The following is a 55,566-nucleotide window of genomic DNA, read 5'->3' as shown; positions in this document are numbered from 1 at the left end:
GCGCCGACGGCGGCAGCGTCGCCGCGCACCATTCGCCCGACTTCTCCAGCCCCGGGCCGCTCACCCGCGCCACCCGCCCGGCCGCGAGATCCTTGGCCACCGCGAAGCCGATCGTCAGCGTCGCGCCGCCGACCCGCTGCACCTCCTCGAGCGCGGCCGCATCGCTCTGAAAAATGCGCTGCTGTGACTCCGGAATAGCTAAGGCGCGCAACATGTTTGCGATCTCGCCGTCGACGCCTCCCGCCGACGGGCCGAGCATCCACTGCTGCTGGCGCAGCAGCGCGGGCGTCGGAACACCCGACGTCAGAGGGCTTTTCGGCGCGACGACCGTGATGATCTGGTATTTCAGAAAGGGTTTCACGAAGATGGAGCCGTCGTGGCCGGCCGTGTTCTCGCTGGCGGGGCCGATCGCGATGTCGACTGCACGCGCGCTGATCAGGTCGCGGAACCGGCTCGTCGGGTGCACGCTCAGCTCCACCGACAGGTCGTCGGCCCGGGACGAGAAGAGCTCGATCAGCCCGGGGGCGGCGTGTTCGGCGAACGTGGTGGATGCGGCGATCCGCAGCAGCCGCCGCCCGTGGGCCGCCTCGGTGACCTCGATCGCGGTCTGTTGCTGCAACCCCAGGATCTCCACGGCCCGGCTGGCCAGCCGCAGCCCCCCCGGCGTGAAGGCCAGGCCGGCGCCCGTCCTGGTGAACAACGCGTCGTCGAGTTCCTTGCGCAGCGCGGCGATGTGCATGGACACGCCGGCGTCGGACATGCCGAGTTCGGCGGCGGCCGCCCGCACGGAGCCCAACCGCACCACCGCCGAGTAGGCCCGAAGTTGAGCCGGAGTCACGCCATGAGCCTACTTTGGGATGCGTGCGTGACGTGCTTGCCGAACTCCTGCCGGTCTGGCGTGCCGGTGACACCGCGGGATTGGCGACGGTGGTGCGGACGTTCCGGTCCGCGCCCCGGCAGCCGGGCGCCGCGATGGTGGTGGCCCCGGACGGTTCGGTGTCCGGGTCGGTGTCGGGCGGTTGCGTGGAGGGCGCGGTCTACGAGCTCGCCACCGAGGTCGCCGCGACCGGGGCACCGCGGCTGGAGCGCTACGGCGTCAGCGACGGCGACGCCTTCGCGGTCGGGCTCACCTGCGGCGGCATCATCGACATCTTCGTCGAGGCGGTATCCCGGGCGACGTTCCCAGAACTGGGTGGTGTGGCCGACGACGTCGAAGAGCATCGCGCGGTGGCGGTCGCGACCGTCGTCGCCCACCCCGACGCGCGACGGGTGGGTGCCAGGCTGATCGTCCGGCCGCGCGGCGTGACGGGTTCGCTGGGGTCGGCGCGCGCCGACGCCGCCGTCGCCGACGACGCGCGCGGGCTGCTGGCGGTCGGCCGCAGCGAGGTCCTCGAATACGGGCCCGACGGGCAGCGCCTGGGCGCGGGCATGGAGGTCTTCGTCTGCAGCTACGCCCCCCGGCCGCGGATGTTGGTGTTCGGCGCCATCGATTTCGCCGCGGCGCTGGCGCGGCAGGGAACGCTCCTCGGCTATCGCGTCACCGTGTGCGACGCCCGCGCCGTCTTCGCCACGCCGGCGCGATTCCCGACGGCCGACCACGTCGTCGCGGAGTGGCCCCACCGGTATCTGGCGGCCGAGGCGCAGGCGAACGCGGTCGACGCCAGCACCGTGATCTGCGTGCTGACCCACGACCCGAAGTTCGACGTCCCGGTCCTCGAAGTGGCGCTGCGGCTGCCCCGCGTCGGCTACGTGGGGGCGATGGGATCGCGCCGCACCCACGAGGACCGGATGAGCCGGCTGCGGGCGGCGGGACTGACCGACGAGGAGCTGAGCCGGCTGTCCAGCCCCATCGGGCTCGACCTCGGGGCGCGCACCCCGGAGGAGACCGCGGTCTCGATCGCCGCCGACATCATCGCCAAGCGCTGGGGCGGCGGGGGCCGGCCGCTGTCGGAAACCGCTGGCCGCATCCACCACGACGCCCGGCTCGAGGGCGAGTTAAAGGATCACTTAACTCGCTATTGACGCCCAGGTCAGCCGGGCCGACACTGGGTGCCCATCACCCAGACGCCCAACGGAGGTGCGTCACATGCAAGTGCCCGGGCCGTTCGAATACGAACGTGCGACCAGCGTCGACCATGCCATCGGATTGCTGGATCGGCTGGGGGAGGGTGCGCGCATCGTCGCCGGCGGGCACAGCCTGCTGCCGATGATGAAGCTGCGCATCGCCAACCCCGAATACCTCATCGACATCAACGACCTGGCCCTCGAGCTCGGGTACGTCATCACCGCGCCGACGCTGGTGCGCGTCGGCGCGATGACCCGACACCGCGAGATCCTGGAGTCCGACACCCTGGCCGCGGTGTGCCCCATCTTCCGCGACGCCGAGAAGGTGATCGCCGACCCGGTGGTCCGCAACCGCGGCACCCTGGGCGGCTCGCTGTGCCAGGCCGACCCGGCGGAGGACCTGTCGACGGTGTGCGAGGTACTGGACGCCGTGTGCCTCGTCCGCGGGCCGTCGGGCGGGCGTGAGGTGGGGATGGACGAGTTCATGATCGGCCCGTACGAGACGGCCGTCGCCCCCAACGAGATGCTGATCGAGGTGCGAATCCCGGTGCGTGACCGGACTTCCAGCGCCTACGCCAAGGTCGAGCGGCGCGTCGGCGACTGGGCGGTCACGGCGGCCGGCGCGTCGATCACCCTCGACGGAGACACCATCGCCGGCGCCCGGATCGGCCTGACCGCGGTGAACGCCGACCGGCGCGCCCTGGCAGAGGTAGCGGCTGAGCTGGCCGGCAAGCCCGCCACCGACGAGGCCTTCGTGGAGGCGGGCCGCCGCGCCGCCGAGGCCTGTGAGCCGGCCGAGGACATCCGCGGAACGGCCGCCTACAAGCGCCACCTGGCCGCCGAATTGACCACTCGCACATTGCGTTCGGCCGCCGAACGGGTGCGCGCCACGGCAGGGAGGAGCTAGCCATGCAGGTCACCATGACCGTCAACGGCGAGCAGGTCAGCGCCGACGTCGAGCCGCGGACGCTGCTGGTGCACTTCCTGCGGGATCACCTCCGGCTCACCGGCACCCATTGGGGATGCGACACCAGCAACTGCGGCACGTGCGTGGTCGACGTCGACGGCGTGCCGGTCAAGTCCTGCACGATGCTGGCGGTGATGGCGTCGGGGCACAGCGTGCGGACGGTCGAGGGGCTCGCCGTGAACGGCCAGCTGGACCCCGTGCAGGAGGGCTTCATGCGCTGCCACGGCCTGCAGTGCGGCTTCTGCACCCCGGGCATGATGATCACCGCGCGCGCCCTGCTGGACCGCGACCCGCACCCCGACGAGGACACCATCCGGGAGGCGATCTCCGGACAGATCTGCCGGTGCACCGGCTACACCACCATCGTGCGGTCCATCCAGTGGGCGGCCCAACACTCCGGCGCGGAGGCCCAGGCATGACGACCATCGAATCCCGGCCGCCTGAGCGGGACGGAAGTCCAGAAGATCGAGCGGACAACGACCAAAAGCCTTGCGGTCACGGCCGGATGCTGCGCAAGGAGGACCCGCGCTTCATCCGCGGCCGCGGCACCTACGTCGACGACGTCAACCTGCACGGCATGCTGCACCTGGCGATCCTGCGGTCGCCGTACGCGCACGCCCGCATCGTCTCGATCGACGTGACCGCCGCGCTGGCCCACCCGAAGGTCAAGGCCGTGGTCACGGGCGCGGACCTGGCCGAGAAGGGCCTGGCGTGGATGCCGACGCTGTCCAACGACGTGCAGGCCGTGCTGGCCACCGACAAGGTGCGTTTCCAGGGCCAGGAGGTGGCGTTCGTCGTTGCCGAGGACCGGTATTCGGCGCGCGACGCGCTGGAGCTCATCGACGTCGACTACGACCCGCTGGATCCGGTCGTGGACGTCCGCAAGGCACTCGACCCGGCGGCGCCGGTGATCCGCACCGACCTCGACGGCAAGACGGACAACCACATCTTCGACTGGGAAACCGGCGACGCGGCCGCCACCGAGGCGGCGTTCGCGCGCGCCGACGTCGTGGTCAGGCAGGAGATGGTCTACCCCCGCGTGCACCCCGCGCCGATGGAAACCTGTGGCGCCGTGGCGGACCTGGACCCCGTGACCGGCAAGCTCACGCTGTGGACCACCTCGCAGGCCCCGCACGCCCACCGCACCCTGTACGCGTTGGTCGCCGGCCTGCCCGAACACAAGATCCGGGTGATCTCGCCCGACGTCGGCGGCGGCTTCGGCAACAAGGTGCCCATCTATCCCGGCTACGTCTGCGCGATCGTCGGCTCGCTGCTGCTGGGCAAGCCGGTCAAATGGATGGAGGACCGCAGCGAGAACCTGACCTCCACCAGCTTCGCGCGCGACTACATCATGGTCGGCGAGATCGCCGCGACCAATGACGGCAAGATCCTGGCGATCCGGTCCAACGTGCTGGCCGACCACGGAGCCTTCAACGGCCAGGCCGCGCCGACGAAGTACCCGGCCGGCTTCTTCGGCGTGTTCACCGGCAGCTACGACATCGAGGCCGCCTACTGCCACATGACCGCGGTGTACACCAACAAGGCGCCGGGCGGGGTGGCCTACGCGTGTTCGTTCCGGATCACCGAGGCGGTGTACTTCGTCGAGCGGCTGGTGGACTGCCTGGCCTTCGACCTGAAGATGGACCCCGCCGAGCTGAGGTTGCGAAACCTGCTGCGGCCCGAGCAATTCCCGTACCAGAGCAAGACCGGCTGGACGTACGACTCGGGCGACTACGAGGCCACCATGCGCAAGGCCATGGACATGATCGGATACGAGGCGTTGCGCGAGGAGCAGGAGCGCAAGCGGCAAAACGGCGAGCTGATGGGCATCGGTATGTCGTTCTTCACCGAGGCCGTCGGCGCCGGCCCGCGCAAGGACATGGACATCCTCGGCCTGGGCATGGCCGACGGGTGCGAGCTGCGCGTGCATCCGACCGGGAAAGCCGTGGTGCGGCTCTCGGTTCAGACGCAGGGGCAGGGCCACGAGACGACGTTCGCGCAGATCGTCGCCGAGGAGCTCGGCATCCCGCCCGACGACATCGACGTGGTGCACGGCGACACCGACCAGACGCCCTTCGGGCTGGGCACCTACGGCAGCCGCTCGACCCCGGTCTCCGGTGGGGCGGCGGCGCTGGTCGCCCGCAAGGTCCGCGACAAGGCGAAGATCATCGCCTCGGGCATGCTCGAGGTATCGGTCGCCGACCTGGAGTGGGAGAAGGGCTCGTTCCACGTGACGGGCGACCCGTCGGCGTCGGTGACCATCGCCGACATTGCGATGCGCGCCCACGGGGCCGGTGACCTGCCCGAGGGCATCGAGGGCGGGCTCGACGCCGAGGTCTGCTACAACCCGGAGAACCTGACCTATCCGTACGGCGCGTATTTCTGTGTGGTGGACGTCGATCCGGGGACCGCGGTAGTCAAGGTGCGGCGCTTCCTGGCGGTCGACGACTGCGGCACCCGGATCAACCCGATGATTATCGAGGGCCAGGTGCACGGCGGCATCGTCGACGGCATCGGCATGGCGCTGATGGAGTGGATCGCGTTCGACGAGGAAGGCAACTGCCTGGGCGGGTCGCTCATGGACTACCTGATCCCGACGGCGATGGAGGTGCCGCACCTGGAGACGGGGCACACCGTCACGCCGTCGCCGCATCACCCGATCGGCGCGAAGGGCATCGGCGAGTCGGCCACCGTCGGCTCGCCGCCGGCGGTGGTGAACGCGGTGGTGGATGCGTTGGCGCCGTTCGGCGTTCGCCACGCCGACATGCCCCTGACACCGTCGCGGGTGTGGGAGGCCATGCAGGGCAGGGCGAGGCCACCGATCTGACGCCGCGACGACGAGCGAGGAACGAGCGATGAGGAGGGGCGCAGTCATCCGATGACCGCCATCAGCGAACGGGTTCAGCAACTGCTGGCCGCGCGCACGCCGTTCGTGCACGCGACCGTGGTGCGCGCCCAGCCGCCCACGTCGTCCTACGCGGGCGACGAGGCGATCCTGTTGGCGGACGGCACGATCGAGGGCTTCGTCGGCGGGCAGTGCGCGCAGAACTCGGTCCGCAAGGCGGCGCTGGGCGCGCTGCAGGCGGGCGAAAGTGTGTTGCTGCGGGTGCTTCCCGACGGCGACGTGCACTTCCCGGAGGCACCCGGCGCCTGCGTGGTGGTCAACCCCTGCCTGTCGGGCGGTTCGCTGGAGATCTTCCTGACGCCGCAGCTGCCCGCCCCGCTGATCGAGATCCACGGTGCCACCCCGATCGCGGGCGCCCTGGCGCAGATCTGTGGGGTGCTGGGCTACGACGTGCGCACCGGCCCGGACGCGGCCGGCGCGACCGCCGTCGTGATCGCCAGCCACGGCGGCCCGGAGGCCGAAATCATCCGCGCCGCACTGGACAACGGTGTGCGGTACATCGGCCTGGTCGCCAGCAGGGTGCGCGGCGCCGCGATCCTCAACGAGCTTGAGCTCTCCGACGCCGAGCGGGCGCGGGTGCACACCCCGGTCGGCCTGGACATCGGGGCCAAGACGCCGGCGGAGATCGCGGTCTCGATCGCGGCCGAGCTGGTCGCCGGGATCCGCGCCGGTGAGCTGGGCCGGCCCGTCGCGCCGCCCGTCGCCGAAACGTTGGCCGAGGCGGTCGACCCGATCTGCGGCATGACGGTGCCGATCGGGCCGGCCTCCGAGCACCTGCGGCTGGCCGGCGTGGACCACTGGTTCTGCGGTCCCGGGTGCCGCGCGGCGTTCGCCGCGAAAGCTGGCGCATGACACCGGTTGCGTTCCACGGGCCCGACGACGTGATCGCCCGGTTCGACGCGCGCGACTACCTGCTCGACACGGGGACCGCGTCGGCGATCTACCTGGCGGTCACCCTGGGCAAACCGCTGCTGCTGGAGGGCGAGCCCGGGGTCGGCAAGACGACCGCCGCGAAAGTCCTTGCCGCCGTCCTGGACACCACGCTGGTCCGCCTGCAGTGTTACGAGGGGCTGACGGCGAGCGAGGCGCTCTACGACTGGAACTACCAGCGCCAGCTGTTGTCCATCCGGCTCGCCGAGGCGCAGGCGACCGGCATCCGGGAGGCCGACCTCTATACCGAGGCGTACCTGGTGGACCGGCCCATCCTGCGCTGCGTGCGGCACCGCGGTCCGGCGCCCCCGGTCCTGCTGATCGACGAGATCGACCGCGCCGACGACGAATTCGAGGCGCTGCTGCTGGAGTTCCTCGGCGAGGCCGCGGTCACCGTCCCCGAACTCGGCACCTTCGTCGCCGAGCGGCCGCCGATCGCGGTGCTCACCTCCAACCGCAGCCGCGACCTGCACGACGCCCTGCGCCGCCGCTGCCTGTACCACTGGATCGACTACCCGCAGCCGTCCCGGGCCGCCGCGATCGTCCGCCGCACCGTGCCGGGGGCCACCGCGCCGCTGATCGAGCACGCCACCCAGTTCGTCGGCCGCGCACGCGATCTCGACCTGGACAAGCCGCCCGGCGTCGCCGAGACCATCGACTGGGTCGCCGCCCTGGTGGCGCTGGGCGTCGCCGATCTGGTGGACCCGGAGCGGGCCCTGACCAGCCTGGCGGCCCTGGCCAAGACGCCCGACGACCGTACGCTCATTCGCGACGCCTTTGTTGAGTACAGCCGCACCTGAGAGGACCCGCAGCATGAAGATCGCCAACCAGTTCACCGTCAGCGCGCCCATCGACAAGGCGTGGGCCGTGCTGTGCGATCTGGAGCAGGTGATCCCGCTGATGCCGGGGGCCGCGCTGACCGGCCACGAGGGCGACGACTACTTCGGCAAGGTCAAGGTCAAGGTCGGGCCGGTGACCAGCGAGTTCAGCGGCAAGGTGCGTTTCGTCGAGCAAGACGCCGCCCAGCACCGCGCCGTCATCGACGGCAAGGGCAAGGAGACGCGCGGCACCGGGAACGCGGCCGCCACGGTCACCGCCCAGTTGCACGAGGACGGCGACCGCACCAGCGTCACCGTCGACACCGACCTGAAGATCGTCGGCAAGCTGGCCCAGTTCGGCAGCGGCATGCTGCAGCAGGTGTCGGAGAAGCTGCTGGGCCAGTTCGTGGAGTCGCTGGAGGCGGAGTTGGCGGCGCAGAGCGTCGCGGCGCCGGCAACCCCGGAGGGCCCCGCGGAGATCGGGCGCGTCCCGGAGCCGGCGCCCGCGGCCATCCAGACCCGCGCCGAGCCCGAACCCATCGACCTGCTCGCGCTCGCCGGCGGCGATCAGCTCAAGAAGTACGGCGCGGTGGCGGTGGCGGTCGTCGCCGTGCTGGTGCTGATCTGGGTGCTGCGCCGGCGGCGTTAGCGGCCCGTGAGCACGCCAGCGCTGTTCCGCGGCGTCGACCTCGCGGCGTTCGCCGCCGCGCTGGTGGCGCGCCTGCGTGTCACCGGGGTGCAGGTGTCCGCCGACGGCCAGGCCGGTCTGGTCGAGGCGCTGCGCCTCCTGGCGCCGCACACCGCGCCGGACCTGTACTGGGCCGCCCGGCTGACGCTGGTCACCCGCAGGGACGACCTCGCCGCCTTCGACGCCGTCTTCGCGGCTGTGTTCGGGAGCGCCCTGCCCGACGGCGCGCGCGGCCCCGAGCCGCCACTGCCCCTCCCCGCACGCGCAACGCCCGCCGCCGGCGCCATTCGGGGCGCGGGCGGCCAGTCACCCGGCTCCCTGCCCTGGGCGACTCGCGGCGGCGCCGCGCAGGACGGTGCGGAGGCCCCGCCCCTGCGCCTCCCCGACGTCCTGCCCAGCCGCCTGGCCGCGCTCGCCGACCAACCGTTCGACCGCTTCGACGCCGAGGACCTCCGCCTGCTCGGCTCGTGGCTGGAGGGCACCGTCGCGCGCTGGCCCCGGCGGCGCAGCATGCGGTTCGAGCGCAGCCCCGCCGGCAAGCGGATCGACCTGCGGGCGACCATGACCGCCTCGCGCGCAACGGGATTCGAAACGGTGACGCTGGCCCGCTCCCGGCCGCGGCGCAGGCCGCGACGGGTGGTGCTGGCCTGTGACGTGAGCAGGTCGATGCAGCCGTACGCCGCCGTCTACCTGCACCTGATGCGAGCGCTGACGCTGCGCCGGGCCGGGACGCGCCCCGAGGTGTTCGCGTTCGCGACGTCGCTGACCCGGCTCACTCCCGTGCTGGCCCACCGGTCGGCAGAGGTGGCGCTGGCCAAGGCCAACGCGAAGGTCACCGACCGGTACGGTGGCACGTTCATCGGCCGCAGCGTCGGCGCGCTCCTGGCCGCGCCGCACGGCAACGCGTTGCGCGGCGCGGTGGTGATCATCGCCTCCGACGGCTGGGACGCCGATCCGCCCGAGGTGCTGGCCCGCGCCATGGCCCGGCTGCGCCGCCGTGCCGCGCTCATCGTCTGGCTCAATCCCCGTGCGGCGCAGCGGGGTTACCAGCCGCGAACGGGGTCGATGGCCGCCGCCCTGCCGCACTGCGACTTGTTCCTGCCGGCGCAGTCGCTGGCGGGGATCCGGGAGTTGCTGGGGGCGCTGGCTAATCCGGCATCGCCGCGATGAGCTGCTCGGGCGTCAGCGGCAGCGAACGCACCCGGATGCCCAGCGCGTCGTACACCGCGTTGGCGATCGCCGCGGCCGTCGGCCCCTGCGCGCACTCGCCGACCCCGAGCGATGGGTTACCGTGTCCGGCAATGAATTCCACGTCGACGGCGGGCACCTCGGAGAAGCGCAGGATGGGGTAGGTCTCCCAGGTGTCGCTGGTCACGTTGAAGCGGTCGAAGCGCACCCGCTCCTTGAGCGTCCAGCTGGTGGCCTGGATCGCGCCGCCCTCGATCTGGTTGGCCGCGCCGTCGGGATTGATCAGCAGGCCGGCATCCACCGCGATCGTCAGCCGCCGCACCCGTACCCGGTCGGTCGCCTCGACCTCGGCGACCACCGCGCAGTACGCCGACGCGTTCTTGTACCGCGCGTACCCGACGCCGCGCCCCACGGAGTCGTGCGCCACCCGGTCGGCCCAGCCGGCCCGCGCCGCCGCCGCGCTCAGCACGGCCCGCCCGCGCGGATCCGACAGGTGCGCCAGCCGGAACTCCACGGGGTCGCGGTCGGCGGCCGCCGCGAGCTCGTCCATGAACGACTCCGCGGCGAACACGTTGACGAACGCGCCCAGCGACCGCAGCGCCGAGGTCCGCAGCGGCATCTCGGTCAGCAGGTGGCTGGTGACCCGGACGGCGGGAAAGTCGTAGCCGGGCACGGCGTTTCGCGCGGTGCCGCCACCCCAGTCCAGCGGGGGCTCGCCGCCGGCGCGGATCGGCTCGCCGCCGGCGCGGTGGCTGGCCGCCAGTAGCGCGTTCGTGGCGGTGGTCCCGGGGCGGCCCATGTAGCTGTTGCTCCAGATCTCGTGGCGCCAGGCCAGCACGCCGCCGTCCGCCCCGCAGTCGGCGCCGATCTCGACGACGGCCGCCGGGCCGAACGGCGCCCACGCCAGCTCGTCGGGGCGCGACCACACCACGTGCACACCACGTGCACGGGCCGCCCGGGCACCGTCCGCGCCAGGACCGCGGCGTCCATGGCGGCGTCGTCGGCGCCGTTGTGGCCGTAGCAGCCGGCGCCCTCGACGTGGCGCACCACCACCAGTTCGGGCGCCAGGCCGAACGCCGCGGCCAGGTCGTGGCGCAGCTGGTAGACGCCCTGGGTCTGCGACCAGACCTCCAACCGCCCGTCTGGGTGCGCGAGCGCCGCGGCCGACGACGGGCCGATCGAGCCGTGCGCCAGGAACGGCCGGTGGTAGCGCGCCGAGTATGACCGCGCCGCACGGGTGCTCGCGGGGCCCTCCCTGGACGCGAGCACCGCGGTGTCGGCGCGCGCCGACATCAGGAAGCCGGGCAGGTCGTCCTCGTCGGGCAGCGCAGGCTGCTCGTCCCAGCGGGCGTCGGCGCGGAGCCGGTCGGCGGCGCGCAGCGCGACCTCCTCGCGTTCGGCCACCACGCCGAGGAAGTCGCCGTCGCGCACGACGGCGACGACGCCCGGCAGGGCGCGGGCCGGGCCGGGGTCCACGCCGCGCAGCCTCGCGCCGCGCGACGGCGGCCGCACGACCCGCCCATACAGCTGGCCGTCGAGCGCCAGGTCGTGCACGTAGCGCGGCCGGCCGGTCAGCTTGTCCGGCAGGTCGAGGCGCGCCGCGTCGGTGCCGACGACCGCGTAGTCCGCCTCGGGCTTCGGTGCCACCTCGCCGGTGGCCTCGCGGTCCAGGAGCGAGTCGTCCGCCAGCTCCCAGTAGCTGGTCGAAACCCCGTCCGGCCCGGTGATCTGGCCGTCGAGCACATCCAGCTCGTCGGCCGCGACGGCCAGCTTGGCGGCGGCGACCTCGAGGTAGAGCGTCCGCGCCTCGGCGCACACCTGGCGCAGCGCCGCCCCGGAGTGCTGGATCGACCGGCTGCCGGCGGTGAACCCCTCGTCCGGGCTGAGATCCGTTGCCGCGGCGACCATCCTGACCCGCGAGAGGTCGACGTCGAGCTCATCGGCGACGATCTGCGCCAGCGCCGTCAGCACCCCCTGGCCCAGCTCCACCTTCCCGGAGCGCACCTCGACCACGCCGTCCGACCCGATCCGCAGCCAGCCGCCCAGGACGGGATTGTTGGCCAGCGACGGCGACACGTCAGCCGCGGCCATCGGTCGCCCCCCGCATCTCGGCCGCGGCGGCCAGCACCGCCGCGACCACCCGGTTGTGCGACCCGCACCGGCACAGGTTGGGGTCCAGCGCCTCGCGGACCTCGGCGTCCGTCGGGTCGGGATGGTCGGCCAGCAGGGCCGCCGCCGCCACGACGATCCCCGACATGCAATACCCGCACTGCGCGGCCTGCCGCTCGACCAGGGCGCGCGCCACCGGGTGCGGTTCCCCGTCGGCGCCCAGGCCCTCGACGGTCTCGATCGACCTGTCGCCGACCGACCACAGCGGCGTGTCGCACGAGTAGATGGGACGGCCGTCGGCGAGCACGAAACACGCGCCGCACAGCCCGATCCCGCAGCCGAACCTCGTCCCCTTCAGCCCCAGGTGGTTGCGCAGCACGTAGAGCAGCGGCGTGTCTTCCTCGGCGTCCACCTGGTAGCGGCGCCCATTAACGGTCACGGCGGTCACGTCCGTCGAGTCACCCATGACTCCAGCATCCCCGAGCCGCCGGTGTCCGGCCGCCCCGTCGAGGATGTGACAACGGCGATGTGTCCTGAGGCAGGATCGCAGATATGGATCAGCTATGGGTCAACCGGGCGGCCACCTCCGAGGCCGCCGTCACGCGGCGCCACCTCAGACGCCTCTGGGGGCTGCCCGGAACCCAGCTCGGCGTGGTGGTCTGGCCGGCCACCCGGCGGGACCGGCGGTTCGGCACCTGGCACTACTGGTGGCAGGCCCACCTGCTGGACTGCCTGGTCGACGCGCAGCAGCGCGACCCGCAGCCGGAACGGCGCACCCGGATCAACCGTCAGGTCCGCACCCACCGCTTGCGCAACAACTTCCGCTGGACCAACAACTACTACGACGACATGGCCTGGCTGGCGCTGGCGCTGGAACGCGCCGCCCGGATCGCCGGCGTCGAGCGGCACCGCGCCCTGCCCAAACTCGCCGACCAGTTCGTCAACGCCTGGGTGCCAGAGGACGGCGGCGGCATCCCCTGGCGCAAGCAGGACCAGTTCTTCAACGCCCCCGCCAACGGCCCCGCGGGGATCTTCCTGGCCCGGTACGGGGATCGGCTGAAGCGGGCCGAGCAGATGGGCGACTGGATCGACCAGACGCTGATCGACCCGGAGACCCACCTGGTGTTCGACGGCATCAAGGCCGGCTCGCTGGTCCGCGCGCAATACACCTACTGCCAGGGAGTGGTGCTCGGCCTGGAGACCGAGCTGGCCGCCCGCACCGGCGCCGAGGTCCGGGCCCGGCACGCCGCGCGGGTGCACCGGCTGGTCGCGGCCGTGAAGGAACACATGGCGCCGTCGGGCGTGCTGAAGGGCAGCGGCGGCGGCGACGGCGGGCTGTTCGCCGGCATCACGGCCCGCTACCTCGCGCTGGTCGCCACCGTCCTGCCCGGGGACTCCGCCGACGACGCCGTCGCCCGCGACACCGCCCGCGACATCGTGCTGTCGTCGGCGAGATCGGCGTGGGACTACCGGCAGACGGTGGACGGGCTGCCGCTGTTCGGCGCCTCCTGGGACCGCGACGCCGAGCTGCCGACCGGGGGCGGTCAGGAGGCCCAGTTCGTCGGGGGCGCGGTCAACGCGTCCGAGACCGCCGAACGCGACCTGTCTGTGCAGCTGTCGGGCTGGATGCTGATGGAGGCCGCCTGTAACGTCACCGCCGTGACTGTAGGCAGGGCGGCATGACCGCGTCCGGCGACTGGGCTCCCGACGAGGCGACGCTGGCCGACGCCAACCTCACCCGCTTCATGGCGTGGCTCGAGGAGACCGGCCGCGGCGAGTACGGCGACTACCACGAGCTTTTACGCAAGTCGGCCGAGGACGTCGACTGGTTCTGGGACGCCGTCTGGAAGTTCTTCGACATCCAGGCCGACAGCCCGCCGCGCGCGGTGCTCGGCGACCGGACCATGCCGGGCGCCGAGTGGTTCCCCGGCGCCACGCTCAACTACGCGGGCGAGGTGTTCCGGCACGCGACCGGCGAGCGGCCGGCGCTGATCGTGGTCGGCGAGGACGGCTCCTGCGAATGGCCGTGGGCGCGGCTGCAGCGGGAGACCGCGGCGTTCGCCGCCTACCTGCGCGGCCTCGGCGTCCAGCCCGGCGACTCGGTGGTCGGGTACCTGCCCAACGTCGGGGAGGCCGCCGTCGCGGCGCTGGCCGCCGCCAGCGTGGGAGCCACCTGGGCGGTGTGCAACCAGGACGTGTCCGTCGACGGCGTGATCGCCAGGCTGGGCCAGCTGGAGCCGGCGGTGCTGGTGGCCAGCGACGGGTCGCTGTACGGGGGCAAGCGCATCGACCGGCGCGCGGAGCTGGCCACGATCCGCGAGGCGTTGCCCACGCTGCGGGCCACCGTGCTGGTGCCCCGCCTCGGCCTCGACGCCGCGGACGACACCGTTGCGTGGGCGACGGCGGTGGGAACGGACGCCCCCCTCGAGACCACCCCCGTCCCGTTCGCCCACCCGCTGTGGGTGATGTTCTCGTCCGGCACCACCGGCAAGCCCAAGGGCATCGTGCACGGCCACGGCGGCGTCGTGATCGAGCACCTGAAGTACCTCAGCCTGCAGCTGGACCTGCACCCCGGCGACCGCTTCCTGTGGTACTCGACCACCAGCTGGATGATGTGGAACCTGCTGCTGTCGGGCCTGCTGGTCGACGCCACGATCGTCCTCTACGACGGCAGCCCGACGTATCCGGCGACCGACGGGCTGTGGCGGGTGGCCGCCGACGCCGGGGTCAACGTGCTGGGCGCCGGGGCCGGCTACCTGCTGGCCTGCGCCAAGGAGGAGCTCAGGCCGGGGGCGTCGTATGCCCTGGACGCGCTGCGGGCGGTCGGGTCGACGGGCTCGCCGCTGCCGGCGGCCGGCTTCCGCTGGGTGCAGGAGGGGCTGGGCCGGACGGTGCCGGTGATCTCGATGAGCGGCGGCACCGACGTCTGCACGGCCTTCATCGGCGGCTGCCCGATCCTGCCGATCACCGCCGGCGAGCTGTCGAGCATCTGCCTTGGCGTCGCCATCGAGGCCTGGACCGGCCGCGACCACCCGGTCATCGGGGAGGAGGGCGAGCTGGTGGTGACCAAGCCGATGCCGTCCATGCCGGTGTTCTTCTGGAACGACGACGACGGCAGCCGCTACCGCGCCGCGTACTTCGACAAATACCCGGGCGTGTGGTGCCACGGGGACTGGATCACCATCACCGACCGGGGCTCCGTCGTCGTGCACGGCCGCTCCGACGCCACGCTGAACCGGATGGGTGTCCGGATGGGCAGCGCCGAGATCTACACCGCCGTGGAGCGCATGCCCGAGGTCCGCGACTGCCTGGTGGTCGGTGTCGAGCAGGATGACGGCGGCTACTGGATGCCGCTGTTCGTCCAGTTGGCCGACGGCGTCGAATTCGACGACGACCTGCGGTCGAGGATCGTCGCGGAGATCCGCCGGCACGCCTCGCCGCGGCATGTGCCCGACGACATCCTCGCCGTCCCGGGCATCCCGCGGACGCTGACCGGCAAGCGGCTGGAGATTCCGATCAAGCGCATCCTGCTCGGCGCGGTGCCGGGTGATGCCGTGCAGCAGAGCTCGATCGACCGGCCGGAGCTGCTAGACGCTTTCGTTGCGTACCGCAGGAGCCGGGTGTCCTGAGTCCTTGGCGCCGCGCCGGCGTCCCCGGTAGCCGCGCCAGGCCGCGACGAACGCCGGCATCAACGACAGCAGCAGGATGGCCAGCAGGATCTTCTGCAGGTTGTGGTGCACGAACGGCACGTTGCCCAGGAAGTAGCCCGCCAGCGTCACGCCGCCGCCCCAGACCGTGCCGCCGACGATGTCAAAGCCCAGGAACACCGGGTAGCGCATGTAGGACACCCCGGCGACGACGGGCACGAACGTCCGCACGAACGGCGCGAAGCGCGCGAGGATGACGGCCCACGGCCCGTACTTCTCGAAGAAGGCGTGCGACTCGGTCACGTAGTGCCGCTTGAAGAACCGCGAGTCTTCCTTCTTGAAGAGCGCCGGCCCGATTCGCCGCCCGATGAAGTACCCGGTCTGGTCGCCCAGGATCGCCACCACCGCGACGGCGGGCGCCAACACCCAGATGCTGGCCGGCGGGTTCGGGTGCGCGGCCAGCAGGCCACCCGTGAACAACAGCGATTCGCCCGGCAGCAGCGGGAACAGCAGCCCCGTCTCGATGAACACGATGATGAGAATCCCGGGCAGCACCGCGGATCCGAACACGCCGTCGGCGCCCAGCCAGTACATCGGGTCGAAGATGTCGGGCAGGGCCGTCACCGTAGTGCTCACGATGCTTCAACATACCGGTGTTGCGATACTGGACGGACCCAGTCGTCAGGAGGAGTGTCATGCCCATCGCCACGCCCGAGGTGTACGCGGAGATGCTCCGGCGCGCCAAGGAGAGCTCGTACGCCTTCCCGGCGATCAACTGCACGTCGTCGGAGACCGTCAACGCCGCCATCAAGGGGTTCGCCGACGCGGGCAGCGACGGCATCATCCAGTTCTCCACCGGGGGGGCCGAGTTCGCCTCCGGCCTCGGCGTCAAGAACATGGTGGCCGGCGCGGTGGCGCTGGCCGAGTTCACCCGCAGCATCGCCGCCCGGTACGCGATCAACGTCGCGCTGCACACCGACCACTGCCCGAAGGACAAGCTGGACACCTACGTGCGGCCGCTGCTGGCGATCTCGGCCGAAAGGGTGAGCGCGGGCGGTGATCCGTTGTTCGGGTCGCACATGTGGGACGGCTCCGCCGTGCCGATCGAGGAAAACCTCGCGATCGCCCAGGAGCTGCTCAAGGCCGCGGCCGCCGCCAAGATCATCCTCGAGGTGGAGATCGGCGTCGTCGGCGGCGAGGAGGACGGCGTCGAGGGCGCGATCGACGACAAGCTGTACACCACGCCGGAGGACTTCGAGAAGACGATCGACGCGCTGGGCCACGGGGAACACGGCAAGTACCTGCTCGCGGCCACCTTCGGCAACGTGCACGGCGTCTACAAGCCCGGCAACGTCAAGCTGCGCCCCGACATCCTCGACCAGGGCCAGAAGGTTGCGGCCGCCAAGCTCGGACTGCCAGACGGCGCCAAGCCCTTCGACTTCGTGTTCCACGGCGGCTCGGGCTCGCTGAAATCGGAGATCGAGGAAGCGCTGGGCTACGGCGTGGTGAAGATGAACGTCGACACCGACACCCAGTACGCGTTCACCCGCCCCGTCGCCGGCCACATGTTCGCCAACTATGACGGGGTGCTCAAGGTCGACGGCGAGGTGGGCAACAAGAAGGCGTACGACCCGCGCAGCTACCTGAAAAAGGCCGAGGCCTCGATGAGCGAGCGGGTGGTCGAGGCCTGCAACGACCTGCATTGCGCGGGCAAGTCGCTGGGCGCCTAGCTTTCGGCCTGGCCTCGGCGCGCTTGCTTCAGGCCGCGACACCGCCCCCCGGCCGCTTCAGGCCGCGACCCGCCGACCCCGCCCGCTTCAGGCCGCGACACATAAACCACGCACACGACACGCCGGTCGGCGTCGCAATGGTTTATATCTCGCGAGGTGGTGTGGCCGCCGCTCGCCGCTCGCCGCTCGCCGCCCGCCGGCCGCCCGCTTGCCGGCCGGCGGCCCGCCGCTCGCCGCCCGCCGGCCGCTGCCCGCCGCTCGCCGACCCCGCCCGCCGGCTTCAGGCCGCGACACATAAACCACGCACATGACACGCCGGTCGGCGTCGCAATGGTTTATATCTCGCGAGATGTGAGCCCCTACCGACGAGCCCGAACCCCCGAACGCCTAACCGCTGGGAGACTGGCAGATCTTCCACTGGTCATCGCGGTACTGCAGATCCAGGCTGCGGGTGGAGCGGACCTGCGGGTCGTACGCCATGAAGGTGGTCACGTTCGCCTCGGCATGCTGGCCGTTGACGACGACCTGGTCGATGCTGGCGATCACCGGGTACTGCTTGGCGGCCGACACCCGGCGATAGGTCTCGTCCCAGCCGTGTTCGTCGTAGTCGACGTACCCGTCGCGGGCGGTGCCGCAGGTCATGGCGCGCAGCGCGATCAGGTCGCCGCGCTGGACGGCGATGTCGTACTGCGAGATGGTGTGCCGCACCTGGTCCTCCTGCGACACCTGCGTGTGCTTACTGCGCAGCAGCAGCACAGTGCCCAGGACCGCGATCGCCACCAACGCCAGCACGATCACCACGATGGCCAGCACCCAGCCCCAGTTGAATTGCCGGGAAGTCTGCAGCCTCGCGCCGAGGCGTGGTGGAATCGATTGCGGCACAGCGGCTTTCGGTGGAACGCCGAGCTGCGCGGTGGGGTCCGCCCCGGGCTGCGGCGCGAAGACCTCGGTGGCGGGCTCGGAGCCGGTCGCGATGACCGCGGTCTCCCGCGCGTCGAATCCCGGTGCGGTGAAGCGCCGTTCGGGCTGCTGGCCGTCGCCCTGTGCCTCGGGGTCGCCGCCCGGGTCGCGTCTGTTGATCACCACGGTCTCGGTCTCGGCGTCATTCGGGATCAGCGGGTAGCCCTCGGTTGCGTCGCTGCCGGGGTCCCCTGGCGGGTCGCCGCCGGTCGCGCCCCGCGCCTCGCGTGGGTCGAACCCAGGCCGCTTCGGCATGGCGCCGCGATCGGGCTCGGGTGCATTCGGCATGGATGGCAGCTTAGCGACCCACGGCCCCTGTTGGGGTGATGGCCGCGGCTCGCACGGCGCGGCTGCACAATGGGAACCATGACGCCGATGGGAGACCTCCTAGGACCCGATCCGATTCTGCTGCCGGGCGATCCCGACGCCGAGGCGGAACTGCTCGCCGGCGAGAACCCGACCATCGTCGCCGGCGCGCATCCGTCGGCGTCGGTGGCCTGGGCGGCGCTGGCCGAGGAGGCTTTGGCGGAGGACCAAGCCGTCGCCGCCTACGCGTACGCCCGCACCGGCTACCACCGCGGCCTGGACCAGCTGCGGCGCAACGGCTGGAAGGGCTTCGGCCCGGTGCCGTACGCCCACGAAGCCAACCGGGGCTTCCTGCGGTGCGTGGCGGCGCTGGCGCGGGCGGCCGACGCGATCGGCGAGACCGACGAGTACCTGCGCTGCCTTGACCTGCTCGACGATTGCGACCCGGGGGCGCGCAAGGCGCTGGGCCTCTAGAAGGTCTCAGAACAGTCGGCGCCGCCGGGGCTCTCGATCTGAACGGTGGCGTGGTCGAGGCCGCGCGCGGACAGCACCGCGCGGGCGTCGTGCAGTACCCGGGCCGAGTCCCCGGAACTGGTCAGGTGCGCGGTGCACATGTCCTTGCCGGGGGACAGTGTCCACACGTGCAGGTCGTGCACCTCGGTCACCCCGTCGACGGCGCCCAGCGCCGAGCGCAGCTCGTCGACGTCGATGTGGGCCGGCGAGGACTCCGAAAGGATGCGCAGCGCGTCGCGGGCCAGCGAGATGGCCCGCGGCAGCACCCAGAGGGCGACCAGCACGGCGACCACCACGTCGGCGTACGGCCAGCGCGTGGTCACCGTGACCACCCCGGCGATCAGCACGCCCAGGCTGCCGACGCTGTCGGCGACCACTTCCATGTAGGCACCCTTGACCGCCAGGCTCTGCGACGAGTGGGAGCGCAGCAGCAGCGCCACGACGAGGTTGGCGGCCAGGCCGGCCAGCGCGACCACGATCATCGGCACACCCGGGATGGTCGGGGTCTCCCTGAGCCGCTGGACCGCCTCCCAGAGGATGAACAGCGAGACCCCGACGAGCAGTCCGGCGTTGGCGACGGCCGTGAACACCTCGGCGCGATGCCAGCCGTAGGTGCGCGCGGGCGAGGAACTGCCGCGCCGCGCCAGGCTGACGGCGGCGAGACCCATGAACACGGCCACCACGTCGGTCAGCATGTGGCCGGCGTCGGCCAGCAGCGCGATCGAGTTGATCAGCAGCGACGTGGTGAGCTCGACGACGAAGAAGCCCGCCAGGATCGCGGCGGCCGCGATCATCCGGGGAATCATCCGCGACGCGTCGGTCTCGGCGGGGGTGTGGTTGTGGCCGGCGCCCATGGCGTGAAATATATGCGCGGGCACGCATATATGGCAAGGCTTCAGATCCAGCGGCTCCAGAACCGGGTCAGCTGATTGCCCCAGGACACGAGCACGGGCGGCACGCCGGAGAAGTGGAAGAGCCACAGCACGAGCTCGAAGAACCACTGGTTGGCCGCAAACAGCAGGAAGAGCAGGAGGAAGAAGCCCCACTGCTTGGCCGGGGCCACGGCGCGCTGCGTCTCGGGGCTCAGGTGCGGCTCCAGGGCGTCGTACCCGTCCAGGCCGGGGATGGGCAGCAGGTTCAGCAGCAGCGCGGTGAGTTGCAGGAACCCCAGGAACGCCACGCCGGACCACAGCACGGCGTGATTCGGGTCGTAGAACAGCCGCGTCGCCGCCAGCAGCAACACCGCCAGCACCAGGTTTGCCGCCGGGCCCGCGAGGCTGACCAGGGTGCGGCGCGCGGGCGGCATGAACCAGGTCCGCAGGTACACCGCGGCGCCGGGCAGGCCGATCCCGCCCAGCGCGATGATCACCATCGGCAGGACGAGCGAGAGCGCCGGGTGGCTGTAGCGCCGCGGGTCCAGGGTCAGGTAGCCGCGGACGGCGGCGTCGTGGTCGCCGAACCGCCAGGCGGTAACGGCGTGGCCGAATTCGTGCAGGCACAGCGACACCATCCAGCCCGCGATCACGAAGACGAACACGCCGACGTACGACAACGGCCGCACGCTCGAGCCGGCGAGCCAGGCCAGAGCGGCGCCGAGCGCCGCGGTGGCCACCAGGGCGAGGAAGACGGGGCTGGGGCGCACCGAGTCGCGCCGGGTGGGCTGGTTCACCGGTCGAAACTATCGGACCAGCAGCCAGCCTTCGACGTTGCGGTAGAACGTCGAGCGGCGGGCCGGGCGCGGCGCGGCTACCCCGTCGCGCACGACGGCGACGCCGGTGCTGCCGAGCTGGGCGGCGCGGCCGGCGACCCACCGGCGCCGCGCTCCGGAAACGCGCGCCCGCAGGCCCGGCATGGCCCACGTCGGCTCGATGGACACCGCGGCCACGTCGCCGTCGAACAGCACCGCGTCGTCGACGACGGCCTCGCCGTGCAGGCGCTCGTCGCCGGCGGGCACCCAGCGGGCGCGGCCCACGATCACCGAGCCGGTCTCGTCACGCACCAGGGTCGCCCGGCGGGCGGCGCCGCGCAGGGCCCGCCGCGCCGCGCGGTGGCCGGCGGGCAGCCGATAGATCCGGGTGGCGCGGGTGCGCCGCGGCGGCGCGAAGCCCACCTCGATGTCGAGCCGGTCGGCGCGCAGCAGGCGGGTCAGCACGGCGGCCAGGTCGGCGTCGCCGCCCACCACCACCAGCCGCCGATACGGGCCGATCGCGGCATCGATGTCCGCCCGCTCGACGCGCAGGCCCCGCAGCGGTCTCGGCAACCGGCGGTCGCCGAAGACCACCACCGCCACGCCGTCGGCGCCTCGGCGCCCGTTCGCGCCGGTATTCATCGTTCCTCGCAACCTGCTGGCCTAAGCTGAATTGCCCGGCTCTCCCCCGCAAGCGGGAGGGACCCCCACAGCGGGCCGCGGCGGCCCGCATCGTCGCCAAGCTATGGTGGGTCACCGGCTGGACCACAATAAGCAGGCTTTAACAGGTGGGATTAGGCGGGAGTACGTCATGCCGGCAATCGTCCTCATCGGCGCCCAGTGGGGCGACGAGGGCAAAGGTAAGGCCACTGACTTGCTCGGCGGCCGGGTGCAGTGGGTGGTGCGCTATCAGGGCGGCAACAACGCCGGCCACACCGTCGTCCTGCCCACGGGCGAGAACTTCGCGCTGCACCTCATCCCGTCCGGGGTGCTGACCCGCGGCGTCACCAACGTGATCGGCAACGGCGTGGTGATCGACCCGGGGGTGCTGCTGGACGAGCTCAAGGGCCTCGAGGACCGCGGCGTGGACACCACCAAGCTGCTGATCTCGGCCGATGCGCACCTGCTGCTGCCCTATCACGTGGCCATCGACAAGGTCACCGAGCGCTACATGGGCAGCAAGAAGATCGGCACCACGGGCCGCGGCATCGGCCCCTGCTACCAGGACAAGATCGCCCGCATGGGCATCCGGGTCGCCGACGTGCTCGACCCCGAGCAGCTGACCCACAAGGTCGAGGCCGCCCTGGAACTGAAGAACCAGATCCTGGTCAAGATCTACAACCGCAAGGCGCTCGACCCCCACCAGGTCGTCGACGCCCTCCTCGAGCAGGCGGAGGGCTTCCGGCACCGCATCCGCGACACCCGGCTGCTGCTCAACTCCGCCCTCGAGTCGGGCGAGACGGTCCTCCTCGAGGGCTCCCAGGGCACCCTGCTCGACGTCGACCACGGCACGTACCCCTACGTGACCTCGTCGAATCCGACGGCCGGCGGCGCGGCCGTCGGGTCGGGTATCGGCCCCACCCGCATCACCACCGTCCTCGGGATCCTCAAGGCATACACCACCCGGGTGGGCTCCGGCCCGTTCCCCACCGAGCTCTTCGACGAGAACGGCGAGTACCTGTCCAAGACCGGCGGCGAGTTCGGCGTCACCACGGGGCGGCGGCGGCGCTGCGGCTGGTTCGACGCCGTCATCGCCCGCTACGCCACCCGCGTCAACGGCATCACCGACTACTTCCTGACCAAACTCGACGTGCTGTCCAGCCTGGAGACGGTCCCGATCTGCGTGGGTTACCGCATCGACGGTCAGCGCACCAACGACATGCCGATGACCCAGAGCGACCTGTCCCGGGCCGAGCCCGTCTACGAGGAGCTGCCCGGCTGGTGGGAGGACATCTCGGCCGCGCGCGAGTTCGACGACCTGCCGGCCAAGGCGCGTGACTACGTGCTGCGGCTGGAAGAGCTCGCCGGGGCGCACTTCTCGTGCATCGGGGTGGGTCCCGGGCGCGATCAGACGATCGTCCGCCGCGACATCCTGGCGGCCCGCCCGTGACGGACTCCGACCCCAAGGAACTCGACCCCGACTACGAGCGCCACGGCGGATTCCCCGAATACGGCCCGGCCTGCCCCGGCCCGGGCTTCGGGCGGTTCGTGACGGCCATGCGCCGGCTGCAGGACCTCGCGGTGTCCGCCGACCCGGGTGACGACGTGTGGGACGACGCGGCCGACCGGGTCGGGGAGCTCGTCGAGCTGCTCGGCCCGTTCGAGGCCGAGGAGGGCAAGGCGCCGGCCGGGCGGACCCCCGATCTGCCTGGTATGGGCAGCCTGCTGCTGCCGCCATGGACGCTGACGCGGTACGCGCCCGACGGGGTGGAGATGACCGGTCGGTTCAGCCGGTTTCACGTCGGGGGCAATCACGCGGTGCACGGCGGCGTCCTGCCGCTGCTGTTCGACCACATGTTCGGCATGATCTCGCACGCCGCCGGCCGGCCGATCAGCCGAACGGCGTTCCTGCACGTCGACTACCGCAAGGTCACCCCTATCGACGTGCCGCTGTCGGTGCGGGGGCGCGTGACCCGGACCGAGGGCCGCAAGGCGTTCGTCGCCGCGGAACTCGTCGACGCCCAGGACACCCTGCTGGCCGAGGGGCACGGCCTGATGGTGCGGCTGCTGCCCGGCCAGCCCTGACCCGCCCGGGCGCCGACCTATCCTTGACCTCGTGACTGACGGCCCCAACCAAGGACAGCCCGGCAACCAACCGCCGCCCGCGGCCCGCGGGCCGCGCGTGATGCTGCTCGGTTCCGGCGAGCTCAGCCGGGAGCTGGCGATCGCGCTGCGGCGCCTCGGCGCGACGGTGATCGCCGCCGACGCGCGCGCCGACGCCCCCGCGCACGGGGTGGCCGACGAGGCCCTGGTCGTCCCGCTGACCGACGGCGACGAGCTGACCCGCGCGGTCCAGCGGGTGCGGCCCGACTTCGTCGTGACGACCACCCGCGCGGTGGCCGTCGACGCCCTGGAACGGCTGGGCGCCGGGCCCGCGGAACTGGTGCCGGGCGCCCGCAGCGTGCGACTCACCGCCGACCGGGAAAGCCTGCGCCGGTTGGCCGCCGACGAATTGGGCCTGCCGACCGCGCCGTTCTGGTTCGTCGGGTCGGCCGACGAACTGGAGGCGGTCGGCAGCCACGCCGGCTACCCCCTGCTGGTCCGGCCGGCGGCAGGCCGGGGGCGGTCGGTGGTCTCGGGTCCCGGGGACATCGCCCCGGCGTGGCAGCGGGCGGGGGCGCGCCGGGTGCTGGCCGAGACGGTGGTGGAGGTGGAGTCCTCCGTTACCCTGCTGCTGGTGCGCACCGAGGGCCCGCACGGCCCGGTGATCGACTTCTGTTCGCCGATCGGCCACGACGACGGGGACGCCCCGGAATCGTGGCAACCGCAGCCGATGAGCGCGGCCGCGATGGACTCGGCCCGCTCGATCGCCGCCCGGATCGTCAAGGCGCTGGGTGGCCGCGGGGTCTTCGGCGTCGAGCTGATGATCAACGGCGACGAGGTGTATTTCGCCGACGTCAGCGCGCGCCCGCGGGGAAGCGCCTGGGTGACCGTGCGCAGCCAGCGGCTGTCGGCGTTCGAACTGCAGGCCCGCGCCATCCTGGGGCTGCCGGTGGACACGATGATGATCTCGCCCGGAGCGGCCCGCGCGATCGTCGCGTCGCCCGGTGGCGGGGCGCCGACCGCGGCGGCGCTCGGCGGCGCCCTGGGCGTGCCGGAAAGCGACCTGCGCCTGTTCGGCCCGTCGTCCGGCAAGCTGGGCGTGGCGCTGGCCACCGCGCCGGAGGTGGGCGCCGCGCGGGATCGCGCCCGACAAGTCGCGACCGCGCTGAATGTGCCAGACTCTCGCGGATGAGCTATGCGGGAGACATCACGCCGCTCGAGGCGTGGAAGCTACTCAGCGACAACCCGAACGCGGTGCTGGTCGACGTCCGCACCGACGCCGAGTGGCGGTTCGTGGGGGTGCCCGATCTGTCCAGCCTCGGCCGCGACGTCGTGTTCATCGAGTGGAACACCGGCAACGGGGCGCACAACGAGCGGTTCGCCGACGAACTGAAGGACCGGGTGCCGCCCGCCGCGCAGGACGCGGAGCGGCCGGTGATCTTCCTGTGTCGCTCCGGCAACCGGTCCATCGGCGCCGCCGAGGTCGCTACCCAGCTCGGCATCACCCCGGCCTACAACGTGCTCGACGGCTTTGAGGGCCATCTCGACGCACACGGCCACCGCGGTGAAACAGGCTGGCGTGCAATCGGTTTGCCGTGGAGGCAGGGATGACGGACCGCTCGGTCCGGACCCCCAGGGCGCTGCCCGACGGCGTCAGCCAGGCCACCATCGGGGTGCGCGGCGGGCTGTTGCGCTCGGCGTTCGAAGAGACCGCCGAGGCGATGTTCCTGACCTCGGGGTACGTGTACGAATCGGCGGCGACGGCGGAGCGAGCGTTCACCGGCGAGCTGGATCGATACGTCTACTCGCGCTACGGCAATCCGACTGTGACGATGTTCGAGGAACGCCTGCGCCTCATCGAGGGCGCGCCGGCGGCGTTCGCCACCGCGAGCGGCATGGCGGCGGTCTTCACCTCGCTGGGCGCGCTGCTGGCCGCTGGCGACCGGCTGGTGGCCGCGCGCAGCCTGTTCGGGTCCTGCTTCGTGGTGTGCAACGAGATCCTGCCGCGCTGGGGGGTGGAGACCGTCTTCGTCGACGGCGACGACCTGACGCAGTGGGAGGAGGCGCTGTCGAAGCCGACTCAGGCGGTGTTCTTCGAGACGCCGTCGAACCCGATGCAGTCGTTGGTCGACATCGCCGCGGTCACCGAGATGTCGCACGCGGCCGGCGCGAAGGTGGTGCTGGACAACGTCTTCGCCACGCCACTGCTGCAGCGCGGCCTCCCGCTCGGGGTCGACGTGGTGGTGTACTCGGGCACCAAGCACATCGACGGGCAGGGCCGGGTGCTCGGCGGCGCGATCCTCGGCGACAAGGAGTACATCGACGGCCCGGTGCAGAAGCTGATGCGGCACACCGGTCCGGCGCTGAGCGCGTTCAACGCCTGGGTGTTGCTGAAAGGCCTTGAGACGCTGGCGGTCCGGGTCGACCACTGCAACGCCTCGGCGCACCGGATCGCCGAATTCCTGGAGGGCCACCCGGCGGTCGGATGGGTGCGCTACCCGTATCTGCCGTCGCACCCGCAGTACGATCTGGCCAAGCGGCAGATGTCGGGGGGCGGAACGGTCATCACCTTCGGGCTCGACTGCTCCGATGACAAGGCGAAGCAGCGGGCTTTCGAGGTGCTGGACAAGCTGCGCCTGATCGACATCTCCAACAACCTCGGCGACGCCAAATCGCTCGTCACGCACCCGGCGACCACCACGCACCGGGCGATGGGTCCGGAGGGGCGTGCGGCGATCGGGCTCGGCGACAACGTGATTCGCATCTCGGTCGGCCTCGAGGGCACCGACGACCTGATCGCGGACATCGACCAGGCCTTGGGCTAGTCGGGGAGCTAGCCGGCCTGCTTCTCGGCCGCTTCGATGCGTTCGGCCGCCGCCAGCGTGCCCTCCTGCGCCTGCCGCTCGACCCAGTCCACGACCGGCCGGGCGTACATCATCTGACTGGTGATGGCCATCTGACCGCGAGTGCGGCCCAAGAACGAGATGCCCCAGGCGAACATGGCCGCGATGCGGTTGCGGTGGCCGATCAGGTAGTACAGGTGCAGCAGCAGCCACGCCATCCAGGCGATGAAGCCGCCGAACTCCAGCTTGCCGACCTTGGCCACGGCGCTGTACCTCGAGATGAGGGCCATGCTGCCCTTGTCGAAGTACTTGAACGGCTTGCGGGCGGCCGGGTCGTCGTGGCCCTTCACCGCGTTCTTGATCTGCGTGGTGGCATAGTGCGCGCCCTGGATCGCGCCCTGGGCCATCCCCGGCACGCCGGGCACCGACATCAGGTCGCCGACGACGAACACGTACGGGTGGCCCTTGACGGTGAGGTCGGGCTCGACGATCACCCGCCCGGCGCGGTCGGTCTGGGTTCCGTCGGACTGGTCGGCGACCATCTTGCCCAAGCCGCTGGCCTGCACGCCGGCGGCCCAGACCTTGCACGCGCATTCGATGCGGCGCTCGCTGCCGTCGGAGTCCTTGACGGTGATGCCCATGTAGTCCACCGCGGTGACCATGGCGTTGAGCTGGATCTCGACGTCCATCTTCTCCAGCCGACGTTTCGCCTTGAGGCCCAGGTTCTCGCCCATCGGCGGCAACACGGCGGGCGCCGCGTCGAGCAGGATGACGCGGCATTCGCTGGGGGTGATCGTCCGGAAGGCCCCGGCCAGTGTCCGCTCGGCCAGCTGGACGATCTCGCCGGCCAGCTCGACACCGGTCGGCCCGGCGCCCACCACCACGAACGTCAGGCGGCGGTGCCGCTCGTCCGGGTCGGTGGCGACCTCCGCGGCCTCGAACGCGCCGAGGATGCGGGCCCGCAGCTCCAGGGCGTCGTCGACGCTCTTCATGCCGGGCGCGAAGGCGGCGTACTCGTCGTGGCCGAAGTAGGACTGCTGCGCGCCGGCGGCCACGATCAAGCTGTCGAAGGGCGCCACCGTCTCCATGCCCATCAGGTGCGAGGTGACGGTCTTGGCCGTCAGGTCGATCTCGCTGACCTCGCCCCACAGCACCCGCACGTTCTTCTGCCGGCGCAGGATCAACCGGGTGGTCGGCGCGATGTCGCCCTCGGACAGGATCCCGGTGGCCACCTGGTAGAGCAACGGCTGGAACAGGTGGGTCGTGGTCCTCGAGATGAGGGTGACGTCGACGTCCGCCCGTTTGAGCGACTTGGCCGCGTTCAGCCCCCCGAACCCGCTTCCGATGATGACCACGCGATGGCGCGACATACTCGTCCCTTTCTGCGTCTCGCAGTTCCCGGCGGCGCATCTAACACCGTACGACTGCGACGCGGGAACGTCGCGGGTTCGCCCGCCGAGGCGCGACCGCTTTAGAACGGCCAGGTGCCGGCGTTGGTCTTGTACTTGCCGTTGAGCGCGGTGCAGAAGTCGTCGGCCGTGCCGGCGAGCAGAATGTAATAGGCCTCGCCGCCCCCGCGGCTGGACAGCGAGTTCGGGGTGGTCCAGCCGCTGTTGCACATCGCCGTGTCCGAGCCCGCGCTGGGCCGGCGCCAGTTGGTCCGGGCGCAGCCGGCCAGGGCGTCGACGTTCGGTGTGGCGCTCTTGGCGGCCACCAGCATCGCGCCGCCCCACTGCCCGTCGTTGCGGCGGTAGGCGCGCGCCCCGAACCCGGCGTTGTTGGTCTGGCAGGCCAGCGCCCGCTTGAGCAGCCCGAACGGCGCGGCGAGCTGGGGGTTAGCCACCGAAGCGGCGGCCGTGATGAATTGCGCGGCGTCCGACCCGTCCACCTCTTGCACGTCCGGTTTGCCCAGGCCGGTCAGCTGCTGGGCGATCCCGGCGTTGTTGCCGCCGCCGATGATCGGTCCGCCGCCGCCCGTCGTTATCGGGGGCAGCGTCACGGGGTCCGCGCCCGCGGCCGGCGTCGCCAGGACGGCCACGGCGACGAGTACGGCGGCGCCATACGCAACGGATCTCATTGACCACCTCCCAGCAGGTATGCATACCGGGCGCGGTGGCCGTCGGCAACCAGCGAGTTCAGCACGTGGCGTGTCTGCAGCGCGACGTATTCGTCGACGGTGTAGGCCGGACCGAAGTGCCAGTGCTTGAGCGCCCACCCGTGGGCGAGCAGCACGATGTCGAACACCGTGACGTCGACGTCGACGTCACGGAACACGCCGCCGGCGACGCCGGCCTCGATCACCGCGCGCAGGGGCGCGGCGGTGTCGATCTCCAGCTCCTTGATCCGGGCGCGGCCGGACGGCCCGAGGGTCCGGCTCTCCCGGTAGGTGAGCACCACCCCGTCGAGGTTCTCGTCGACGATCTCGATGTAGCGCCGGATGCCCGCGGCCAGGCGGTCGGCGACGTCGGCGCCGGCGGCGTCGATGACGGGCGCCAGCTGATCGCGGAAGGCGTCGAGGATCCGCACGATCGTTGCCAGCAGCAGGTCTTCCTTGCCGCCGAAGTACCTGTAGAGCAGGCCGACGCTGACGTGCGCCTCGCGCGCCAGGTCCTGCATCGACATCTGGTGAAAGCCGTTGCGGCCCATGACCTTCACGGCGGCATCCAGGACCTGGCGGCGCCGCAAGCCGGCCCGCGCCGCGCGCACCGCCTCCTCGACCGGAAGGGCGCCGTGGGCTTCGGGCGCCATCAGATGCCCAGATCCTTGGCGATGATCGTCTTCATGATCTCGTTGGTGCCGCCGTAGATCGTCTGGATTCGGGCGTCGACGAAGGCGCGCGACACGCTGTACTCGCGCATGTAGCCGTACCCGCCGTGCAGCTGCAGGCAGCGGTCGGCGGTGCGCACCTGCAGGTCGGTGGTCCACCACTTCAGCCGGGCGGCCCGCGCGGCGGTCAGCTCGCCGTCGAGGTGCTGGGCCAGGCAGTCGTCCAGATACGTTCGCGCGATGTCGAGCTCGGTCGCCAGCTCGGCGAGCACGAACTGGCTGTGCTGGAAGCCGGCGATCGGCGTGCCGAACGCCTTGCGCTGCTTGACGTAATCGAGCGTCTGGGCCAGCACGCCCTCCGCGGCGGCCACCGCGCCCACGGCCAGCGCGAGCCGCTCCTGCGGCAGGTTCCCGACCAGCTGATAGAACCCCTCGCCCTCCTGGCCGAGCAGGTTGTCGACCGGGACCCGCAGGTCGGTGAAGGTCAGCTCGCTGGTGTCCTGGGCGTGCAGCCCGATCTTCTCCAGGTTGCGGCCGCGCTCGAATCCCGGGGTGTCGGCGTCGACGACCAGCAGAGACAAGCCCTTGTGCCGGTCCGGCGAGGTCCGGACCGCGATCACGAACAGGTCGCCGCTCTGCCCGTTGGAGATGAAGGTCTTGGCGCCGTTGACGACGTAGTGGTCGCCGTCCCGGACCGCCGACGAGCGGATGCCGGCCAGGTCGCTGCCGGCGCCGGGTTCGGTCATCGCGATGCCGAGCACCGTCTCGCCGGTGAGGACCCCGGGCAGCCAGCGTCGCTGCTGTGCGGGCGTGGCCAGGTCGGTGAGGTAGGGCAGGACGATGTCGTTTTGCAGCGTGAAGGCGATCGATTCGGCGGCCGCCCCGGCACGCTGCAGCTCGTCGATGACGATGGCGTTGTAGCGGAAGTCGGTGACCCCGGGGCCGCCGAGGTGTTCGGGTACCGAAAAGCCAAGCAGCCCAAGCTTTCCCGCCTCAACGAACAGCGAGCGGTCCCACTGCCCGCGGCGCTCCCAGCCCTCGTGGTTGGGTGCCACCGTCTGCCGTACGAAATCGCGCACCAGCTCCCGGAACTGGTGATGTTCGTCGGTGTATTCCAGTCGCGCGGCCACTTTCGACTCCTCGTGTCAGCGGAAGGCGTCGCTGCCGGTGAACGCCTGGCCGAGGACGAGCTGGTGCATCTCGGGAGTGCCTTCGTAGGTCAGCACGGATTCCAGGTTGACCATGTGTCGGATCACCGGGTATTCCAGCGATATCCCGTTGCCGCCCAGGATCGTTCGGGCGGTGCGGCAGATCTCGAGCGCCTCGCGGGTGTTGTTGAGCTTGCCGAAGCTCACCTGTTCGGGCCGCAGGCCCGGGCCGTCCTTGAGGCGACCGAGGTGCAGCGACAGCAGCTGCCCCTTGTGCAGCTCGACCGCCATGTCCACCAGCTTGGCCTGGGTCAGCTGGAATCCGGCGATCGGGCGGCCGAATTGGGTGCGTTGCGTGGCGTAGTCGAGCGCGGCCTGCCAGGCCGACCGCGCCGCGCCCATCGAGCCCCAGATGATGCCGTAGCGCGCCTCCGACAGACAGGACAGTGGCCCCCGGAGGCCGTTGGCCTCCGGCAGCATCGCGTCGGCGGGCAAGCGCACGTCGTCGAGCACCAGCTCGCTGGTGATCGAGGCCCGCAGGGACAGCTTGTGGTGGATGGTGTTGGCGGTGAACCCCGTCGCGTCGGTGGGCACGACGAAGCCGCGGACGCCCTCGTCGGTGGCGGCCCACACGATCGCGACGTCGGCAACCGATCCGTTGGTGATCCACATCTTGCGGCCCGTGATCAGCCAGTCCGAACCGTCGCGCCGGGCCCGGGTTTTCATCGCGGCGGGATCGGACCCGACGTCGGGTTCGGTCAGCCCGAAACACCCGAGCAGCTCGCCCGCGGCCATGCCGGGCAGCCACCGCTGCTTCTGCTCCTCGGAGCCGAACCTCCAGATGGCGAACATCGCCAGCGATCCCTGCACCGACACCATGGACCGGATACCGGAATCGGCCGCCTCCAGCTCGGTGCAGGCCAGGCCGTAGTGCACCGCCGAGGCGCCGCCGCAGCCATAGCCGTGCAGGTGCATGCCGAGCAGGCCCAGCTGACCGAACTGTTTGGCGAGCTCGCGAACGGGCAGGTCGCCGATCTCGAACCACTCCGCGACGTACGGGGTGACGTGCTCGGCGCAGAACTGGCGAACGGTGTCCCGCACCGCGCGCTCGTCGTCCGAGAGCGACGCGTCGAGGCCCAGGGGGTCGTTGCGGTCGAAGGCGGGGGGTGCGTCGGTGCTCATGACTGCCAGCCTGCCATCAACCAGCCATCGTCAGGCCGCCGCTCACGCTGATCACCTGGCCGGTGATGAACGACGCGGCGTCGGAGGCGAAGAACAGCACCGGGGCGGCGACCTCCTCGGGCCGGGCCAGGCGGCGAAATGGGATGGCCTTGACCAGCGCCTCCTTCAGCTTCTCGGGCTGCGCGTGGAACAGCGGCGTGTCGGTCGGGCCGGGGCACACGCAGTTCACCGTGATCTGGTGGCGGGCCATCTCGCGGGCCAGCGACTTGGTCAGCGCGATCACCCCGCCCTTGGCGCCGGCGTAGATGGACTCGCCCGCGCTGCCCACCCGGCCCGCGTCGCTGGCGAGGTTGACCACCCGACCGCCCGGGCCCGACTCGATCATTCCGGGCAGGAACGCGCTGCACACGTGCACCGGCCCCAGGTAGTTGATGGCCACCACCTTGGCCGCGAATTCCGGTGTGGCATTGAGGAATTGATCGGTCCGGTCCCAGCCCGCCGCGTTGACGACGACGTTGGGCACGCCGACGTCGGTGTGCGTTCGGTCCCGCAGGGAGTCCACCTGGGCCGGATCGGCCACATCCACCGGCGAAGCGGTGATGAGTTCGGGTCGCTGCCTGGCGGTGGCCGCGGCGGCGGCTTCGTCGAGGTCGGCGGCTATCACCCGGTCGCCCCGGGCGGCGAGCGCCAGCGCGATCGCCCTGCCGATCCCCGATCCCGCTCCGGTCACCACGGCGACCCTGCCCTGTGAATGATCGTTCATTCCTGACGAATCTAGGTTCACCGCGGCGCCGGGGTCAACCGCCCGACCCGGCCGGTACTCTCGCTGCATGCTGAGGCACCCGAGGCCGGCGTGGCTGGGCGTGGACGTCGTCTGCGTGCTGGTGTTCTGTGCCGTCGGCCGCCGCAGCCACGCCGAGGGGCTCAGCGTGTTGGGCATCGCGGCCACGGCGTGGCCGTTCCTGTCCGGGACCGCCGTGGGATGGCTCGCGTCTCGGGCCTGGCGCCGGCCCACCGCCGTGGTACCCACCGGTGTCGTGGTCTGGCTGTGCACGGTGGTGATCGGCATGCTGCTGCGCAAGGCCACTTCGGCGGGCGTGGCGGCCAGTTTCGTGGTCGTCGCGGCCTCGGTGACCGCGGTGTTGCTGCTGGGCTGGCGGGCGCTCGCCGGGCTCGCCCTCCGCCGCCGCGCCGATTCCTGACGAGCGATGGCACGGGCGGACGGCGACAGCTGGGATCCCGCAAGCGGGGTAGGGGTTACCGCCACCTTCGGGGCGACGGCCAGGGCCGTGGCCACTGACCGGGGATTGCTGGACGATCCGTTCGCCGAGCCGCTGGTTCGCGCCGTCGGGCTGCGGTACTTCGCCCGGCTCATCGACAACGAGCGGTTCGAAGCGGGCGATCCGGCCAACCCGGTGACGGCCGGGCTCCTGGACATCTTGGCGGCGCACACCCGCTACCTGGACGGCTTCCTGGCCGACGCCGCGAGGGCGGGCATTCGCCAGGTGGTGATCCTGGCATCCGGCCTGGACACCCGGCCGTACCGGTTGTGGTGGCCGCCAGGGACGACGGTGTACGAGATCGACCGGCCCCAGGTGCTGGATTTCAAGTCGGAATCGCTCCGGCGGTTGGGGGCGACGCTGACGGCGAACCGGTGCGCGGTGGGCATCGACCTTCGCGGGGATTGGCCGGCGGCGCTGCGGCGGGTCGGGTTCGACGCCGCACAACCCACGGCGTGGGTCGCCGAACAGCTGCTGGTGGGTTACCTGCCCCCGGACGCTCAGAATCGGCTGGTGCGTGCGGTCAGCGAGTCGAGCTCCCCCGGCAGTCGATTCGCCGCCGACCACATGCCCACCTGGACCCCCGGGCAGCTGGACGCGGGGCGGGCCTTCGTCGACGGCTGGCGCCGCCGGGGGCTGGACGTCGACCTGGCCAGCCTGACCTACCCCGGCGAATACCGTTACGTCCCCGACCATCTCGCATCCCACGGCTGGCAGACCGCCGAGCGGAACGTCGTCGATCTGCTCACCGAGATGGGCCTACCCGAGTTGTGGCGGGGCGGCCCCGACGAGCTGGCGGTCGTCCCCCGTTATCTCACCGCGGTGAAGGTGTAGCGCAAAACAACTTCAATAAGTTAATGTTTAACTTACTGAAATTCTGCGCGCCACCACCCCGGAGGACGGCACATGCTGGCTGCGTTGGCTCGGATGGCGCTGGCCTCGCCGAGGCGGGTCGTCGCCGCCGCGATCGTCGTCATGTGCGGCGCCGCCGTGTTCGGCCTTCCCGCCGTCCACAGCCTCTCGGCGGGCGGTTTCCTGGATCCGACCTCCGAATCCGCTCACGCCGCCGCTATTCTCGCGGACAAGTTCCATCAGGGCGGCCTGGACCTGGTGCTCCTGGTGAGCGCGGACAACGGGGGCGACGGCGAGGTGGCGGCACGCTCCGTGGGCGTCGGCATCGTTCGAGAACTGCGCCAGTCGCCGTCCGTGGCGCTCGTGGCGTCCCCGTGGGACTCCCCGCAGCCCGATCCGGGTCTGCTGAGTGCCGACCACAAGTCGGCCATGATCGTCGCCGCGCTCATTGGCGGCGAGAACAACGCCCCCAGGTACGCCCAGGCACTGGCCGACCGGCTCGCACGGGATCGCGATGGCGTCACCGTGCGGGCGGGCGGCGCGGCCATGCTCTATGCGGAGATCAACCACCAGACCGAAAAAGACCTGGTGCGAATGGAAGCGATCGCGGTACCCGTGAGTTTCGTTGCGCTGGTGTGGGTTTTCGGCGGGCTGCTCGCCGCGGCGGTGCCCATGGCCGTCGGCGGGTTCGCGATCCTGGTTTCCCTCGCCTTGTTGCGCGCGCTGTCGTTTGTCACCGACGTGTCCGTCTTCGCGCTGAATGTGGCCGCCGCGTTGGGATTGGCGCTGGCGATCGACTACACGCTGCTGATCATCAACCGCTATCGCGAGGAAGTGAGCAGCGGACGGCGCGGTGCAGCGGCCCTCGTGACCACGATGACGAAAGCCGGACGCACCGTGCTGTTTTCGGCGCTGACGGTCGCGTTGTCGCTGTCCGGGCTGGTGTTGTTCCCGATGCCCTTCCTGAGGTCCTTCGCCTACGCCGGTGTGGCGGTGGTGGGTTTTGCCGCGCTGGCGGCCGTGGTGCTGGCACCGGCCATGATCGTGATGCTGGGCGACCGGCTCGACGCGCTGAACGTGCGGCGCCTCGGCCGCCGTCCCACGCGGCCGCCCGGCGCCGAGCACACCTTCTGGTACCGCATCGCGACGCTGGCCATGCGCCACGCCATCCCGACGAGCCTGGCCGTCGTCGGCCTGCTGCTGGTGCTGGGGGCGCCGTTCCTCGGCGTCAGGTGGGGCAACCCGGACGACCGGGTACTGCCCGCATCGGCGTCGGCGCGAGCGGTCAGCGAGCGGATCCGCTCCGAGTTCGCGAAGGATTCCCCGACCAGGGTCACGATCGTCGTCCCCCGCGTCGGCGAAATGGCGGCAGCGGACCTCGACGACTACGCGGCGCGGTTGTCACGAATCCCCGAGGTTTCGGCGGTGTCCTCGCCGACCGGAAACCTCGTCGCGGGGCAACGCCTGGGTCCGCCGTCGGCGCCCACCGGAATGGCCGACGGGAGCGCTTATCTCACCGTGGACAGCACCGCGCCGCCGTACTCCCGGGCGTCCGAGGTTCAGTTGACCCGCCTGCACGCGATCCCGGCGCCGGGCGGCCAGCGGGTCCTGATGACCGGGTTGGCTCAGACGAATCTCGACTGCATCAATGGGATCAGGTCCCGCCTGCCCCTGGTCTTCGGCTGCATCGTGACGGTCACACTGGTGCTGTTGTTTTCCCTCACCGGCAGCGCGATCCTGCCGATCAAGGCGGTGCTGCTCAACGTGTTGTCGCTGACGGCGGCGTTCGGTGCGCTGGTGTGGATCTTCCAGGACGGGCATCTCGGGGCGCTGGGCACCACGCCCAACGGCACTCTGGTCATCAACATTCCGGTGCTGATGTTCTGTATCGCGTTCGGGCTGTCGATGGACTACGAGGTCTTCCTGCTCGCCCGGATCCGCGAATACTGGCTGGACGCCGCGACGGGGGGCGACAACGACGAGAGCATCGCACTGGGCCTGGCGCGCACGGGCCGGGTGATCACCGCGGCGGCGTTGCTGATGTCGATCTCGTTCGCCGCCCTACTCTCCGCCGGGGTGTCGTTCATGCGGATGTTCGGGGTGGGCCTGACCGTCGCTGTGCTGGCGGACGCCACGCTGGTGCGGGTGCTGCTGGTGCCGGCATTCATGCATCTCTTCGGCGCGCTGAATTGGTGGGCGCCGCGACCGCTGGCGCGGCTGCACCGGCGGATGGCCGCCGGGGAGTCGGCGTCGCCGCCCCTGCCGGAATGCGCCGGCACCGGGCGCGTTAGATCGTTACGTGACCCAAACTGACCGGCTCCGGTTCGTGTCGGCCACCCACGACGACCCGCTGGCGCAGCCGTTGCTGGCCGAGTTGGCCGTCGAGTACGCGGAGCGATACGGCGGCACCCCGAGCGCACACCTGGCGTGGCTGCCGGTGCCGAGGACGGAATTGGCGCCGCCCGACGGTGGGCTGTTGATCGGCGTCGCGGCCGGCGTGCCCGTCACGGGCGGCGCGTTCCGGCGCTATGACGCCGAAACCGCAGAACTCAAGCGGATCTGGACCGACCGTGGGCATCGCCGCCGCGGGTATGCCCGGGAACTGCTCGCCGCACTGGAGGCCGAGGCCGCGGAGCGCGGGTACCGAAGGCTGTACTTGATCACGGGCAACCGTCAACCCGAGGCCGAGGCGCTCTACGACGCGACCGGATACACCCGCGTGCCCGCCGATCCGATCCCGGACTGGGGGCCGTTCCGGCCGATCGCGTTCGAAAAGTGGCTGGCGCCAGGGGCTCAGTGACCGCGCGGGGCGTACATGATCAGCGCCACCCCGAGCAGGCAGATCGCGGCACCGAGGACGTCCCAGCGATCCGGCCGGAAACCGTCGAAGGCCACCCCCCACAGCAGCGAGCCCGCGACGAACACACCACCGTAGGCGGCCAGGATTCGCCCGAAATGCGCGTCGGGCTGCAGGGTGGCGACGAAGCCGTAGGCGCCGAGCGCGACGACCCCCGGCCCCGCCCACACCCAGCCGCGGTGTCCGCGGACACCCTGCCAGACCAGCCATGCCCCGCCGATCTCGAGGACCGCCGCAAGGGCGAACAGCACGATTGACTTGGCAACGGTCACAGGCGTGGCCCTTCGCGCGGGCCGCTGTCGGGGACCTGCCGCCGAACGTGTGGCCTACGTACGAATTCCGAGCGGTTCGCCTGCACAGGGCCCACGCTCGGCGCTGCCGGCCCGCCGACGCGCGCCCGCGTCATGCGCGGCCGGCCAGCGCGCCGGCCGCCTCCGTCGCCTCGCGTATCGGGCCGTGCCACACGTCCCCGTGGCCGGGCAACAGGACCTCGGTGTCCAGTAGCGCCAGAGCATGCAGGCTGCGCAGGCAGTCCTGCTGGCTGTGGCTGAATATCGCGGGCAGCAGCTGGGGGCCGCTGCGGCGCAGCAGCGGATGGCCGGTGATCAGCGCGTCGCCGCTGACCAGCACGCCGTCGACCACGTAAGAGCAGTGCCCACCGGTGTGACCCGGCGTGGGCACGGCCATCGGGCGGCCGGGGAGGCCGGCGGCGACCTCGGCGGTCAGCGGCCGCGCGGTCGGGATGCCGTCGCGGATCAGGCCGCCGCTTCGCGCGACATGCACGGTCCATACCGCCCAACGGGGCCGCCACATGCGAAGGGCCACATCGACGGGCGACACCTGCTCGAGATATTCCCGCTTGGCGTGACCGACTTCGTCGGCGTGGCAATACACTTCGGTGCCGTGCTCGCGCGCGAACCAGATCGCCGAGCCCAGGTGGTCGATGTGCGCGTGTGTCAGCAGGATGGCGCGGATGTCGCCGGGCTGGTAGCCCAGCTTTCGGAGCGAGTCGAGCACGTCCTCGCGGTCCCCGGGGTAGCCGGCGTCGATCAGCATCACGCCGGTGTCGTCGGCGACCAGCGTCCAGTTGACGGCGTGGCCGAAGGCGAGGTGCACCGCGTCGGTGACCTGGATGAGGGTCGGGGTGGCTCCCATGCCCGCGAGTGTAGGAGCGATCGCGAGCGCGGCGGAGCCGGGCGTGGCGGGTCGCGACCGAAACGGAAGGGGAGCGATCGCGAGCGCGGCGGAGCCGAGCGTGGCGGGTCGCGACCGAAAGTTCGCGAGCGCGACCGGAGGAGTAGAAATAACTCGTGGCTGAGTTGAAACTGGGATACAAAGCGTCCGCCGAACAATTCGCACCGCGTGAGCTTGTCGAGCTGGCTGTGGCGGCCGAGGGTCACGGCATGGATAGCGCGACGGTCAGTGACCATTTTCAGCCATGGCGGCATGAGGGCGGCCACGCCCCGTTTTCGCTGGCGTGGATCACCGCGGTCGGGGAGCGCACCAAGAGGCTGCAGCTGGGCACGTCTGTGCTGACCCCTACCTTCCGCTACAACCCGGCCGTCATCGCGCAGGCGTTCGCCACGATGGGCTGTCTGTATCCGGGGCGGATCTTCCTGGGTGTGGGCACCGGGGAGTCGCTCAATGAGATCGCTACCGGTTATGAGGGTGAGTGGCCGGACTTCAAGGAGCGCTACGCGCGGCTGCGTGAAGCGGTGCGGCTGATGCGTGAGCTGTGGCTGGGCGACCGGGTGGATTTCGAGGGTGAGTACTACCACACCAAGGGCGCCTCGATCTACGACGTGCCCGAGGGCGGCATCCCGATCTACATCGCCGCCGGGGGCCCGCAGGTCGCCAAGTACGCCGGCCGCGCCGGCGACGGGTTCATCTGCACCTCCGGCAAGGGCGAGGAGCTCTACAAGGACAAGCTCATCCCCGCCATGAAGGAGGGCGCGGAGGCGGCGGGCAAGAACCCCGACGACATCGACCGGATGATCGAGATCAAGATCTCCTACGACACCGACCCGGACCTGGCGCTGGAGAACACCCGCTTCTGGGCGCCGCTGTCGTTGACCGCCGAACAGAAGACCAGCATTCACGACCCGCTGGAGATGGAGAAGGCGGCCGACGAGCTGCCGATCGAGCAGGTCGCCAAGCGCTGGATCGTGGCCTCAGATCCCGACGAGGCGGTCGAGAAGGTCAAGGACTACGTCGACTGGGGCCTCAACCACCTGGTGTTCCACGCGCCCGGCCACGACCAGCGCCGGTTCCTGGAGCTCTTCGAGAAGGACCTGGCGCCGCGGCTGCGGCGGCTGGCCTGAGAGGCGCACGAGTGGCTTCCGGTCCCGCGACGGCGATCTACATCGCCGCCCCCGAGGCGGAGACCGGCAAGTCGACGATCGCGCTCGGTCTCCTGCACAAGCTGACCGCGACCGTCGCCAAAGTCGGTGTGTTCCGGCCTATTACCCGCGCCGCCCGGTCGAACGAGCGCGACTACATCCTGGAGCTGCTGCTGGGCCACACGACCGCGGGCCTGCCCTATGAGCAATGCCTCGGCGTCACCTACCAGCAGCTCTACACCGACAGTGACGCGGCGATCACCAGCATCGTCGACTCCTACCACGCGATGGCGGACGCCTGCGACGTCGTGGTGATCGTCGGCAGCGACTACACCGACGTGGCCCGGCCGGCCGAGCTGTCGGTCAACGCCCGCATCGCGGTCAACCTCGGCGCACCGGTGCTGCTCACGGTCAGCGGGAAGGGCCGCACGCCCGAGGAGATCGCCCGCGTCATCGAGGTGTGCCTCGCCGAGATAACGGCCCAGCGCGCCCACACCGCGGCGGTGGTGGCCAACCGGTGCGCACCCCGCGAGCTGGACGCGATCCGCAAAGAGCTGGCCGAGGCGCTGAAGGGCCTTCCGCAACGCAGCTATGTGTTGCCCGAGGAGCCGCTGCTCTCGGCACCGACGGTCGCCGAACTGGAGCAGGCGCTGCAGGGCACGCCGGTCAGCGGCGAGGCGTCGCTGCGCGAGCGGGAGGTCACCGGCGTACTGGTCGCCGGGATGACCGCCGACCACGTCCTGGAACGGCTGGCCGACGGCATGGCGGTCATCACCCCCGGCGATCGCTCCGATGTGGTGCTGGCGGTCGCGAGCGCCCATGCGGCCGAGGGCTTTCCGTCGCTCTCGTGTCTCGTGCTCAACGGGGGCTTCGAGCTGCACCCCTCCATCGCGGCCCTGGTGGCCGGCCTCCGGCTACGGCTGCCGATCGTCGCGACCACGCTGGGCACCTACGACACCGCCGGCGCAGCCGCCTCGGCCCGCGGCCGGGTCACCGCGACGTCGCAGCGCAAGATCGACACCGCGCTCGCGCTGATGGACCGCCACGTCGACATCTCGGAGCTGTTGGCGCAGCTCGCCATTCCGATCCCCACCGTGACCACACCGCAGATGTTCATCCATCGGCTGACGCTGCAGGCCCGGTCGGACCGCAAGCGCATCGTTCTCCCCGAGGGGGACGACGACCGCATCCTCAAGTCGGCCGGCCGCGTGCTGCAGCGCCGCGTCGCCGACCTGACGATCCTGGGCGACGAGGCCCGAATCCGGCAGCGCTGCGGCGAACTCGGGGTGGACCTTGGGGGCGCAACGCTCATCGACCCGCTCGCCAGCGAGCTGCGGGAGCGGTTCGCCGAGCAGTACGCCGATATGCGCAAGGCGAAGGGCGTCACCGTAGAGCATGCCCGCGAGATCATGCGTGACGCAACGTATTTCGGAACGATGCTGGTATATAACGGGATGGTCGACGGCATGGTGTCCGGCGCCGCGCACACCACCGCGCACACCGTTCGGCCGGCGTTCGAGATCATCAAGACCGTTCCCGACGTCTCCACCGTCTCCAGCATCTTCCTGATGTGTCTGCCCGATCGGGTGCTGGCGTACGGCGACTGCGCGATCATCCCGAACCCCACGCCGGAACAGCTCGCCGACATCGCGATCAGCTCGGCGCGGACCGCGGCACAATTCGGGATCGAGCCGCGCGTGGCGATGTTGTCCTACTCCACCGGTGACTCCGGCACCGGCGCGGATGTCGACAAAGTCAGGAAGGCAACGGAATTGGTGCGTCAGCGCGACCCGCAACTGCTGGTCGAAGGGCCCATCCAATACGACGCCGCGATCGAGCCGTCCGTCGCGGCCACCAAGCTCCGGGACTCGCCGGTGGCCGGCCGCGCCACCGTGCTGATCTTCCCCGACCTCAACACCGGCAACAACACCTACAAGGCGGTGCAGCGCAGCGCCGGCGCGATCGCCATCGGGCCCGTGCTGCAGGGACTGCGCCGGCCGGTGAACGATCTCTCGCGCGGCGCGCTCGTCGACGACATCGTCAACACGATCGCCATCACCGCGATCCAGGCGCAGAAGCCGGCGCGTTCATGACCGCCAATCCGCTGGTGCTGGTGATCAATTCCGGCTCGTCGTCGCTGAAATACCAGCTCATCGACCCGCACTCCGACACCGCGCGGGCGGGCGGCGGCATCCAGCAGATCGGCGAGCCGTCGTCGCGGGTCGCCGACCACGAGGAGGCGCTGCGCCTGGCGTTCGCGCAGCTGTCCGAGGCGGGTGTGGACCTTCAGTCGTGCGGCCTCCTGGCGGTCGGACACCGGGTGGTGCACGGGGGTAAGGACTTCTACCGCCCCACGTTGCTCGACGACGCCCGGATCGCCGACCTCGAGAAGCTGTCTCAGCTTGCGCCGCTGCACAATCCGCCCGCGGTGCAGGGCATCAAAGTAGCGCGCAAGCTGCTGCCGGACGTCCCGCACGTCGCCGTGTTCGACACGGCCTTCTTCCACAACCTGCCGGCCGCCGCCGCGACCTACGCGATCAACCGGGAACTGGCCGAGCGGTGGCAGATCCGCCGCTACGGCTTTCACGGCACCTCGCACGAGTACGTCAGCGAGCGGGCCGCCGAGTTCCTCGGCCGACCGCCGGGCGACCTGCGGCAGATCGTCCTGCACCTGGGCAACGGCGCCTCGGCCTCCGCGATCGCCGGCGGTCGGCCGGTCGACACCTCGATGGGCCTGACTCCGCTGGAGGGGTTGGTGATGGGCACGCGGAGCGGCGACATCGACCCTGGCGTCATCAGCTACCTCTGGCGGAGCGCGAACATGAGCGTCGACAAGATCGAGTCGATGCTCAACAACGAGTCGGGCGTCTGGGGCCTGGCCGGCGAACGCGACTTCCGCCGGCTGCGCGCGATGATCGAATCGGGCGACGAGTCAGCGCGATTGGCGTACGACGTGTTCGTCCACCGGCTGCGCAAGTACGTCGGCGCCTACCTGGCGGTGCTGGGGAGCGTCGACGCCATCACCTTCACCGCGGGCATCGGCGAGAACGATCCGGCGGTGCGTCGCGACGCTCTGGCGGGTCTCGAGGGGCTGGGCATCGTGCTCGACGAGGGGCGCAACCTCGGCGAGGCGAGCGGGGCGCGGCGCATCTCCAGCGACGATTCGCCGATCGCCGTGCTGGTCATCCCGACGTACGAGGAGCTGGCCATCGCCCGCGACTGCGCGGCCCTGCTGGCGGGCTCATAGGAGGCCCAGGGGGGTGCGGCCAGCGCCGACGGACGGCGTCGGGTCCGTCCCGACGGTGTGGGTGAGCAGTTCGGCGTAGATGTCGCGAAAGTCGGTGGTGTACTTGAGGTCTCCGTTGTCCAGGTCGGTAAGGCTGGGCTCGGCGCCGTAAAAGCCGCCTTTGACGGGCGCGCCTGCGACGAACACCGGGCCCGCGGTGCCGTGGTCGGTGCCCTGTGAGGCGTTGGCCCGAACCCGGCGGCCGAACTCGGAGTACGCCATCAAAACCACGTTGCGCCCGTGGCGGTCACCCGCCATATCCCGTAGGAACGGCGTCACCGCCGTGTCGAACGTCTGCAGCAGGCGCTGCTGGGTGCCGCGCTCGTCGGCATGGGTGTCGAAGCCGCCCAGCTGCACGGTGTACACCCGGGTCGGGACGCGGGCCTTCACCGCGCTGGCGACCATGCCGAGCTGGGCGGCGAGCGAATTATGCTCACCGGCAGCGGGTTTCACCGGCTGGAACGCCTTGTCGGCGGTGCGCGCGGCGCGGTAGGCCTTGCAGACCGCGGCCATGGCCGGGGTGTCGTCGGGGTCGTCGGCGCCCAGCGCCGCCATGACGGCGTCGAGCCGGGCCGCTTGGCCGTCCGGCGCGCGGGCCGTGGAAAGGGCTGCCGCGGTGTGCTTTTCGCCGACCGCAAGGGGCGGCAGGACGGGGCCGACGTTGACCGCACGAAGGGGGTCGTCACCCGTGGCATCGAGCCAGCGGCCGATCCAGCCCGTCGATACGGGTTCGGTGGGTGACGCCGTCTGCCAGATGTCCATGGACCGGAAGTGGCTGTGGTCGGGGCGCGGGTAGCCAACCCCGCGCACCACCGCGAGGTGCCGCTCATCCCACAGCTGGCCCAGGCCCTTGAGGGCGGGGTTGAGGCCGAGCTGCTGGTCGAGGCGGATGACGTCACCCGGCGCGTACGCGAGCTCCGGGCGGGCATCGTGATAGGCGTTGTCCGCGTAAGGGATCAGGGTGTTGATCCCGTCGTTGCCGCCGTAGAGCGTGACGAGCACCAGGACCCCGGCGCCCTCGGGCAGCGGATTGTCCTGAGCGGCTCGGATCAGGTCGTGCCAGTCGACCGCCGTCGACAGCAGGCCGGCCGCCCCAACGCCCGCGCTGGCGATCAGGAAGCGGCGGCGATTGATATCGGGCATGGGCATTCTCGCTCAGGAGGTCAGGTATTCGGGAGTGTTGACGGCGGCGGCGACCAGCAGCGGTGGCGTGCCCGCCAGGGACCGCAGGGCTTGTGCGCTGCGGTCCGACCAGGCGCCGACGCCTATCAGGTAGCCGACCGCGTCGATGCGGTCGGGCGGGGCGGTGCCCTCGATGCCGGACAGGTCGCCGAGGTGCGCCAGCCGGGTCGCGGCCCGCAGCCGCGCCCCCGCGCTGGCGGTCGACAGCCACACCGGCCCACGGGGCCAGCCGCCGACGCTCGGCGGGTAGAACGGACGCTGCCCCAGCGCGCGCAGCGTCGCGTCGGCGAATTTGCGGTGCGCAGGCTGGTCCAGAGGCACCCGTAGCGCGCGGATGACGCCGACCAGCCATTCGACCGGCGTCTGGACGCTGCCTGCCGGGGCGGGCCCGCCTCGGTGGGTGAACTCATCGTCGGTGAGGACCGCGCGGGTCAGCGCCCGCAGGTCACGGCCCGGGCCGTACGCGGCGACCAGCCGGGCAAGTGCCTGCGGTGACGGCGGGTCGTCGGAAGCCAATTGCTGCCAGAGTCGGCCCGCGACGTATTCGGGGGACTTCGCCTGGGCCAGCACGGAATCGCAGAATCCGGAGGCGTCGAAGTCGCGGGTCTGCCCGAACAGCGTCTTGGCGCCGGCGTCGTGGCGTTTGGCGACCAGCGAGGTGCCGCCGTCGGCGCCGATCACCCATCCGGTGAGCGCCCGGGCGCCCGCGCGCACGTCGTCTTCGGTGTAACCGTTGCCGTGGCCCAACGCGAACAGCTCCATGAACTCGCGCGCCAGGTTTTCGTTGGGCGCCTTGGCCGTGCTGCTTTGCCCGTCCAGCCAGCGCAGCATCGCGGCGTCGGTGAGCATCGTGTAGGCCAGGGTGCGAAAGTCGCCCAGCGCGCCGGTACGGAGCTTTCCGTTCTGTGCGGCCATCTGCGCGGCGACCCGGACTTTCTGCGCCGAGGTGGCAAAGTGGTTGTGCCACAACAACGTCAGCTTCTCGTGCACGGGCTGTTGCACCGCCGCCATGCGGCGCAGCCACCAGTCGGAGAGCACGTCCTGCTGCTCGGAAATCTGCTGGTTGTACTGCTTGCGGGCGGCGGGTGTGGCGCCCTTGCCCGGCCGCGGCGGCGCTTCCAACGCGGGCATGGGGGTGGCGACGGCTCCCGGGTCCGCGTCGGGCTTCGCGCCGAGCATGGCGTCGACGTAGCTGGGCCAGTCGCGGGTGACGGCCGCGTCGACCTCGGGCCCGGTGGCGCCGAAGCCGGCGCGCCGCAGCGCGCGGGCGGTGGCAACCCAGTTGGCGGACTGGCCAGGCATGAGACAACTGTGCGGCATCTGGCTATGTTTTCGCTGTGGATGGGCGCACACCCGGTGCGCCGGTCACGTGCAAGCGTTCCCGGCATGGGAGATCCGTTCGTCGGCAGCGAGGCGTTGGCGGCCGGGGCCGTGACGAAGCATCAGCTGAGGACGCGCTACCGCGCGGTGTTGCCGAACGTCTACCTGGCCAGGGGCGTCGAGCCCTCGCTCGAGCTGCGCATCGTCGCGGCCTGGCTGTGGTCGAGGCGGACGGCGACGATCGTCGGGGCGGCCGCCGCGGCTCTGCACGGCTCACAGTGGATTCCCGACGGCGTCCCGATCGAGCTGGTCTGCGACAACCCGCGCCCGCCGCGTGGCCTCCTGACGCGGCGCTACGCGCTGCTGGACGGGGAGACGCAGATCGTGGGCGGGCTGACCGTCACCACGCCCGAGCGCACCGCCTTCGACATCGGCCGGCGCGGGGCCATCCGGTCTTCGGTGGTGAGGCTGGACGCGCTCGCGCGGGCAACGGGTTTCAAGGTCGACGACGTGCTCGCCCTCGCCAAGGCCCACCCGCGGTCGCCGGGACTGCGGCGGCTGGAGACCGCGCTGGAGCTCGTCGACCCCGGCGCCCAGTCACCCCGGGAGAGCTACCTGCGTCTGCTGCTCGTCGACGCGGGCCTCCCGCGCCCGCAGACGCAGATACCCGTGCTCGGCGTCGACGGACTTCCGGTCGCATACCTCGATCTGGGCTGGGCGGAAACTATGGTCGCCGTCGAGTACGACGGCGACCACCATCGAACGGATCGCCGCCAGTACGTCAAGGACGTTCGGCGCGCCGAGACGCTCGAGCGGATGGGCTGGCTGATCGTCCGGGTCGTCGCGGAGGATCACCCCGTCGATGTCGTCCGCCGGGTGCGGGAGGCGCTCGCCATCCGGCGGTCGAGTGTGTATTCCGGCCGTTGATTGTGTACTGAGGGCGGGGATTTCGGGGTTTTCGCACTCTGGATGCACACTCGACGCTCCAGGTGCACACTCGACGTCGTCGAGTCTGGGCGCTTCACTGTTCGCCATCCGGCGGTCGAGTGTGTATCCCCGAGGTTTTCGCACCATGGGTACGCCCAACACGCCCAAGACGCCCAAGACGCCCAAGCTAGAAAGTGCTCGTCGGACGCACCCGGTTCGCCATATCCACCAGCGCGTAGCGATGCCGTTGCGTGGGGGCGACGCGAGCCAGGCTGCGCAGCGACGCCTCGACGCCCAGCCGCAGCCCGTGTTCGGTGAACGGGAAGCCGAGGATGTGGTTGGTGCTCGCTTCGTTGTCGTCGAGCCAGTCCATGGCGGCGCCGAGCACCAGTGCGCGGATCTGCAGCACCCTCGGCTCGGTGGGTGGCAGCGCCTCCACGCGGCGGGCGGCGTCGCGGATCTGTTCCTCGGTGATCTCGCTCGAGGACCGGCCCGAGAGCAGGGTCACCGCGCTTGTCAGCCGCGCGGTGGTGAAATGCCTTGACGTGGGCGGCACCTCGTCGAGCGTGCGCACCGCACCGGCCCGATCGCCCTGCGCCGAAAGCGATCTGGCCAGCCCGAACGCCGCCGAGATCACGCCGTCGTTGGTGCGCCACACGGTCCGGTAGAAGTTGTGCTCGTCGGTGTTGCCGGCGAGCTCGGCCGTCGCGGCCAGGGCCAGCTTGGGCGCCAGCTCGCCCGGGAAGGTGTCCAGCACTTCGGTGAAATGCTCGGTGGCGGCATCGTAGTCACCGGTCAACAGCTCGCCGACGGCGCGATACCAGACCAGCCGCCACTGCCAGCCGACCCGCTCGGCGAGGTCGTCGAGCTTTCGGGTCGCCTTGGCGACGTCGCCCAGGTCCAGCAGCGCGCGCACCTCCATCAGCGGCAGCTCCACCGACTCGGACAGCTCCACGCCGTCGGCGTCCAGGGTGCCGTGGCGGGCCGCTCGCAGCGAGTCCAGCGTCTGCACCGGCTGGGACAACACCGTCGCCTGCAGCACCGGGGCGGCCACGTCGGCCTGGTTCACCAGCGGCACCGACAGCGCGGTGACGATCTCGCGGGCGGTCAGCTTCTCCGAGTGCACCTGGCCGTCCAGGTACACGTCGGTGTGCGCGACCAGCAGGTCCACCCCGAACGTCGAGCGGCTGGGACTGAAGACGGTCGACAGGCCGGGGCGCGGGATGCCGGTGTCGTGGGAGACGACCTCGCGCAGCACGCCCATCAGCTGGGCCGACATCTCGTCGGTGCTGGCGAACCGGCGCCGCGGGTCGGGGTCGGTGGCGCGGCGCAGCAACCGCCGGAACGAGTCGTAGGTCTTCAGCACCGGATCGTCTTCGGGCAGGCCGTCGACGTAGCGCCCGTTGCGCGTGGGCATGTTCAAGGTGAGCGCCGCGAGCGTGCGCCCGACGGTGTAGATGTCGGTGGCCACCGTCGGGCCGGTCCGCACGATCTCGTGCGCCTGGAATCCGGGTGTGCCGTAGAGGTAGCCGAACGAATTGATCCGCGACACCGCGCCCAGATCGATGAGCTTCAGCTGCTCCTCGGTGAGCATGATGTTCTCCGGCTTGAGGTCGTTGTAGACCAGGCCGATCGAATGCAGATAACCCAGGGCGGGAAGGATTTCCAGTAGGTAGGCGATCGCCTCGGCGACGGGCAGTTTCTCGTCCTTGGGGCCTCGCTTGAGCGACTGCCCGCCGATGTACTCCATGACGATGTAGCCGACGGGGTCGCCGTGCCGGTCGGTGTGCTCGACGAAGTTGAAGATCTGCACGATCTGCGGGTGCACGACCTCGGCGAGGAACTGGCGCTCGGCCATCGCGATGGCCTGCGCCTCGGCGTCCCCCGAGTGCACCAGGCCCTTGAGCACCACCGGGCGGTCGTTGACGTTGTGGTCGACGGCCAGGTAGACCCAGCCCAGCCCGCCGTGTGCGATGCAGCCTTTCACCTCGTACTGGCCGGCGACGGTGTCACCCGGATTCAGTTGCGGCAGAAACGAATACGCGCTGCCACACGCGGGACAGTAACCCTCTGACAGTCCTTCGGCCCCCGAGCTGGACCGGCCGACCGGCTTTCCGCAGTTCCAGCAGAATCGCTTGGACTCCGGCACCACCGGGTTGGTCATCAGGGCCTCGAGCGGATCGATGTCCCGCACCCGGGGAATCTCGACCAGGCCACCGCCGAGCTGCCGGACCGGCGGCAGCCTCCTCGTCGCGATCGTCATGCGCTCCTGCGGTTCGGAGTCCGGGAGCGAGAGGAGCGGGAAGTCGTCGTCGTCATCGTCGAAGTCGGGCCGGAACAGCGCCTGCGTGGCCTGCGGGCGCCCCTCCGACGCGTCAGCCGCCTCTGCAGCCTCCGAGGCGGGCTGGCTGCCGGGCGTGACGTCTTCCGCCCCGTCGGACTTCCTGAGCTCTGCCATCAGTCCAGATACCTCGGGGCGGGCGGGCCGGGCGCGGGACCGAGGACCGTCAACCATTTGCGGTACAACGTGTTCCACGTGCCGTCGCGGCGGATGCGTTCGAGCGTGCCGTTGACGAACCGGACCAGCCCGGTGTTGTTCAGGTTGACGCCGATGCCGTAGGGCTGGGTGGCCATGTTCGGCCCGACGATGTGCAGGTAGGGGTCCTCCTCGACCAGGCCGGCCAGGATCGAGTCGTCGGTGCTCACCGCGTCGATCTCGCGCTGCTGCATGGCCACCAGGCAGTCGGCCCAGCTGACCACCGACACGATGATCGGGGGCGGGTCGATCTGGCGGATCCGGTGCAGCGAGGTGGTCCCCTTCGCCACGCAGACCCGCTTGCCCGACAGGTCGCCCACCTTCACGATCGGCGAGTCCCGCGGGGCGAGGATGCGCTGGTTGGCGTCGAGATAGACCGTCGAGAAGTTCACCTCCTTGCGCCGTTCGCAGGTGATGGTCATGGTCTTGACGACGACGTCGACCTCCGAGCGCTGCAGCGCGGTGACCCGCTCGTCGGACGACAGGATGCGGTACTCGACGTGCGACGGGGCCCCGAAGATGTCGCGCGCGATCTCGCCGGCGATGTCGACGTCGAACCCCGTGATCTCCCCGGTGATCGGGTCGCGGAAGCTGAACAGGTTGCTGCCGATATCCAGCCCGACGATCAGCCGGCCCCGGGCGCGGATGTCGGCGACGGCCGCGTCCGCCTCCGCCTTGGTTTGGAAGGGCCGCAGGCTGGCGGTGAGGTTGCAGTCCTGGCTGCCGTCGTCCGCGGGCAGCGGGGGCTCCGGCGGCATCTGCTCCATGCCGACCGGCGTGGGCGGCGGCAGGGTCGGCACCGTCGCGACCGTCAGCGATTCCGGCTGCGCGCAACCGGCCAGCACGGTCAGCGCGGCGAGTCCGGCGGCGAGGCGCTTCATCACCGGTATTCCTTCAGCCGCGGCCACAGCCCCAGGGCGACCGCGATCGCCGCGCCGAGGCTCAGCACCACGCCCCCGACCTGCGCGCCGGACAGCCCGCTGCGCGCGTTGAGGACGTCGTTGCGCAGGTGGGTGCGGCTCTGGTCCATGGCCTTGACCAACTGGTCCTCGAGCTTGTCGAACGCCGGGGTGGAGTCGTCTTCACCGCTGCCCAGGGCGACCTGGGTGGCCGCCCGGTAGTTGCCCACCGAGATGTAGGAGTTGATCCGGTCGTTGGCCTGCCGCCAGCGCAGCAACAGCTGATCGGCGCCCTGCAGGTCGGGCTTGTCGACGGCGTCGCTGCGCGCCATGTACTGGTCGAGCTGGGAGTGCATCGAGTCGATGCGCCGGTAGAACGACTGCTTGCGCCGCTCCTCGTCGCCGCGGCGGATCAGCGACAACGTCTCGTCGGCCCGGGCCTGCTGGGCGGTGATCGCCACGTTCGTGACCGTCTTGAGGGACTCCGCGGCAGTGTCCTTCGCGCTACGACTCGCCGTCGTAGAGATGGTCAACGCGGTCCCGACCCATACCACCATGACGAGAATAGCCAGGCCGCCGACGACCAGCCCCGGGTTGATGCGGCGCCGGGTGCGCCGGGCCAGCCAGCGGTGCGCGAACGCGCCGAAGAGCGCGGTGGTGACGACGACCAGGATCACCGGCAGCGGGATCTGGGTGGACGCGGTGGTTTCGCTGTCCACCCGCTTGGACGTCTCGGAGTAGAGCCGCGCCGCGTCGGGCAGGATCGTCGACTGCATCAGCCCGGACGCCTCCGACAGGTACGACGACCCGACGGGGTTGCCCTCACGGTTGTTGGTGCGCGCGATCTCGATGAGCCCGGTGTAGACGGCCAGCTCGGCGTTGATCCGGCCCAGCAGCTCCACCAGCGGCTCGTCCGTCAGCCCGCTGGATGCCCTGGTCACCGCCACCGACGCGTCGGTGATCGCCTGCTCGTAGCGCTCCCGGACGGGACGCGGCTCGGCCTCGGCGATGAACGCGGTCGCCGCCGCGGCGTCGGCCACCGACAGCGTCGTGTACAGCCGCCCGGCGGCGAACGACAGCGGCTCGGTGTGGTTGAGCACCGTGGTCAGCACCTGCTGCCGGTGGTTGATGGTCGTCGACGTGGCGAAGGCGGTGGCGGCGCCCAGGGCCGCGAGGATGATCCCGATGGTCAGGATGCGCCCGGGGGTCGTGGAGATGAACCACCAGCGCGGGTGCGCCGGTTCGGCGGGCGACCGCAAACCCGGGGGCTCGGTCGACGGGTGCGCCAGCTCAACCGTCACGTTTGATCAGCCCTCATCTTTCGGCCACTCGAATTCGCTGCACTGACCTCTATAAGCGAATCTTAAGAGGATTTGCGGCGGATGGGGGGAGGCCGACGCAATTGATACCCGGCTGGAAGCTTGCGGGCACGCATATCCTTGATCTCGTGCAGGGCGACGGTGACGGATGGGTGGTATCCGACAGCGGCGCTCACTATTGGGGCCGGTACGGCGCGGCCGGTTTGCTGCTGCGCGCGCCGCTTTCCGACGGCACTCCAGCGGTGCTGCTGCAGCACCGGGCCGTGTGGAGTCACCAGGGCGGAACGTGGGGCCTCCCGGGCGGCGCCCGGGACAGCCACGAGAGCCCCGAGGAGACGGCGGTGCGCGAGGCGAACGAGGAGGCCGGGCTCGTCACCGAGCTGGTGGCCGTCCGCGCGGCGGTGGTCACGGCCGAGATTCCCGGAATCGGCGGCACCCGCTGGACCTACACGACCGTCGTCGCCGACGCGGGCGCGTTGCTCGATACCGTGCCCAACGGGGAGAGCGCCGAGATGCGCTGGGTGCCCGAGGACGAGGTGGCGGCCCTGCCGCTGCATCCCGGTTTCGCCGCCAGCTGGCACCGCTTGCGCACGGCGCCGGCGCGGTTGCCGCTCGGCCACGGCGACGAGCGCCGGCGGCACCTGCCCCGGACGTTCGAGCTGGAGGCGGGGGTGTTCGTCTGGTGCATGCCGGGCGACCCGCTTCGGGCCGACGAGGCCCCGTCGCACCTGAGTCACCGGATCAGCTCGCTGCTGCAAGCGCCGAGCTGAGCTCCCGCGCGGCGGCCCGCGGATCCTCCGCCGCGGTGATGGCCCGCACCACCACGATCCGCCGCGCACCGGCGTCGAGCACCTCGGGCAGGCGCCGCGCGTCGATGCCCCCGATGGCGAACCACGGCTTGGCGCCGGTCAGCCGCGCGGCGGCCTGCACCAGCGGCAGGCCCGGCGCCTCGCGACCCGGCTTGGTCGGGGTGGGCCAGCACGGGCCGACGCAGAAGTAGTCGGCGCCGCCGGCCGCGGCGGAACGTGCCTGTTCGGGGTCGTGGCTGGACAGGCCGATCACGGTGTCGGGCCCGACGAACTCGCGCGCAACGCCGACGGGCAGGTCGCCCTGACCGAGGTGCAGGACGTCGGCACCCGCGGCCCGGGCGATGTCGGCCCGGTCGTTGACCGCGAACAGGGCGCCGTGCCGGCGCGCGGCGTCGGCGAGGATCTCGCACGCCGCCAGCTCCTCGCGCGCCTCGAGCGGGCCGAACCGTTCTTCGCCCGCCGATCCCTTGTCGCGCAGCTGGATGATGTCCACCCCGCCGGCCAGCGCGGCGTCGGCGAACTGGGCCAGGTCGCCGCTCTCGCGGCGCGCGTCGGTACACAGATACAGCCGCGCGGAGGCGAGCCGGGTGAGACGTGGATGCACACCGCGACGCTAGCGCGCTAGCGTGGACGGCAGAACTACTAGACACGGGAGTCCCGGGTAGCACCACCACCTGCGGGGCTGAGAGTGGGCACAGCCAGTGGGACTGGACCTGCCCTTACCGTCACACCTGATCCGGATCATGCCGGCGAAGGGAGGACAGGGATGCCGACGGGCTGTTTGGCCGTCATCGGAGGCGGCGTCATCGGGTTATCGGTGGCGCGGCGCGCCGCGCAGGCGGGATGGTCGGTGCGGGTGCACCGCACTGGCGAGCGAGGCGCGTCCTGGGTCGCCGGCGGCATGCTGGCGCCGCACAGCGAGGGCTGGCCGGGAGAAGAGCGGCTGCTGCAGCTGGGGTTGGAGTCGTTGCGGCTGTGGCGCGAGGGCGGGTTCCTCGACGGGTTGCCGCCGGAGGTGGTCACGGCCCGCGAGTCGCTGGTGGTGGCCGTCGACCGGGCCGACGTCGCGGACCTGCGCACGGTCGCGGAGTGGTTGTCGGAGCAGGGCCACCCGGTGGTCTGGGAGTCGGCCGCGCGCGATGTCGAACCGCAGCTCGCGCAGGGCATCCGGCACGGCTTTCGGGCGCCGACCGAGTTGGCGGTCGACAATCGCGCGGTGGTCGAGGCGCTGGCCGCGGACTGCGAGCGCCTCGGCGTTCGGTGGGCCGGGCCCGCCGACGAGTTGTCCCGCGTCGAGGGCGACGCGGTGGTGATCGCCAACGGCATCGACGCACCCATGCTGTGGCCAGGCCTGCCGGTGCGCCCGGTGAAGGGCGAGGTGCTGCGCCTGCGTTGGCGAAAGGGGTGCATGCCGCTGCCGCAGCGGGTGATTCGGGCCCGCGTGCACGGCCGGCAGGTGTATTTGGTGCCGCGCGCCGACGGGGTAGTGGTCGGCGCCACCCAGTACGAGCACGGGCGTGACACCGCTCCGGTGGTCTCGGGGGTGCGGGACCTGCTGGACGACGCCTGCGCGGTGCTGCCGGCGCTCGGCGAGTACGAGTTGGCCGAGTGCGCCGCCGGGCTGCGCCCGATGACGCCCGATAACCTGCCCATTGTGCAGCGCCTCGACGAGCGAACTTTGGTGGCCGCCGGCCACGGCCGGTCCGGGTTCCTGCTGGCCCCGTGGACCGCGGAACAAATTGTCTGTCAACTGGTCCCGGTCGGAGCGCCGTCATGATCGTCACCGTCAACGAACAGCGGGTCGAGGTCGACGAGCGGACCACGGTTGCTGCATTGCTGGATTCGCTGGGCTACCCGGACCGGGGCGTCGCGGTGGCCATCGACTTGTCGGTGCTGCCGCGGTCGCAATGGGGCACCACGCTTTGCGACGGTGCACGCCTCGAGGTCGTGACGGCGGTGCAAGGTGGCTGACTCGACCCTGACCATCGCCGACCGCAGCTTCGCATCGCGGCTCATCATGGGCACCGGGGGAGCGACCAACCTTGCGGTGCTCGAGGAGGCGCTGATCGCGTCCGGCACCGAACTGACCACCGTGGCGATCCGCCGGGTCGATGCCGAGGGCGGGACCGGATTGCTGGACCTGCTCAACAAATTGAGCATCATGCCGCTGCCCAACACGGCGGGGTGCCGCAGCGCGGCCGAGGCGGTGCTCACCGCCCGGTTGGCCCGTGAGGCGTTGAACACCGACTGGGTGAAGCTCGAGGTGATCGCCGACGAACGCACCCTGCTGCCCGACGCCGTCGAATTACTCAGGGCTGCCGAGCAATTGGTCGACGACGGATTCGTCGTGCTGCCGTACACCAACGACGACCCGGTGTTGGCCCGCCGGCTCGAGGACGCCGGGTGCGCGGCCGTCATGCCGCTGGGCTCGCCGATCGGCACCGGCCTGGGCATCACCAACCCGCACAACATCGAGATGATCGTCGCGGGGGCCGGTGTCCCGGTGGTGCTCGACGCGGGCATCGGGACCGCGAGTGACGCTGCGCTGGCGATGGAATTGGGTTGCGACGCCGTGCTGTTGGCGAGCGCAGTGACGCGGGCCGCCGATCCGGCGGCCATGGCCGCGGCGATGGCCGCCGCGGTCACCGCCGGCCATCTGGCCCGCCGGGCCGGTCGCATCCCCAAGCGGTTCTGGGCCCAGGCTTCCTCGCCGCCGCGATAACTTCATGAAACGCTATGTCGCGCTTGGCAGTTCGATGGCCGCCGGCCCCGGGATCCGGCCCACCGCTCCCGGTGCGCCCTGGGGATCGGGCCGATCCGCCCGCAACTACCCGCACCTGCTCGCCGAGCGATGCCAGCTGGACCTGGTGGACATCACCTTTTCCGGCGCCACCACCGCCCACGTGCTTGCCGACCGCCAGCGGGGCGCGCCACCCCAGATCGCCGCGCTGGACGGCTCGGAGAGCCTGGTGACGGTGACCATCGGCGGCAATGACGTCGGCTACGTTCCGCTGTTGATGGCCAGCGCCCTGCCGCGGTGGACGCGGCGGATACCGCTACTCGCCGGCCGGATATCCGAACTGTTGGACCGGGATTCGCGCGACCGCGCCCTGGCGGCCGTGTACGACTCCCTGTGTGCGGTGGGCGCGGCGCTGCGTGAGCGCGCCCCGGGCGCCCGGGTTCTGTTCGTCGACTACCTGACGATCCTGCCGCCGGCGGGGACCCCGGCCGCGCCGATCTCGGAGGCCGACGCGGATCTGGGCCGCCATGTGGCCGCGACGCTCGAACGGCTCACGGCCGACGCGGCGAAGGCAACCGGGTGCGACGTCGTGCGCGCCGCCGCCGCCAGCGACAGCCACCACGCCTGGTCGCGCGAGCCCTGGACAACGAAACCCGGTGTGCCACTGCCGCGTCGAGCCGCCCCGCTGCACCCCAACGCGGCCGGGATGCGAGCGGTGGCGGAACTCATTGCGGCACAGCTATGAACGTCAGCCGTTCGCGCGCCACCACTGGTACAGGCCGTTGACGTCGTTGTTGTTCGCGCTGACGTGGCCCAGCACGTTTTTGGCGTCGGTGGTCCAGGTGATGGTCGCGGCGTTCTTGTAGGTGCCGCAGGCCACCTGGCCTGCGCTCGCGGAACTGCCCTGGTGCCATGTCGTCGGCGACTGACCCGCGTCCCCGCAGGCCGCCATGGACACGTCCTTGATGGTGGAGCTGAACGCCGCGGCCAGATTCGTGCCGTTGTCGAAGAGGGCGTAGAGGCCGGCGGCCGGCCCGTTCGAGTCGGGGCTCTGACCGCACAGGAGCTCGGCCAGCTCACCGGTTTCCGTCAGCGTCTGGGGTTTGCAGTTGTTGAGGCCGTAGCCCTTTGACACGTTGCCCGCCAGAGTGTTCAGGTCGTTCGGGTTGCCGGTGTTGGGGTCGGCGGCAGCCGTGGTCGTCCCGGCTACGGCGAAACCGCCCAGCAGCGCCGCGATTGTGGCCGCCCGCAGCGCCTTGGTCAGAGGGGACATGCTGAACTCCTTAAGTCGTTGCACCGGGGTGCGGCCGCGCTGATCTGCGTGAGTCTATTTCGACATTAGGCCGCAGTCAGTAGTTTCAGCAAAACGAAATATGAATACCTGAGCAAACGCGGTTGCGTCACGCTCGAGATGCCGAAGTCATCGGTCGACTTTGCCTGAACGCCATATTGTTATGGCGAAACGCCAACGTTCAACCGTTGGACTTCCACCACTCGTAGAGCGCCGCGGCATCGCCGTTGGAGCCGCGGATATAACTCAACACGTTCTTCGCGTCCGTGGTCCAGATGATCTCTGCGGCATTCTGATAAGTCCCGCACGCCACCTGCCCGGCGACGGCGCTGGAGCCCTGGTGCCACGTGGTGGGCGAGGTGGCGGCGTTACCGCAGCCGGTGAGGACATCCTCCTTGATGCTCTTGGTGAACGAGCTGGCCAGGTCGGTGCCGTTGCCGAACAAGAGGTACCGCGCCTGCGCCGGGCCGGCGGGGTCGGGACTTTGTCCGCATTGGAGCGAGGCGAGCTCACCGCCCGTGATGTTTTGTGCGGTGCAGTTCTTGAGGTCGTAACCCTTGGACAGCGAGGAGGCCAGCGCGTTGACGTCCGACGGATTTCCGGTGTCGGGCGGGTCTGCGCTCGCCGGTGCCACGGTGAGCGTGCCCGCGAGCGCGGCGGCCACCGCCGCCAGCCGTGCGGTGGTGCGATGAGGCATCCCTTGACTCCTTGGCGG

At 70.9% G+C, this 55,566-nt stretch carries 54 protein-coding genes and 1 pseudogene (1 of these 55 only partly in view); 30 read left to right on the top strand and 25 right to left on the bottom strand.

The window, feature by feature from the left end; genetic code table 11:
- Nucleotides 1-838 carry the 5' portion of a LysR family transcriptional regulator gene (locus tag G6N56_RS20150; protein WP_085257846.1) on the bottom strand. The gene continues 128 nt to the left of window position 1, outside the view, so 838 of the gene's 966 nt are visible here — the first part of the coding sequence; the start codon lies at nt 836-838; its stop codon lies off the left edge, out of view.
- Nucleotides 839-861: 23 nt separating this feature from the next.
- Between G6N56_RS20150 and G6N56_RS20145 the strand changes: the two genes are divergently transcribed.
- The 8 genes and pseudogenes from G6N56_RS20145 to G6N56_RS20110 all read left to right on the top strand — a co-directional run bounded on the left by G6N56_RS20145 (nt 862) and on the right by G6N56_RS20110 (nt 9,542).
- Nucleotides 862-2,022 (top strand): XdhC family protein, encoded by a 1,161-nt coding sequence (locus G6N56_RS20145; protein WP_085257847.1) that lies wholly within the window; start codon nt 862-864, stop codon nt 2,020-2,022.
- A 64-nt stretch (nt 2,023-2,086) separates the two neighbouring features.
- A complete protein-coding gene (locus G6N56_RS20140; protein WP_085257848.1) occupies nt 2,087-2,971 on the top strand; it encodes an FAD binding domain-containing protein in 885 nt (294 codons plus the stop codon).
- A gap of 2 nt (nt 2,972-2,973) precedes the next feature.
- Nucleotides 2,974-3,450: a (2Fe-2S)-binding protein gene (locus G6N56_RS20135; RefSeq protein WP_085257849.1), complete on the top strand. Its 477-nt coding sequence runs from the start codon at nt 2,974-2,976 to the stop codon at nt 3,448-3,450.
- Nucleotides 3,447-5,858: an aerobic carbon-monoxide dehydrogenase large subunit gene (locus G6N56_RS20130; protein ID WP_085257850.1), complete on the top strand. Its 2,412-nt coding sequence runs from the start codon at nt 3,447-3,449 to the stop codon at nt 5,856-5,858. Before G6N56_RS20135 ends, G6N56_RS20130 begins: the two co-directional genes overlap by 4 nt.
- Before the next feature lie 51 nt (nt 5,859-5,909).
- A pseudogene (locus tag G6N56_RS20125) lies at nt 5,910-6,608 on the top strand (XdhC family protein); the annotation flags it as partial.
- 176 nt (nt 6,609-6,784) lie between these two features.
- Entirely contained in the window at nt 6,785-7,666 is an 882-nt protein-coding gene (locus tag G6N56_RS20120) for an AAA family ATPase (protein ID WP_085257902.1), read from the top strand.
- Between the two features lie 13 nt (nt 7,667-7,679).
- On the top strand, nt 7,680-8,333 hold the full coding sequence (locus G6N56_RS20115) for an SRPBCC family protein (protein ID WP_085257852.1): 654 nt from the start codon (nt 7,680-7,682) through the stop codon (nt 8,331-8,333).
- Between the two features lie 6 nt (nt 8,334-8,339).
- Entirely contained in the window at nt 8,340-9,542 is a 1,203-nt protein-coding gene (locus tag G6N56_RS20110) for a vWA domain-containing protein (protein WP_085257853.1), read from the top strand.
- Here G6N56_RS20110 and G6N56_RS28660 read toward each other — a convergent pair.
- Genes G6N56_RS28660 through G6N56_RS20100 form a run of 3 tightly spaced genes read right to left on the bottom strand, consistent with a single transcriptional unit; the run spans nt 9,520 to nt 12,135 of the window.
- Complete coding sequence (locus G6N56_RS28660) at nt 9,520-10,233, bottom strand: molybdopterin cofactor-binding domain-containing protein (RefSeq protein ID WP_197746637.1); 714 nt, start codon at nt 10,231-10,233, stop codon at nt 9,520-9,522. The two genes, G6N56_RS20110 and G6N56_RS28660, sit on opposite strands and share 23 nt — an antisense overlap.
- Entirely contained in the window at nt 10,185-11,651 is a 1,467-nt protein-coding gene (locus G6N56_RS20105) for a molybdopterin cofactor-binding domain-containing protein (RefSeq protein ID WP_197746636.1), read from the bottom strand. The genes G6N56_RS28660 and G6N56_RS20105 overlap by 49 nt, the downstream gene beginning before the upstream one ends.
- Nucleotides 11,638-12,135, bottom strand: a complete 498-nt coding sequence (locus G6N56_RS20100; protein ID WP_085257855.1) for a (2Fe-2S)-binding protein — start codon at nt 12,133-12,135, stop codon at nt 11,638-11,640. The genes G6N56_RS20105 and G6N56_RS20100 overlap by 14 nt, the downstream gene beginning before the upstream one ends.
- A gap of 86 nt (nt 12,136-12,221) precedes the next feature.
- Between G6N56_RS20100 and G6N56_RS20095 the strand changes: the two genes are divergently transcribed.
- Both G6N56_RS20095 and G6N56_RS20090 read left to right on the top strand, forming a co-directional pair.
- Nucleotides 12,222-13,352, top strand: coding sequence for a glycoside hydrolase family 76 protein (locus tag G6N56_RS20095; RefSeq protein WP_085257856.1), 1,131 nt, complete (start codon nt 12,222-12,224; stop codon nt 13,350-13,352).
- Nucleotides 13,349-15,298: an acetoacetate--CoA ligase gene (locus G6N56_RS20090; RefSeq protein WP_163645149.1), complete on the top strand. Its 1,950-nt coding sequence runs from the start codon at nt 13,349-13,351 to the stop codon at nt 15,296-15,298. The genes G6N56_RS20095 and G6N56_RS20090 overlap by 4 nt, the downstream gene beginning before the upstream one ends.
- Here the strand turns inward: G6N56_RS20090 and G6N56_RS20085 are convergent.
- A complete protein-coding gene (locus tag G6N56_RS20085) occupies nt 15,257-15,952 on the bottom strand; it encodes a DedA family protein (protein WP_085257858.1) in 696 nt (231 codons plus the stop codon). The genes G6N56_RS20090 and G6N56_RS20085 overlap by 42 nt on opposite strands.
- Before the next feature lie 59 nt (nt 15,953-16,011).
- Here G6N56_RS20085 and fbaA point away from each other — a divergent pair, with 59 nt between their 5' ends.
- Nucleotides 16,012-17,046, top strand: a complete 1,035-nt coding sequence (gene fbaA, locus G6N56_RS20080; protein ID WP_085257859.1) for a class II fructose-bisphosphate aldolase — start codon at nt 16,012-16,014, stop codon at nt 17,044-17,046.
- A gap of 387 nt (nt 17,047-17,433) precedes the next feature.
- On the opposite strand, the gene G6N56_RS20075 is transcribed toward fbaA, so the two are convergent.
- A complete protein-coding gene (locus G6N56_RS20075; protein WP_085257860.1) occupies nt 17,434-18,294 on the bottom strand; it encodes an Rv0361 family membrane protein in 861 nt (286 codons plus the stop codon).
- A gap of 78 nt (nt 18,295-18,372) precedes the next feature.
- Here G6N56_RS20075 and G6N56_RS20070 point away from each other — a divergent pair, with 78 nt between their 5' ends.
- A complete protein-coding gene (locus G6N56_RS20070; protein ID WP_085257903.1) occupies nt 18,373-18,786 on the top strand; it encodes a DUF3151 domain-containing protein in 414 nt (137 codons plus the stop codon).
- Here the strand turns inward: G6N56_RS20070 and G6N56_RS20065 are convergent.
- The 3 genes from G6N56_RS20065 to G6N56_RS20055 are packed head-to-tail and all read right to left on the bottom strand — an operon-like array spanning nt 18,783 to nt 21,154.
- Nucleotides 18,783-19,679: a cation diffusion facilitator family transporter gene (locus G6N56_RS20065; RefSeq protein ID WP_085257861.1), complete on the bottom strand. Its 897-nt coding sequence runs from the start codon at nt 19,677-19,679 to the stop codon at nt 18,783-18,785. The genes G6N56_RS20070 and G6N56_RS20065 overlap by 4 nt on opposite strands.
- A gap of 41 nt (nt 19,680-19,720) precedes the next feature.
- On the bottom strand, nt 19,721-20,494 hold the full coding sequence (locus G6N56_RS20060; protein WP_085257862.1) for a site-2 protease family protein: 774 nt from the start codon (nt 20,492-20,494) through the stop codon (nt 19,721-19,723).
- A 9-nt stretch (nt 20,495-20,503) separates the two neighbouring features.
- A complete protein-coding gene (locus G6N56_RS20055; RefSeq protein WP_085257863.1) occupies nt 20,504-21,154 on the bottom strand; it encodes a peptidase M50 in 651 nt (216 codons plus the stop codon).
- A 169-nt stretch (nt 21,155-21,323) separates the two neighbouring features.
- Here G6N56_RS20055 and G6N56_RS20050 point away from each other — a divergent pair, with 169 nt between their 5' ends.
- Genes G6N56_RS20050 through G6N56_RS20030 form a run of 5 tightly spaced genes read left to right on the top strand, consistent with a single transcriptional unit; the run spans nt 21,324 to nt 26,100 of the window.
- Nucleotides 21,324-22,622, top strand: coding sequence for an adenylosuccinate synthase (locus G6N56_RS20050; protein ID WP_085257864.1), 1,299 nt, complete (start codon nt 21,324-21,326; stop codon nt 22,620-22,622).
- The gene (locus tag G6N56_RS20045; protein ID WP_085257865.1) at nt 22,619-23,257 is read left to right on the top strand and encodes a PaaI family thioesterase; all 639 of its coding nucleotides are present in this window, start codon (nt 22,619-22,621) and stop codon (nt 23,255-23,257) included. The genes G6N56_RS20050 and G6N56_RS20045 overlap by 4 nt, the downstream gene beginning before the upstream one ends.
- A gap of 19 nt (nt 23,258-23,276) precedes the next feature.
- Nucleotides 23,277-24,467 (top strand): formate-dependent phosphoribosylglycinamide formyltransferase, encoded by a 1,191-nt coding sequence (gene purT, locus G6N56_RS20040; RefSeq protein WP_232069367.1) that lies wholly within the window; start codon nt 23,277-23,279, stop codon nt 24,465-24,467.
- Nucleotides 24,464-24,886: a rhodanese-like domain-containing protein gene (locus G6N56_RS20035; RefSeq protein WP_085257866.1), complete on the top strand. Its 423-nt coding sequence runs from the start codon at nt 24,464-24,466 to the stop codon at nt 24,884-24,886. Before purT ends, G6N56_RS20035 begins: the two co-directional genes overlap by 4 nt.
- Nucleotides 24,883-26,100 (top strand): O-succinylhomoserine sulfhydrylase, encoded by a 1,218-nt coding sequence (locus tag G6N56_RS20030; protein ID WP_085257867.1) that lies wholly within the window; start codon nt 24,883-24,885, stop codon nt 26,098-26,100. Before G6N56_RS20035 ends, G6N56_RS20030 begins: the two co-directional genes overlap by 4 nt.
- A gap of 8 nt (nt 26,101-26,108) precedes the next feature.
- Here the strand turns inward: G6N56_RS20030 and G6N56_RS20025 are convergent, their stop codons facing one another.
- From G6N56_RS20025 to G6N56_RS20000, 6 genes are all read right to left on the bottom strand, one after another.
- A complete protein-coding gene (locus G6N56_RS20025) occupies nt 26,109-27,488 on the bottom strand; it encodes an NAD(P)/FAD-dependent oxidoreductase (RefSeq protein WP_085257868.1) in 1,380 nt (459 codons plus the stop codon).
- A gap of 101 nt (nt 27,489-27,589) precedes the next feature.
- On the bottom strand, nt 27,590-28,195 hold the full coding sequence (locus G6N56_RS20020; protein WP_085257869.1) for a hypothetical protein: 606 nt from the start codon (nt 28,193-28,195) through the stop codon (nt 27,590-27,592).
- A complete protein-coding gene (locus tag G6N56_RS20015; protein ID WP_085257870.1) occupies nt 28,192-28,866 on the bottom strand; it encodes a TetR/AcrR family transcriptional regulator in 675 nt (224 codons plus the stop codon). The genes G6N56_RS20020 and G6N56_RS20015 overlap by 4 nt, the downstream gene beginning before the upstream one ends.
- Entirely contained in the window at nt 28,866-30,014 is a 1,149-nt protein-coding gene (locus G6N56_RS20010; RefSeq protein WP_085257871.1) for an acyl-CoA dehydrogenase family protein, read from the bottom strand. Before G6N56_RS20010 ends, G6N56_RS20015 begins: the two co-directional genes overlap by 1 nt.
- A gap of 15 nt (nt 30,015-30,029) precedes the next feature.
- Nucleotides 30,030-31,214: an acyl-CoA dehydrogenase gene (locus G6N56_RS20005; protein WP_085257872.1), complete on the bottom strand. Its 1,185-nt coding sequence runs from the start codon at nt 31,212-31,214 to the stop codon at nt 30,030-30,032.
- A 16-nt stretch (nt 31,215-31,230) separates the two neighbouring features.
- Nucleotides 31,231-31,977: an SDR family NAD(P)-dependent oxidoreductase gene (locus G6N56_RS20000; protein ID WP_085257873.1), complete on the bottom strand. Its 747-nt coding sequence runs from the start codon at nt 31,975-31,977 to the stop codon at nt 31,231-31,233.
- A gap of 67 nt (nt 31,978-32,044) precedes the next feature.
- Here G6N56_RS20000 and G6N56_RS19995 point away from each other — a divergent pair, with 67 nt between their 5' ends.
- The 4 genes from G6N56_RS19995 to G6N56_RS19980 all read left to right on the top strand — a co-directional run bounded on the left by G6N56_RS19995 (nt 32,045) and on the right by G6N56_RS19980 (nt 36,146).
- Nucleotides 32,045-32,416: a DUF3054 domain-containing protein gene (locus tag G6N56_RS19995; protein ID WP_085257874.1), complete on the top strand. Its 372-nt coding sequence runs from the start codon at nt 32,045-32,047 to the stop codon at nt 32,414-32,416.
- A gap of 6 nt (nt 32,417-32,422) precedes the next feature.
- Entirely contained in the window at nt 32,423-33,328 is a 906-nt protein-coding gene (locus G6N56_RS19990) for a class I SAM-dependent methyltransferase (protein WP_085257875.1), read from the top strand.
- A 72-nt stretch (nt 33,329-33,400) separates the two neighbouring features.
- Nucleotides 33,401-35,659, top strand: coding sequence for an MMPL family transporter (locus G6N56_RS19985; protein WP_085257876.1), 2,259 nt, complete (start codon nt 33,401-33,403; stop codon nt 35,657-35,659).
- Nucleotides 35,646-36,146, top strand: coding sequence for a GNAT family N-acetyltransferase (locus G6N56_RS19980; RefSeq protein WP_085257877.1), 501 nt, complete (start codon nt 35,646-35,648; stop codon nt 36,144-36,146). Before G6N56_RS19985 ends, G6N56_RS19980 begins: the two co-directional genes overlap by 14 nt.
- Here G6N56_RS19980 and G6N56_RS19975 read toward each other — a convergent pair.
- On the bottom strand, nt 36,140-36,475 hold the full coding sequence (locus G6N56_RS19975; protein ID WP_085257878.1) for a YnfA family protein: 336 nt from the start codon (nt 36,473-36,475) through the stop codon (nt 36,140-36,142). The two genes, G6N56_RS19980 and G6N56_RS19975, sit on opposite strands and share 7 nt — an antisense overlap.
- A gap of 130 nt (nt 36,476-36,605) precedes the next feature.
- Nucleotides 36,606-37,358 (bottom strand): MBL fold metallo-hydrolase, encoded by a 753-nt coding sequence (locus G6N56_RS19970; RefSeq protein WP_085257879.1) that lies wholly within the window; start codon nt 37,356-37,358, stop codon nt 36,606-36,608.
- Nucleotides 37,359-37,513: 155 nt separating this feature from the next.
- Between G6N56_RS19970 and fgd the strand changes: the two genes are divergently transcribed.
- From fgd to G6N56_RS19955, 3 genes are read left to right on the top strand one after another with little or no spacing between them, the layout of a single operon-like run.
- Nucleotides 37,514-38,524, top strand: a complete 1,011-nt coding sequence (gene fgd, locus G6N56_RS19965) for a glucose-6-phosphate dehydrogenase (coenzyme-F420) (protein WP_085257880.1) — start codon at nt 37,514-37,516, stop codon at nt 38,522-38,524.
- An 11-nt stretch (nt 38,525-38,535) separates the two neighbouring features.
- Nucleotides 38,536-40,635 carry a phosphate acetyltransferase gene (gene pta / locus G6N56_RS19960; RefSeq protein WP_085257881.1) on the top strand — a complete coding sequence of 700 codons (2,100 nt, stop codon included), beginning with the start codon at nt 38,536-38,538 and terminating at the stop codon, nt 40,633-40,635.
- Nucleotides 40,632-41,789, top strand: coding sequence for an acetate kinase (locus tag G6N56_RS19955; RefSeq protein WP_085257882.1), 1,158 nt, complete (start codon nt 40,632-40,634; stop codon nt 41,787-41,789). Before pta ends, G6N56_RS19955 begins: the two co-directional genes overlap by 4 nt.
- On the opposite strand, the gene G6N56_RS19950 is transcribed toward G6N56_RS19955, so the two are convergent.
- Both G6N56_RS19950 and G6N56_RS19945 read right to left on the bottom strand, forming a co-directional pair.
- A complete protein-coding gene (locus G6N56_RS19950) occupies nt 41,784-42,971 on the bottom strand; it encodes a DUF1501 domain-containing protein (protein WP_085257905.1) in 1,188 nt (395 codons plus the stop codon). The two genes, G6N56_RS19955 and G6N56_RS19950, sit on opposite strands and share 6 nt — an antisense overlap.
- Nucleotides 42,972-42,983: 12 nt before the next feature.
- Nucleotides 42,984-44,312 carry a DUF1800 domain-containing protein gene (locus tag G6N56_RS19945; protein WP_085257883.1) on the bottom strand — a complete coding sequence of 443 codons (1,329 nt, stop codon included), beginning with the start codon at nt 44,310-44,312 and terminating at the stop codon, nt 42,984-42,986.
- Between the two features lie 84 nt (nt 44,313-44,396).
- On the opposite strand from G6N56_RS19945, the gene G6N56_RS19940 reads away from it, so the two are divergent.
- On the top strand, nt 44,397-45,257 hold the full coding sequence (locus G6N56_RS19940) for an endonuclease domain-containing protein (RefSeq protein ID WP_085257884.1): 861 nt from the start codon (nt 44,397-44,399) through the stop codon (nt 45,255-45,257).
- Between the two features lie 187 nt (nt 45,258-45,444).
- Here G6N56_RS19940 and G6N56_RS19935 read toward each other — a convergent pair whose 3' ends face one another.
- Genes G6N56_RS19935 through glnX form a run of 3 tightly spaced genes read right to left on the bottom strand, consistent with a single transcriptional unit; the run spans nt 45,445 to nt 49,993 of the window.
- Nucleotides 45,445-47,715 (bottom strand): serine/threonine-protein kinase PknG, encoded by a 2,271-nt coding sequence (locus G6N56_RS19935; protein ID WP_085257885.1) that lies wholly within the window; start codon nt 47,713-47,715, stop codon nt 45,445-45,447.
- Nucleotides 47,715-48,674 carry a glutamate ABC transporter substrate-binding protein gene (locus tag G6N56_RS19930; protein ID WP_085257886.1) on the bottom strand — a complete coding sequence of 320 codons (960 nt, stop codon included), beginning with the start codon at nt 48,672-48,674 and terminating at the stop codon, nt 47,715-47,717. Before G6N56_RS19930 ends, G6N56_RS19935 begins: the two co-directional genes overlap by 1 nt.
- Nucleotides 48,674-49,993 (bottom strand): protein kinase G-activating protein GlnX, encoded by a 1,320-nt coding sequence (gene glnX / locus G6N56_RS19925; protein ID WP_085257887.1) that lies wholly within the window; start codon nt 49,991-49,993, stop codon nt 48,674-48,676. The genes G6N56_RS19930 and glnX overlap by 1 nt, the downstream gene beginning before the upstream one ends.
- Before the next feature lie 146 nt (nt 49,994-50,139).
- Here glnX and G6N56_RS19920 point away from each other — a divergent pair, with 146 nt between their 5' ends.
- The gene (locus tag G6N56_RS19920) at nt 50,140-50,781 is read left to right on the top strand and encodes an NUDIX hydrolase (RefSeq protein ID WP_085257888.1); all 642 of its coding nucleotides are present in this window, start codon (nt 50,140-50,142) and stop codon (nt 50,779-50,781) included.
- Here G6N56_RS19920 and thiE read toward each other — a convergent pair.
- On the bottom strand, nt 50,753-51,424 hold the full coding sequence (gene thiE, locus G6N56_RS19915) for a thiamine phosphate synthase (protein ID WP_085257889.1): 672 nt from the start codon (nt 51,422-51,424) through the stop codon (nt 50,753-50,755). The two genes, G6N56_RS19920 and thiE, sit on opposite strands and share 29 nt — an antisense overlap.
- A 162-nt stretch (nt 51,425-51,586) precedes the next feature.
- On the opposite strand from thiE, the gene thiO reads away from it, so the two are divergent.
- Genes thiO through G6N56_RS19895 form a run of 4 tightly spaced genes read left to right on the top strand, consistent with a single transcriptional unit; the run spans nt 51,587 to nt 54,305 of the window.
- Nucleotides 51,587-52,597 carry a glycine oxidase ThiO gene (gene thiO, locus G6N56_RS19910; protein WP_085257890.1) on the top strand — a complete coding sequence of 337 codons (1,011 nt, stop codon included), beginning with the start codon at nt 51,587-51,589 and terminating at the stop codon, nt 52,595-52,597.
- Complete coding sequence (gene thiS, locus G6N56_RS19905) at nt 52,594-52,791, top strand: sulfur carrier protein ThiS (RefSeq protein WP_085257891.1); 198 nt, start codon at nt 52,594-52,596, stop codon at nt 52,789-52,791. Before thiO ends, thiS begins: the two co-directional genes overlap by 4 nt.
- Nucleotides 52,784-53,542, top strand: a complete 759-nt coding sequence (gene thiG, locus G6N56_RS19900) for a thiazole synthase (protein WP_085257892.1) — start codon at nt 52,784-52,786, stop codon at nt 53,540-53,542. Before thiS ends, thiG begins: the two co-directional genes overlap by 8 nt.
- Before the next feature lie 4 nt (nt 53,543-53,546).
- Nucleotides 53,547-54,305, top strand: coding sequence for an SGNH/GDSL hydrolase family protein (locus G6N56_RS19895; protein WP_085257893.1), 759 nt, complete (start codon nt 53,547-53,549; stop codon nt 54,303-54,305).
- Nucleotides 54,306-54,308: 3 nt separating this feature from the next.
- On the opposite strand, the gene G6N56_RS19890 is transcribed toward G6N56_RS19895, so the two are convergent.
- Nucleotides 54,309-54,833, bottom strand: coding sequence for a serine/threonine protein kinase (locus tag G6N56_RS19890; RefSeq protein WP_085257894.1), 525 nt, complete (start codon nt 54,831-54,833; stop codon nt 54,309-54,311).
- Between the two features lie 199 nt (nt 54,834-55,032).
- Nucleotides 55,033-55,548, bottom strand: a complete 516-nt coding sequence (locus G6N56_RS19885) for a serine/threonine protein kinase (protein WP_085257895.1) — start codon at nt 55,546-55,548, stop codon at nt 55,033-55,035.
- Between the last annotated feature and the right edge of the window lie 18 nt (nt 55,549-55,566).

Source organism: Mycobacterium saskatchewanense (assembly GCF_010729105.1).
Classification (GTDB): Bacteria; Actinomycetota; Actinomycetes; order Mycobacteriales; family Mycobacteriaceae; genus Mycobacterium; species Mycobacterium saskatchewanense.
The sequence above is the reverse complement of the archived record's forward strand: the minus strand, read 5'-3'. Positions and strand labels throughout refer to the sequence as shown.

Excerpts from the sequence above, each read along its gene's own strand:
- G6N56_RS20030 (WP_085257867.1), top strand. The coding sequence starts at position 24,883 with ATGACGGACCGCTCGGTCCGGACCCCCAGGGCGCTGCCCGACGGCGTC.
- G6N56_RS20000 (WP_085257873.1), bottom strand. The coding sequence starts at position 31,977 with ATGAACGATCATTCACAGGGCAGGGTCGCCGTGGTGACCGGAGCGGGA.
- G6N56_RS20055 (WP_085257863.1), bottom strand. The coding sequence starts at position 21,154 with ATGAATACCGGCGCGAACGGGCGCCGAGGCGCCGACGGCGTGGCGGTG.
- G6N56_RS20035 (WP_085257866.1), top strand. The coding sequence starts at position 24,464 with ATGAGCTATGCGGGAGACATCACGCCGCTCGAGGCGTGGAAGCTACTC.
- fbaA (WP_085257859.1), top strand. The coding sequence starts at position 16,012 with ATGCCCATCGCCACGCCCGAGGTGTACGCGGAGATGCTCCGGCGCGCC.
- G6N56_RS19935 (WP_085257885.1), bottom strand. The coding sequence starts at position 47,715 with ATGGCAGAGCTCAGGAAGTCCGACGGGGCGGAAGACGTCACGCCCGGC.
- G6N56_RS19995 (WP_085257874.1), top strand. The coding sequence starts at position 32,045 with ATGCTGAGGCACCCGAGGCCGGCGTGGCTGGGCGTGGACGTCGTCTGC.
- G6N56_RS20020 (WP_085257869.1), bottom strand. The coding sequence starts at position 28,195 with ATGAGATCCGTTGCGTATGGCGCCGCCGTACTCGTCGCCGTGGCCGTC.
- G6N56_RS19890 (WP_085257894.1), bottom strand. The coding sequence starts at position 54,833 with ATGTCCCCTCTGACCAAGGCGCTGCGGGCGGCCACAATCGCGGCGCTG.
- G6N56_RS19985 (WP_085257876.1), top strand. The coding sequence starts at position 33,401 with ATGCTGGCTGCGTTGGCTCGGATGGCGCTGGCCTCGCCGAGGCGGGTC.
- G6N56_RS20120 (WP_085257902.1), top strand. The coding sequence starts at position 6,785 with ATGACACCGGTTGCGTTCCACGGGCCCGACGACGTGATCGCCCGGTTC.
- G6N56_RS19955 (WP_085257882.1), top strand. The coding sequence starts at position 40,632 with ATGACCGCCAATCCGCTGGTGCTGGTGATCAATTCCGGCTCGTCGTCG.
- thiO (WP_085257890.1), top strand. The coding sequence starts at position 51,587 with ATGCCGACGGGCTGTTTGGCCGTCATCGGAGGCGGCGTCATCGGGTTA.
- G6N56_RS20115 (WP_085257852.1), top strand. The coding sequence starts at position 7,680 with ATGAAGATCGCCAACCAGTTCACCGTCAGCGCGCCCATCGACAAGGCG.
- G6N56_RS19970 (WP_085257879.1), bottom strand. The coding sequence starts at position 37,358 with ATGGGAGCCACCCCGACCCTCATCCAGGTCACCGACGCGGTGCACCTC.
- G6N56_RS20075 (WP_085257860.1), bottom strand. The coding sequence starts at position 18,294 with ATGCCGAATGCACCCGAGCCCGATCGCGGCGCCATGCCGAAGCGGCCT.
- G6N56_RS20130 (WP_085257850.1), top strand. The coding sequence starts at position 3,447 with ATGACGACCATCGAATCCCGGCCGCCTGAGCGGGACGGAAGTCCAGAA.
- G6N56_RS20025 (WP_085257868.1), bottom strand. The coding sequence starts at position 27,488 with ATGTCGCGCCATCGCGTGGTCATCATCGGAAGCGGGTTCGGGGGGCTG.
- G6N56_RS19885 (WP_085257895.1), bottom strand. The coding sequence starts at position 55,548 with ATGCCTCATCGCACCACCGCACGGCTGGCGGCGGTGGCCGCCGCGCTC.
- G6N56_RS20090 (WP_163645149.1), top strand. The coding sequence starts at position 13,349 with ATGACCGCGTCCGGCGACTGGGCTCCCGACGAGGCGACGCTGGCCGAC.
- G6N56_RS19945 (WP_085257883.1), bottom strand. The coding sequence starts at position 44,312 with ATGCCTGGCCAGTCCGCCAACTGGGTTGCCACCGCCCGCGCGCTGCGG.
- G6N56_RS20005 (WP_085257872.1), bottom strand. The coding sequence starts at position 31,214 with ATGAGCACCGACGCACCCCCCGCCTTCGACCGCAACGACCCCCTGGGC.
- G6N56_RS20135 (WP_085257849.1), top strand. The coding sequence starts at position 2,974 with ATGCAGGTCACCATGACCGTCAACGGCGAGCAGGTCAGCGCCGACGTC.
- G6N56_RS20050 (WP_085257864.1), top strand. The coding sequence starts at position 21,324 with ATGCCGGCAATCGTCCTCATCGGCGCCCAGTGGGGCGACGAGGGCAAA.
- G6N56_RS20105 (WP_197746636.1), bottom strand. The coding sequence starts at position 11,651 with ATGGCCGCGGCTGACGTGTCGCCGTCGCTGGCCAACAATCCCGTCCTG.
- G6N56_RS20100 (WP_085257855.1), bottom strand. The coding sequence starts at position 12,135 with ATGGGTGACTCGACGGACGTGACCGCCGTGACCGTTAATGGGCGCCGC.
- G6N56_RS20095 (WP_085257856.1), top strand. The coding sequence starts at position 12,222 with ATGGATCAGCTATGGGTCAACCGGGCGGCCACCTCCGAGGCCGCCGTC.
- G6N56_RS19895 (WP_085257893.1), top strand. The coding sequence starts at position 53,547 with ATGAAACGCTATGTCGCGCTTGGCAGTTCGATGGCCGCCGGCCCCGGG.
- G6N56_RS19930 (WP_085257886.1), bottom strand. The coding sequence starts at position 48,674 with ATGAAGCGCCTCGCCGCCGGACTCGCCGCGCTGACCGTGCTGGCCGGT.
- G6N56_RS20065 (WP_085257861.1), bottom strand. The coding sequence starts at position 19,679 with ATGGGCGCCGGCCACAACCACACCCCCGCCGAGACCGACGCGTCGCGG.
- G6N56_RS19950 (WP_085257905.1), bottom strand. The coding sequence starts at position 42,971 with ATGCCCGATATCAATCGCCGCCGCTTCCTGATCGCCAGCGCGGGCGTT.
- G6N56_RS19990 (WP_085257875.1), top strand. The coding sequence starts at position 32,423 with ATGGCACGGGCGGACGGCGACAGCTGGGATCCCGCAAGCGGGGTAGGG.
- G6N56_RS19940 (WP_085257884.1), top strand. The coding sequence starts at position 44,397 with ATGGGAGATCCGTTCGTCGGCAGCGAGGCGTTGGCGGCCGGGGCCGTG.
- G6N56_RS20015 (WP_085257870.1), bottom strand. The coding sequence starts at position 28,866 with ATGGCGCCCGAAGCCCACGGCGCCCTTCCGGTCGAGGAGGCGGTGCGC.
- G6N56_RS20140 (WP_085257848.1), top strand. The coding sequence starts at position 2,087 with ATGCAAGTGCCCGGGCCGTTCGAATACGAACGTGCGACCAGCGTCGAC.
- G6N56_RS20070 (WP_085257903.1), top strand. The coding sequence starts at position 18,373 with ATGACGCCGATGGGAGACCTCCTAGGACCCGATCCGATTCTGCTGCCG.
- thiS (WP_085257891.1), top strand. The coding sequence starts at position 52,594 with ATGATCGTCACCGTCAACGAACAGCGGGTCGAGGTCGACGAGCGGACC.